Genomic DNA, 54,269 nt, shown 5'->3' with positions numbered 1-54,269 from the left:
GAAGGCCTCGCCGGGCTCGAGGCCGGCGTCGCCGAGATCCTGGGCGCCGACCTCTCCTCCCTCGTGGCAGACTTCGACCAGCATCGGACGTGCCGGCAGGAGGCGTGGCGCTTCTACGATCTCGAGTGCTCCGCGCTGCCGCTCGTCCCCTGGCAGGACCCCGATCGCTGGTCGACCACCGTGGATCTCGCCTGCGACGCCCCCGACGTCATCGGCCCCCGGAGCGACACGGTATGGGCTCGCCGCGCGCTGCACATCCCCGAGACCGACCGCTACACGATGTCGATCGAGAGCGACGACCCCTCCGCCGTCGTCACCATCTCCTCGTGCAACGCAGCCTGCGTGCCCGCGGATGAACCGATGGTGGTGATGATCCCCGCCGCCACCGTCACCCGCCCCACCACGCTCGAGCTCGCCCCCGGGCGCCACTGGCTGCGGATGAAGCACTCGGCCGACACCGATGCCCCGGTGACGATCCGCATCGAACGCTGACCGCCGTGCCACAGGCCCCACTCGTGACCACCGCTCACTCACACTGCTCGTCGAGTTCGACGGCCACATAGGGCTCACCATCGACCTCGACCGGCGTGGAGTATCGGACATTGGTCACGATCATCAGGTAGGCCACCGCCGCCGGCATCAGCTCGGGCTGGCAGCACTCCCAGCTGCACTCGAAGGGGCTGTGCTCGAAGCCCTCGATGTGGATCCACGCTCCCGGACGATCGCACTCGAGCACATCGGGGTCATGGTCGTAGTCCACGCTCGGATCGAGCTCCGAGATCGTGCCTTCGATGTCACCAAGAGCGCGATCGGTCAGGGCTCCGCATTCACGGCGGGTGCCTTGCTCCTCCTCGAGAAGGATGTCGACACGCCGGCCCTGACGGTAGATCCGCTGCTCGTCGGGCCGCTCGTACTCCAGCGTGCCGGACAGCTCATCGCCGTCGCCCGACTCCGGTCCGCAGCCGAGGGTGAGAGCGATTGCGATCGAAGCACCGCTCGACCTCCACCCCCTCCTCGATCCACTACGCACGTACACGATCACGCCCCTGGCTCGCGATGGTACCACCTCAGAATCCCCAGTGCATCCCGACCGGAGCGGCATCCGGCGGCGTCGGAATCGTCATTCCGCAGTCGAAGTCCCGCGCGTTCGCCAGGCCCCGCCACACATTCAGCGTATCGCCGACCGAGTCGAACCAGGCGATGTCGTGACAGCCATCGGCGTCGAAGTCGCCCACGTACGGGCTGTAGTCTGCATCGAGCGCGAATGCCTTGGCCTCGTGACCGCCCGTGTCGTCGAAGTACCACACGAAGCTCGGGCCGGTGGACCAGGCCGAGGGCCCGTCGGAGGTCATGCCCCAGCTGCGGTGCCAAAAGATGTCGTCGATGCCGTCTCCGTCGAAGTCGCCCACGAACGGGCGATAGGTCTGCCCCACGCCCTTGGGGATCGTCGCGAACGCGATCTGGTTGGCGGTACTGCGCGAGAGCCACAGGACGTCCACGATGTCGGGCAGGCCCGCCGGGAGGTTGGAGACCCCATGCCACATGATGTCGGCTCGACCGTCACCATCGAAGTCTCCGATGGCCGGGATGTGCTCTCCGGATACGAGCCCGAGCTCGCGCTGCCGCTCCCTGGCGGTGCCCACGACCTCCAGGAGACCGCTGTCGATGCGCCACGTGATCACTCGCTCCCCCAGCGGATCCAGCCACACGATGTCGTCCGGGAAGCCTGGCCCACGATAGGGTGCCGCGAGGGGATACGCGTAGTCCGATTGCTGCTCCACGTCGGTCGAGACCGAGATCACCCCGCCCGACGCAGTCACGACGGCATCATCCCCGGCTCCCGGCCGGTAGAGATACACCACGTCGCGGTCGAGGTCGTCGGCGTCGAAGCGACCTACCACCGGCGCTGCGAACGAGTCATCCGGCCATGGCGCTGCGGTCGTGGTCACTCCGGAGTTTAGGACCATGAGATCGGCGACGTTGGGTCCCAGTCCGAAGAACATCAAGTCGAACGTCGTGGGGCCGGCCGTGAGCTGCAAGGGAATGACGACCTCGCTCTCGTTGGGAAACCATCCCCCAGGAGGAGGTGGCTGCGGCGACGAGTAGGGGAACGGCTCCTCGATGAACGAGATCCCACCGACTCCCACTTGAGGGCGCCACAAGAGCCCCTCGGTCGCGCCCTCGCTGTGCCACAGGATCTCGGCACCGCCGTCAAGGACAGCGCGAAACCGGTAGCCAAGCACGGGCGACCGGGTCTCGAACCGCGCGCGCGGGGTGTGCTGCAGGAAGAACGCCGAGAGACGATCGCCAGGCGAGAGATGACCGGCGTCGGACATGCCATCGCAGCCGGGCGTCGAGAGCACGGACGCGGCATCCAGCGGCACAAGAGTACGAGGATCCGGCTCCGTGCAGTTTGGATCGGTCTGATTGGGGATGCTGGACTCCTCGTGAATGAACCCCATCGTGTGCCCGAGCTCGTGTCGGAGCAACTGGAGGAGCGCTGTGTCGTCGAAATTCGTGATCAGATTGGTCCTGATCTGCAGCAACCGGCCGAGCGCTCCTCCTCCGAGTGGCTGCAGCTCCGGATCAGCCCAATTCTGCGGCACAACCGTCGTCTGCCCCTGCGTCGAACCGGAGTCGAACGAGAATACGCCGAAGTACGCCTTCGTATCTGACGCGCACTGTGGCTGCACCGAAACGCCCCCTTCTTGCCATGTAAAATTGGGATCTTCGTCGGGCGTGTCATCCTCGGGGATGTGGATGTAGTTCGATCCGCTGACCCGCTCCCACTCCGACATCGTCGAATGGAGCGCTCGGATCGTCTTGTGGTAGTTGGCTTCCAGCTCTGCATCCTCGCCTGGCATGAAGTTGATGCAGTACGAGAGCTCCAGCTTCCGCGATTCCCCCCACCGCTCGTGGATGTGAGGTCCCTTCGTAGAGGCCCCCATCGGTCCTCGATCCGCAGCAAGTGCTCCCACGGCGGGCACCTCGGCTTGGCTGGTCTCCGGCTGATGGCGGGGCATCACGACCTCCGAAAGGCCCACGATCCGATCCACGACCGCCGGCTGCGACACACCAGCCATATCCTCCGGCGACCACCCGGGCGGCTCTCCGATCGGCTGCGCGCACCCGGGCCCCGACGGGCCAGGATTCGAGCCATCCGGCATCTCGTCGTCGCCCCCCGTTCCCGAGCCCCCAGCGTCATCTCCTGCGCAAGCTGCGACGAGTAACATGGTGCTCACAGTCGCGAGAGCGAAGGTCCACGATCCCAATCCCGATGCCCACCGACCCATCATTCGATGGTGGGTCGGTGGGGACGTCCGCGTCAAGCAAGAACCCGGGTATCGGAGCGCATACGGACACAATCTCACTCCGTTCGAACGAATTCGCTCGACCCCACGATGCACGGGCCCATCCTGAGAGGCCGCCCTTACGCCCGTCGCCGCCGTGGCCTCCGAAGCGCCATCACGAACAGCGGCAGGGCCAGGAGCGGCGGCAGTAGCCGCAGTACCTCGAGCACCCACTGCTCCACGTCGCGCGTGGTCAACGGCGTGGGCTCCAGCTCGCTCTCCTCGACCTCGCCCCCCTCGAAATCCCCAACCCCGCGCACCTCCCTGGTCGGCACGAGCTCCCGCTCCACCTCCACCTCCCCCTCGTCCACCTCCACCACCACCCGCTCACCCACCACGCAGCGCATCGGCTCGGTCACCACCTCCCCATCGCCCGCGAGCATCCCGGCCTTGCCCACCAGCTCCACGAACCGGTGCCGTCGACAGCTCGGGTCGTCGCCCATGCTCTCGATCGCCAGCGACTGCACCCCGGCCCACGTCGCCTTGCCCTCGTGCTCGCTGCCCCGCAGCAGCATCCCGAACGACGCCACCGCGGCCGAGAAACGGAAGTCCTCGCTGGTCTCCGACAGCGCCCGCGCCTCCGCCACCACCGGCAGCGTCAACAGCGAGCTCTCCTCCCCCTTGGGCTGCTTGTAGCGTAGGTTGAGATCCATCCAGTGCCCCGGCCCCTCCACGCCTTCGCGTGGCACCACCTCGTAGATCGCCGTCACACCGTGCCCGGCCCCGATCTCGCCGGCATCCTTGGTGTCGTCGGCGAAGTCCCGGTGCGCCAGCCGGCGGTTCTCGTAGCCCACCAGCCGGTAGCTCAGCACCCGCGCCGGATCGAGCTCCACCTGGATCTTCACGTCCTTGGCAATCGTCACCAGCGTGCCGCCGGCCTGCTCCACCAGCACCTTGTGGGCCTCCTCGGGCCCGTCGATGTACGCATAGTTGCCGTTGCCCTTGTCGGCCAGCTGCTCCATCGTGTGATCGCGGTGCCCCATGCCGTAGCCGAGCACCGACAGCTCGATGCCGCTTCGGCGCTGCCGCTCGATCATCTTCACCAGCTCGTCGTGCGACGACACCCCCACGTTGAAGTCGCCGTCGCTGGCGAGGATCACCCGATTGACCCCGTCCTCCATGAATGCGTCGCGCGCCTGCGCATAGGCCAGCTCGATGCCCGCGCCTCCGTTGGTGCTGCCGCCCGACTCGAGCTGCTCGAGCGCGCCGAGGATCGCCCCCTTCTCGGCCCCCGACGTCGGCGGCAGCACCACCCCCGCCGCCCCCGCGTAGACCACCAGCGAGATCCGGTCCTGCGCCCGCAAGCCCTCGGTGAGCTGCGAGAGCGATCGCTTCACCAGCGGCAGCTTGTCGTGCACATCCATCGAGCCCGACACGTCGACCAGGAACACCAGGTTGCGCGGCGGCAGCTCCTCGGTGGCGATCTGCTTGCCCTGCAGCCCCACGTGCACCAGCTTGTGCTCGGGATTCCACGGGCACTCGCCCACCTCGGCCGTCACCGAGAACGGCACGTCGCCCGCAGGCGCGGCGTAGTCGTAGTCGAAGTAGTTGATGAACTCCTCCACCCGCACCGCGTCGGGCTCGGGCAGCCGGCCCGATTGCAGCGCGCGGCGCATGGCGCTGTACGACGCCGTGTCGACGTCGATCGAGAACGTCGAGCGCGGATCATCGGCCACCAACGTCAACCCCGTCTCGCCCCGGCCCGCCGGGGGAAGCTCGTGGGTGCCTCCCTCGGGCTCGACCACGGGCTGCCGAGGCACCCCCTTGCCGCGCTGGCCGAGGCCCACGCCAACCCCCCGACCGTAGCCCGATCCCGTGCGACCGCCCCCGCCCTTGCCGATGAGGCCGGTGTTGCCCAGTCCGATCGTGCCCTCGCCCGTCCCCCCACCGCCGCGACCGTTGCCCACCAGGCCCAGGCCCCCGACGCCGAACGCCTCGCCGACCTCGGTGCCGTTCAGCCCGGCCCAAACATCGTGCGAGCCATCCTGTGGGCCGCCTTGGGGGCGGGCCATCTGCGGCGCGACGCCCTTGGGACCCTTCATCGCGTAGAGCCCCGACTTCTGCTTCGCGGTGGGCTTGCCCATGGTGCCCTCCTCGCCCATCGCGGACACCTCGGCCCGGGCCGCGAACTTCGGCCCGTCGTCGCTCGCCACCGTCGCAATCGCCTGGAAGCTGCGCTCCTCCGGCCACAGGCGATCGACGTTGACCACCACCCCCAGCGCCAGCAGCGAGGCGCTGCCCAGGAGCAAGCGCCGGCGGCGACGGGCGAAAGCGAGAGACGAATGGACCTCGGCGGGCGCGGGCTGCGTCATCGGGGGCCCATGACAGCCGGCAGCACCGAAGGTTCTCGGCCGAGCGCAGGTTCGCGGCGCCCGTGCCATAGTCTCGGGTCTCGCGAGCGCCTCGATGGACCTCCATCAGCTCAAGACGTTCGTCACCGTGGCTCGCGAGGGCAGCATCACCCGTGCATCGAAGCTGCTGCACCTCAGCCAGCCCGCGGTGAGCGCTCACATCAAGGCGATGGAGGACACGCTCGGGCTGAGCCTGTTCGAGCGAACGCCTCGCGGCATGAGCTTGACCCACGACGGACAGCGGCTGCTCGCCAAGGCCGAGCTGACGCTCGCCGCCCATCAGGAGCTGATGGCCGAGGCCACGCGCAGCCGGGGCGAGCTGACGGGCAAGCTCCGCATCGGCGCCGGCAGCAACTCGAGCCACGAGGCCGTCGGAAGGCTGCTCACCACCCTCTCGGCGCGGTTCCCCGGCGTCGACCCGACCCTGCGGCACGGCACCTCGCAGGAGATCCTCGCCGGACTTCGCAACGGGAGCCTCGACGCGGGCTTCTACAACGAGCCGGGGCAGGCCCCGCCCGACCTCGACACGATCGAGGTGGCCGAGTTCACCATCGTCCTCGTGGCGGCTCCCGGGGTCGTGGCGGCCTCCGATCCACCGGACTGGGAGGCGATCGCCGCGCTGCCGTGGATCTACCCCACGCAGAGCGCCTGCTGCAGCCGCGCCGCGCAGGACCTGTTCACGACGCATGGATTCCAGCCCAAGCGAGTGATCGGTGCCGATCGCCAGGACGTGACCAGGACCCTGATCGCCAGCGGGCTCGGCGTGGGCCTGCTGCACGCCGACACCGCGAGGGATGCCCAGCGCAAGGGAGAGGTCGAGCGGCTGCTCGAGACCGACACCCGCGTGCGCATCCTGTTTGCATGCCTCGAGAGCCGCGCCCAGGATCCCCTGCTGGTCGCGGCGTCGTCGATCATGCGCACGAGGCCGGCCGACTGACCGTCACTGCGGGGTCCGCTGCCCACCCGACTGCAGCACGGCGGCGACCAGCAGCGAGCCGAGCGCCATGATCGCGCCCACGGCGAAGGCTGCGTCGTAGCCACCTGCGCCCACCACCACGCCGAGCAACGGCACGCCGACCCCCATCGTCACGTCGAAGCAGGCCGCGTAGGCACCGAGCGCAACGCCGCGATTGTGCGGCGGCACGCGCCGGATGGCCTCGACCCCGAACGACGGAAACGCCAGCGAGAAGCCGAGCCCCGTCAGCGCGGCCGCCCCGACCGCCATGGTTGCCGAGCTCGCCAGCCACATGCCGAGCTGGCCCACCATCGTCACGGCCGCCGAAGCCATTGCGACCCGGGCTCCACCGATCCGGTCGGGGAGGCCGCCCAGCAGCAGCCGAGCGAGGACGTAGGCCACACCGAACGCAGTCATGGCGAGCGCAGCATGGGACCAACCCTCCTGCTCGAACCGGAGCGTCGAGAATGCAGCGATCGCACCAAAGGCGAGCGCACCGAGCATCAGCCCCAGGCCGGGCAGCCAGATCGACCCGATCACGCGGTGGAAGGGGAGCCGCGCCCCGCCCACCGGTCGCACGGCTCGGACCAGCACGACGAGGCCGAGCGCCATCAGGGGCGCCAGCGTCGACGACAGGGACATCCCGGCGAAGCCGTGGCGCGCGTGGAGCAGCGAGCCCAGCGGTGCTCCCGCCGCGAGCGCGCCGTACATGGCGACGCCCACCCACGACATCACCAGACCCGATCGCTCTCGCCCCAGCAACCCCACGCCCCACGCCAGGGCCCCCGTGATCACCAGGCCCTCGCCCAGACCCAGGAGGGCTCGCCCGACCAGCAGGACCCCCAGGCTCGCCGAGGGCTCGGCCACGGCGCACGACAGCACATACGCCACGCCGGCCAGCACCGACAGACCAAGCCCGAGCACGGTGGCGCTGCGCGGTCCTCGTCGATCGGACCACGTCCCCGCGCCATGCCGCGTGAGCAGGGTCGCCCACGACTGGACGCCGATCGCGAGCCCCACCACGAACGTGCCGAACCCGAGCGTCCCGTGGACGTGGCCCGGCAACACCGGCAGCGGAAGCCCCATCGCGAGGAACTCCATGAAGACGATCCCACAGATCGGCGCGAGCGCCCTCCAGGGCGAGATCGCCAGCGAGCCGGGGGCCATGGGCGTGGTGGTGGGGGATGACGGACCTGGAAGGTTCGAGGAAGCATGTGTGGTCATGGGAATCAACATCCTTTCGGGGTGACGCGGGACCGACTGGCTCACTGCCCCGCCGGAACGAGCCAGGCGACGACGCGCGCCGCGAGGTAGAGCCCGAGCCCGAACACGGTGTGCGTGATGAGGCTCTTGAGGCAGTTGAAGACGGGCGTGGGGGTCTTCGACGAGGCGATGCCGGCCCCCAGCGCAGGCTGCAGCACGAACAGCGGTGCCACCACCGTGACCAGCCCGATGACGAGCGCAGGCAGCGGGGTCGGCGATCGTGCCCACTGCAGACCGTGCACGGCGAGCAAGAGCACGGCGAAGGCGATGCCGATCGAGTAGTGCGCGCCCCAGCCGAGCAGCAGCTCGCCCCGAACCGGGGCGGTGCGGGCGATGCTCTCGTGCAGCCACTGCCCTCGCGGCATGTGGCCGATCCAGCGCCCGAGGAACGCGAAGTTCAGCGACGGTACGCCGAACTGCCGCAGCACCGCGGCCCACACGTCCATGGCCATCGTGGCCCCCGTGCCGATCAACATGCTCCGTACGACGAATTCGAGGGTATTGCTCACGGTCTCGTTTCCACCTCTCTCGATGACCAAGCCTTCCTCGTCGGGCGGTGACGATCCAATCGTTCTTTTCGAGGTCGGCCCTCGGAAATGCCGAGGACCCCGTCGCCGGTGGCCAGCCGCGACGGGCAAGGGTGGCGGGTCCGCGGCAGCACCCCCGGCCATCGAGGCACGGCCGGGCTCCAGCGGCCCGATCCCGGGCCTCGAGCCCGGCCCGATTGTGTCGATGGCCCCGGCTCTCGTAGAACCTCCGGCCGTGCGCCACGTCGCCCTCGTCGCCCCCCGCTTCTTGACCAACACCCTGCGCTACGTCTCCGCGTTCCTCGAGCTGCCCGATGCCCGCGTGTCGCTGATCTCCGAGGACCCCGAGATCAACCTGCCACCGGCGCTGCGCGAGCGGATCGCGGGGCACTACGGCGTGGACAGCTGTCTGCAGGCCAGCGAGCTCGTGCGCGCGTGCCAGGCGATCCACGAGGGCGTGGGCCCGATCGATCGCCTGTGCGGGGTGCTCGAGCAGCTACAGCTGGCCATGGCGCAGGCGCGCGACGAGGTGGGCATCGAGGGCATGAGCCTCTCGGTCGCCCGCAACTTTCGCGACAAGGATCGCATGAAGGAAGTGCTGCGCGGCGCGGGCGTGCCGGTGGCCCGCAGCGCGCTGGTCACCTCCCCCGAGCAGCTGCATCACTTCGCCGACCGGGTCGGGTTCCCGATCGTGGTCAAGCCACCGGCGGGGCTCGGTGCAAGGGCCACGTTCCGCATCGGCTCGCCCGAGCAGCTCCAGGGCCTGCTCGCGCTGGGGCTCGCCCCCTCCCCGACCGCGCCGGCCCAGGCCGAGGAGTTCGTGGTGGGCCGCGAGTTCACGTGCGAGACGGTCACCATCCACGGCAAGCCCGTGTGGCGCAGCGGCACCCGCTACTTCCCGGGGCCGCTCGAGGTGCTCGAGAACCCGTGGATGCAGTACGTGGTGGTGCTGCCGCGCGAGGCCGACGATCCCACGTGGCGCGAGTTCGACGCGATCAACGGCGCGGCCCTGGAGGCGCTGGGCATCGGCACCGCGCTGACCCACATGGAGTGGTTTCGGCGTCACGACGGCTCGATGCTGGTCAACGAGGTCGGGGCCCGCCCGCCGGGGGTGCTCATCATGCCACTGATGAGCGTGGTGCACGAGACCGACATGATCGCCGCATGGGCCGAGCTGATGACCTTCGATCGCTTCGAGCCCAGGCCGCGCAAGTGGGCCGCGGCGGCGGCGTTCCTTCGCGGCCAGGGTCGGGGCGATCGCGTGGTGGCGGTGCACGGCTGGGAGCAGGCGCGCGAGCTGGTGGGCGACGCGCTGGTCGAGGCGAGCCTGCCCGCGATCGGCCAGCCGCGCGCCGAGGGCTACGAGGGCGAGGGCCACGCGATCGTGCGCCACGCGACCACCGAGGGCGCGCAGGAAGCGGTGCGTCAGCTGATCACACACGTGCGCGTGGAGCTGGGCTGAACCCACCCCCTGGCCACGCCCGGCGACGGCGGCCGCGCCCGTGGTGAAACGGGCTGGCGTTCGCGCCCGCGTTCTTGCACCCTGCCCCCGCATGGCCGACCGCCAACAGCTCACCGTCTCCGATCTGCACGCGCGCCTGCGCGAGCGCGGCGACGAGGAGCGCGCCGCGATCGAGCAGGCCCTCGAAGACACCGAGGCCCTGCACTCGCCCGCGGCGCTCGAGCGCGCGCTCGACGTGGCCATGCTCCTCCTCGATCTACGCCTGGATGCGGCCACGGTGGTCGCCGGCATGCTGCACGGGGGCGTGGCCGCCACGGCCGAGCCGGGGCCGCTCGAGGAGCGCCATGGCTCCGAGGTCCGCGGTCTGCTCGAGGGCGTCGGCCGCCTCGACACCATCGAGTGGGACCACCTCGAGCGCGAGGCCTCCGAGAACCTGCGCAAGATGTTCCTGGCCATGGCGTCCGACGTGCGGGTGGTGCTCATCGCCCTCGCCGGGCGGGTCCACGACATGCGCTGGCTCGACGACCGCACCCCCAAGGAGCGGCACACGCTGGCGCGCGAGACGATGGACGTGTTCGCCCCGCTCGCCAACCGCCTGGGCATCTGGCAGGTCAAGTGGGAGCTCGAAGATCTGGCGTTTCGCGAGCTGGAGCCGCAGACCTACCGCGAGGTGGGCAAGCTGCTCGCGGAGAAGCGCGCCGCCCGACGGGCCATGATCGACGAGGTGATGCGGGTGCTCGAGGACGAGCTCGCGAAGGCCGACATCCCCGCCGACATCATGGGGCGGCCCAAGCACATCTACAGCATCTACAAGAAGATGAGGCGCAAGGGCCTGACCATCGACGAGATCTACGACGTCTCGGCGGTGCGCGTGTTGGTGGAGGAGCTCGGCCAGTGCTACGCGGTGCTGGGCCTGGTGCACGGGCTGTGGTCGCCGATTCCGGGCGAGTTCGACGACTACATCGCCAAGCCCAAGTCCAACTTCTACCGCTCGCTGCACACCGCGGTGGTGGGCCCGGGGGGGCGCAACCTCGAGGTCCAGATTCGCACCCGCGAGATGCACGAGCAGAGCGAGTACGGCATCGCGGCCCACTGGCGCTACAAGGAGGGCGGCAAGTCGGCGTCGCGGCGCTTCGACGAGAAGATCAACTGGCTGCGCCAGCTGATGGAGTGGCAAAAGGAGGTCACCGACCCCGCCGACCTCGCCGAGTCGCTCAAGACCGACGTGTTCAGCGAGCAGGTCTACGTGTTCACCCCCACCGGAGAGGTCCTCGACCTGCCGCAGGGCGCCACGCCGATCGACTTTGCCTATCGGATCCACACCCAGGTGGGGCATCGCTGCCGCGGGGCCAAGGTCGACGGGCAGATCGTACCGCTCGACCACGAGCTGCACACCGGCGAGCGGGTCGAGATCATCACGGCCAAGAACGGCAAGCCCTCGCGGGACTGGCTGAACCCCCACCTTCGCTACGTCAAGTCCACCAGCGCCCGGGCCAAGATCCGCTCGTACTTCCGCGAGCAGGCGCGCGACACCTCGATCGCCCAGGGCCGCGAGATGGTGGAGCGCGAGGTCAAGCGCCTGGGCATGGACGCCACGCTCGACTCGGTCGCGCTGCTGTGCGGGCACGAGGACACCACCGACTTCCTGGCCAAGCTGGGGTTCGGCGACCTGTCGATCCAGGGCGTGGCGGGCAAGCTGCTCGAGGCCGAGCGCGAGCGCAAGAAGGCCGAGTCTCCCCCCGTGCCCCCCAAGCCGGCCCGGCCCCCACGGGATCGGGTGAGGGGTGGGGTGAGCGTGGGCGGCGTCGACGACGTGATGAGCAGCCCCGCCAACTGCTGCCACCCGGTGCCGGGCGACGACGTGCTGGGCTACATCACGCGAGGGCGCGGGGTGGTGATCCACCGCCGCGACTGCCCCAACGTGCGCAACCACCCCGAGCCCGAGCGGCTGATCGAGCTCGACTGGGGCCACAAGCTCGGCGACGTGTATCCGGTGGAGCTGCAGGTGGTGGCGCAGGACCGGGCGGGGCTGCTGCGCGACATCGCCGACGTGGTGTCGCGCGAGGGGGTCAACATGCGCAGCGCGACCACTGGAGGATCCGGCGGACGGTCCAGCGGAGGGTCGAGCAGCGACGGCGCGGCGGTGCTGCACACCACGCTGGACATTCGCAGCACGGAGCAGCTGCTGCGGGTGATGAGCCGGCTCGAGCAGCTGCCCTACGTGCGATCGGTGCGGCGGCTGGCGGGGTGAGGCGAGGCCCGCCCGCTCGTCACCCGTCGCATGCCGCCCCCTCGTCCCCCAGGCACTCGCGCACGAACTCGGTGCACCCGGACTGGTCGAGGTCCGGCGCCGTGCAGGCATGGGCGCACGAGGATCCGTCGAGCCCCTGCGCCCAGCACACGTTGGTGAAGTTGCACCCGGCGAAGCACCCGTACGTGCAGTAGGCGTTGCGCGTGATGTGAACCCCGACCAGATCGGCGGCCGCGATCGACTCGGCCGGGAGGAACCGACCGTGCCCATTGCACACGGGCTCGCCCGCTTGCTCGAGATCGATGATCACGAGCTCCTCGTCGGGCGGCCCGCCGTGGAACAGGAACCCGAACCCGAACGGGCATGGCGTGACCATGGGCTCCCGACAGGCTTGCATGGCCTCGTCGTCCGGCGGCGGCTCCCCCTCGTCGCCTCCATCGTGTCCGCTCTCGCTCGGCTCGACGGAGTCGTCGTCGGGGGTGCAGCCGAGCATGCAGGCAAGCAGCAGCAGTCGTCGCATGGGCTTGTTCCTCTCTACTGAATGAGCACGGTGGTCACGAATTGGTCGCTCCCACGTCCCACCAGGAGCGTGAGGCCGGACGGAATCCGGCCGTACGAGAACCGCTCCTCCACCGCGAGCATCACCGCCTCGAGGCCCTTCATCGTCTCCCCGTCGACCGCGAGGATCACGTCGCCCGGCTCCAGGCCCAGCGCGGCCAGCAACCCCTCGTCGGAGCGACGGGAGATCTCGAAGAAGCCATCCGCACGCAGCCGGAATCGGGTGTCATCGCAGGACGACAGCGGCTCGCCCTCGAACATCACGATCGCCTCGACGAGCGCGACGTCGACCGAGAGCACTCCCGTTCCGACCTCGCTCACGCCTTCGCGCGGCTCCCACATCGCACAGTCGTACGGCGGCACCTCATCATCGGTGACCCCTTCCGATCCCGTTGCGTCCGGATCGTCGTCCTCGCCGCTGGTCGGGTCCGCGCCCGTCTCGTCGAGCCCCTCCTCCGAGCATCCCGTCAGCGCGACGATGCAGGCCTCGGCCGCATTCGGGTCGTCGAACGGCAGGCACGCCCAGCAAGTCGGCTGACCTGCATCCGTCAGCCCCCCGTGGCACAGGTGCTCGCCCCGTCCACACCAGCCGCATCCCATCTCGCAGTCGTCGCCGCCATGGTGGTAGACCCCGACGTAGTCCGCCGCACTGGCCACGTGGACCAGCCACGCGCCGGGACCGACGCCCACCGACGCGACGGGGTCGTCCACGAGGGTCATGGAGCTCGTGCCCCCCGAGTAGTCGACCCAGAACTGCAGCGGATACTCGCAGATGGACTGCACATGGACCGCGGCCTCGATGCACGTCAGCTCGTCGCCATCGGTCATGCCGCCCATGGTCGTGGTGGCGGGACCGACCGGCGGCTGGTCGTCTTCCAGCAGACCGCAGCCGGATCCAGGCGGCCCGATCACCAACAGCGCCGCGACGGCGGCCGTACACGAGATGAACTTCATGCTCCAATCCTCCTCGTGTCCCCTCTATGCAACGTACGCAGCGCGTCAAGGCGAGCGGATGCGATCCCCATGAATTTCGTGGCAGGGCCTCCAAGAAAACGGAAGCGGTGGGAAGCGACGTCTCAGTACCGGACGCATGGTCGTCGGATGTCGGCGAACCGTGGAGTCCTCGCGCCGTCGATCTCCTCGAGCGAGGCCACCGCAGGCTCGGGCCTCGGACGCGTATTCGCGCTCGAGCCCGCCGCGATCGACCTTCCATTTGGACGCGCACCTGCGGTCGCGATCGGGCTACGATCCCGAGGACGACGGTGGCGCTCGTGCAGCCGTCGAGTCACCAACGGGAGCACGCGATGAGCTTCGACTTCGACACGATCCTCGAGAAGATGTTGGCGAGCCTGTTCGAGAGCGACGATCCGCTGGCGCCGCTGCGCAGGAACGCGGCCAAGCGCACCGCGGCGCGGCTCGGCGTGGGGCTCGAAGGCACGGAGCTCGACCCCGGGCTGCAGGCCTACGTCGACAAGGTCGGCAAGGAGCCGTTCAAGGTCGTGGACGAGGACATCGAGGAGCTTCGCAAGGCCGGTCTGTCCACGACCGAGATCTTCGACGTGACCGTGGGGGCGGCCGTGGGTGCCTCGCTGGCGCGCCTCGAGCTCGGCCGCAAGGTCATGGCTGGGGGTGCCCCATGAGGGTAGACCTCGTGTCGGGGCTCTCGCCGCTCCAGCGCTTGGTGGGCGGCCTGATGCGCGCCGTCATCGGTGCGTTCCCGGGGCCCATCCAGGTGTTCTCGTACCGCCGACGGTACTTTGGCAAGCACGCGGCGCCGCTGTTCCACGCGGCCATGCGAGGTCCATCGTCGTGGACGGTGGCCGAGCGCGAGCTGTTCGCGGCATTCGTGTCCAAGAAGAACGCGTGCGCCTATTGAACGGGTGATCACACCGCGGTCGCGGTGGCAGCCAAGCTGGATCGCGCGTTCGTCGAAGCGGTGCTCGAGGATCACCGCAGTGTGGAGCTCTCGGCTCGCCTGCGAGCCACGCTCGACTTCCTCGAGAAGCTGGTGCTCGACCCGGAGTCCCTCGGCCCGGCCGACGCACAGGCCATGCGCGACGCCGGGGTCGACGAACGCGCGATGGACCAGGCCCTCCAGGTCGCGTTCGTGTTCGGCATCATGGACCGCCTGGCCGATGCCTTCGACTTCGAGCTGTCCACCAAGCGCACCTCGCGATGGCTCGGACGGATCCTGCTCCGGGGAGGCTACTCGAGCGCGAGCATTCCCGGCTGACGCACCGAGCCGGCTATCGGCGATGCTTGCGGATCGTCGCGGGCTTGCGGTTGAGCAACGTCGCGAGCTCGTCGTCGGTGGCACCGGGGCGGTGGCCGAGGATCTCGGTGATGAGCTCGGGCAGGGGCTTGTGCTCGATGCTCGGCTGCTCGCGCTTGCCGGCGGGCACGTGGTAGTTGCGAGCGACACGGATGTGGTCGCAAAGCGTACCGGGCAAGCCATCGAGACCATCGAGCGGGGGCACGGCTGACCTGGAGGCCACGCCACGCTCGACCCCGCCGACGCGGAGAATCGGCTTGTCCAGCATCAGGTCATGCTCGTGACGCCAGTGGTCGGGATAACGAGCGTCGAGCCAGTCATAGGTGAGACCGAGCAACTCCTCGTTCGGAGCGAAGACCTCGGCGCAGAGTCCCTTCCACGCCTCCAGCAGGATCGCAGCTCCAGACGCGCACGCCGCATCGAAGGCATGCGCACGACTCTCGAGCCTCCTGATGCGCCGGTCGTAGGCCGTCAGGAGCGCGGGACTCGAGTCCAGTCGAAGCAGCGCGATCGTCCACGCGCCTCGGAGACTCCCGTCGCGCGGTGTGGGGATCCAGCGATTGTAGACCCGGCGATACTGGACGTGTTCGATCGGATCCTCGGTCGAGTCCGCGGGATCGAGCAGCAGCGCATCCTCGCCGCCCGGCGGCACCTCGTGTTCCTCGAGCACGCGCGCGGTCCTGGCCTGCGGGAAGCGGCTGTGCTTCACGCCCGAATTGCAGCCCGAGCAACCGAACACGAGGTTCTCCCAGGTCCACGCCAACCACCAGTATCCAGGTCTCGACGTCCACCGGACTCGGTCGAAGCCATCGCGTACCGGCGGGAGACCGCGAGCAAAGCGTGCGTCGTCCTCGAAGTCGGTCGTCTTGGGTACCTTCCTCGCGGTGAGACCACCCCAGTCGACGTCCTTGGCCTCGACCTTGGGGCGATAGTGCTCGACGGGTGCTGCCTCCTCACGCGTGGTCAGCTCACAGTAGGCACACTTGTAGAGCTGACGTGCAGCGAGTGTGCCTCGAGCGGCCTCGTAACCGCGAAATTCGACCGGAGGGCCTCCACGCAACCTCGCCCTGGCGAGGTGCTCGTCACGCGCCAGGACCAAGCCCTCCGGCTCGTCGCCTCGATCGATCCGAATCATCGTGCGCGCTACCCGACCTGATCCCCGCGCCTGCGCAGAGCCATCGGAACCCCGGGGTCGATGTCCTCCCGGCGCAGACCTTCGAGCAGACGTCGAGCGGTCTCATCCTCCACGTCGGTGCGGTACGGATCGGTTGCAATCCGCACGTAGCGCTCGAGCTGCTCGCCGAGCTCGGCCGGGTAGAGCTTGTCGATGCCGAAGAACAGCTCGTAGAGCTCCGAGCCGGTCAAGAGCCGTGGGTCGCGGGGGGTGTCGACCTGCACGACGTTGCCCTCGTCGTCGAAGTCGAGCATCACGACCTCCTCGCGGTGGAAGGCGCTGAGGAGGATCGGCGAGTGCGTGGTCGCGATGAACTGCATGCTGGGCAGCGTCTCGCGGAGCGCCTGGATGAGGCCCACCTGCCACCTGGGATGGAGGTAGAGATCGATCTCGTCGATGAGAACCAGGCCTTCGATGCCCTCACGCGGCGTCTCCGGCCCTCCTTCGAGCACGATCTGCCCCACGAGGTCCGCGACCCAGGCAAGCGAGGACTGGTAGCCGTGGGAGAGCCACCGCGCAGGGAGCTTCAGATCCTGGCCCTTGACCCGCTGCAGGAAGCGGTGGCCGTGGACGAGATCCTCGGGCTTCGAGACCCCGCCTCGTCCACGCAGCTCGATCTCCTCGATGCCGGGTACGATCTGCTTGGTGTACATCAGCACGTCGCGCAGGAGCTGTGCGTACTTCCGCGCGACCTCGGGCTCGAACAAGGCCTGGAAGTTGGGACCGATGAGCTGACGCGGGCCGAACAGGGGTCGCAGGCGATCGACGGATGCACGCTCGGGACGAGTGACCGTGAGCGCGTCCTCGGGCAGGTCACGCTGCACTCCGTAGCCCGCCACGAACCACAGAGGGAGGTCGTCCTCCCGAGCCGCGACCAGCGGGTCGGAATCCCGATCACCGCTTCGCTCGCGCCGCATCGTAGGGTCCTCGGCGTCCTCCGTACCCAACGGGAACGCGGAGGCGTCGACATAGTCGGCGTTTCCAGCCACCGAGCGATCGGGGCTCACCCGGATCCGACTGCGAAGCACGTGGTCCACGCCAAGCTCCCGTCCATCGCGCAGCGGATGGACCTCGGGCAGCGAGCGACCGGAGGGGCCGAACACGAAGTCGGCCGAGATGTCGACCTCGGCGTACTTGAATCGTCGGAGCGGAGACCCGACCTTCATCCCCGCTCGAAACGGTATGTCCTGCCGCAGCCGCTCGTCCGGCAGCGATGCCCGGATGTCCTTCACCAGGTCGTCGGCCCGGAAGTTCCCCGCCGCCGCCAGCGCGGCCGCCTGCAACAGCGAGGTCTTCCCCGTTCCGTTGGGCCCGATGAGCACGGTCCACTTGCGCGGCTCTCCGTCCGCCCCCCGCAGCTCGAGCGTGAAATCGCGGAGGCGCTTGAGGTTCTTCACCCGCAGCTCACGCAGCCACATGACGACTGGGACGGTAGCCCGGGGTCCCTGTCGTGTCGAGCCGGAGCAACGTTTCCCATCCCACCGCCAGCCCTCCAACAGGATCACTCGGACGGTACGCGCGCCGCCCATCGCCAACGCCCGGCATTCCTCGTACGATGGTGACTCGAGGAGGTCATCGCGGCCATGCGGACGCGTAGCAGGACGATCGCGGTGCTCATGGCCCTGGGTGGCACCGTGGGCTGCGGCGAGCTGCTCTTGCCTGCTCCCGCCGACGAGGACCCGAGCACCTCGACCGGCGACGCACCGGCCCTCCCCGACGCCGGATCCCCACCGCCCAGCCGCCGCCCGACCGTCGACGACGGCGAGCCCCCCGATCCTCCCGAGCCCCCCTCGGTGCTCCTCGACGTGGGCTCCGCTCCTCCCCCTCCCGAGCACCCACCGCCGACCCAGCGCTTCGTCGACGTCACCCACGAGGCCGGTCTGCACGGGCTCGACCCCGGCGCGTTCCAGATCCCGCCGTTCTGCCTGCTGAGCACGATCCACGACCCCCCGGGCGATCACGACTACTGCATCCCCGAGCGCTTCCTGGGCGCGGCCGCGGTGGGCGACTACGACGGCGATGGCTGGCCCGACGTCTACCTCGGCCGCATGGACGGGCCGGGCCACCTGATGCACAACCGCGGCGACGGAACGTTCGAAGACGTGGCGATCGAGGCCGGCCTGCACTCGCCTGCGCCGGCCGGTGGCGCCGCGTGGCTCGACACGGAGGGCGACGGGGATCTCGATCTGCTGCTGACCAGCTTCGGCGGCACGCGGCACCACCTCTACGTGAACCTGGGCGACGGCACCTTCCACGAGCAGGCCCGTGAGCGCGGAGCGGCGATCGAGTCGCCCCATGTCCACGTGGGCATGGGGATCGCCGTGGGCGACTACGACCTCGACGGCTGGGTGGACGTGTTCGTGGCCGACTGGCGCAACGAGCTGCTCCTGGGCCCGGCGCCGGGCCTGAACCGCCTGCTCCACAACCGCGGAGGCGTGGCGGCGGGGAACTTCGAGGACGTGACGGATGCCATGGGGATCGATCTGAAGGCGGTGACCGCCGGGATCGCCATCACCCCCGGCGCGTTCGGGTTCGCCCCTGCGTTCGTCGATCTCGACGACGACGGCTGGCCCGAGCTGACGCTCGTGGCCGACTTCGGCACGAGCCGCCTGTTCTGGAACGACGGCCCGGCGGGCCTCCACGACGGCACGGAGGCCGCGGGCGTGGGCACCGAGACCAACGGGATGGGCTCGGCGTTCGGCGACCTCGACGGTGATGGTGACCTGGACTGGTTCGTGTCGTCGATCTGGAACCCGGGCACGGAGGACGACGGCAACCGACTGTATCGCAACGTGGGCGCTCGCAGCTTCGCGGATGCGACCGATGCGTTCGGGGTGCGCGAGGGCGGCTGGGGCTGGACCGCGACCGCATTCGACGTGGATCTCGATGGCGACCTCGACCTCGCCCTGGCCGCCGGGTGGCCCTCGATGCAGTTCGTGGGCGATCCGTTGCGGCTATGGATCAACGGGGGGATCAACCCAGAGTCCCCATGGACCGAGGAGTCCTCGCTGCGCGGGCTCGACTACCCCGGGCAGGGCCGCGGCTTGGTGGCGTTCGACTACGACCGCGACGGTGACCTCGATCTCCTGGTCGCGGGCAACACCGAGCCCCCGGCCCTCTACCGCAACGACGTGGACGAGGGGGCGGCATGGCTCGAGGTCCAGGTGCGGGGCGCGGGCGGCAACTCACAGGGGCTGGGCGCGCGGATCCGGGTTTGGACCGAGCCGAGCGCGCCTTGGCAGGTGCGGATCATCGGGGTGGGCGGGCACCTGTTCGGTCAGGGCGAGGCGATCGCCCACTTCGGCCTCGGGGACGTGCGGGCGCCGCTGCACCGGGTGGAGGTGCACTGGCCAGCCTCGGGCCAAACGGCGATCCTCTACGACGTGCGTCCCAACCAGCGCCTGGAGATCTTCGAATGAGAGCACCCGTGAGCATCGAGCTTCCCGTGGCCTGGGGCGACATGGACGCCTTTGGCCACGTCAACAACACGGTCTACTTTCGGTGGTTCGAGTCGGCGAGGATCGCCTTCTTCTACGACGCCCAGGTTCCTCACCAGCGCGTGGAGCTGACGCAGGCGCCGATCCTCGCGAGCGCCACCTGCACGTTCGAGCTGCCGCTGACGTTCCCCGACACGGTGCGCGTGCTGGCCTCGATCGTCCGCGTGGGCACCAAGAGCTTCACGATGCGCTACGAGATCCACAGCCTCGACCGAGGCCGCCGCGCTGCCCACGGCGAGGGCGCGGTGGTGTGGTACGACTATGCGAGCGGCCGCTCGACGGCGCTGCCCGACGAGCTGCGGGAGCGACTGCTGGCATTCCTGCCGACCGATCCTGAGGGCCAGGGCTCGGAGCACCGCGACCAATCCTGAGTCACCAACGGATTGCCGGATGCATGGGAACCACGCGACGGGAGGCTGCTACGTCTTCCTCGGACCCAGCCTGCCGATCGACCAGGCCCGCGCGGTGCTGCCCCACGCCCACTTTCGCCCTCCGGTGGCCCAGGGCGACGTGGCCGGGCTGCTCCCGCTTCGCCCCGAGTGGATCGGCATCGTGGATGGCCTGTTCGAAGCGGTGCCCTCGGTCTGGCACAAGGAGATCCTGCTGGCGCTCGAGCAGGGCGTACGCGTGGTCGGGGCTGCGAGCATGGGTGCCCTGCGAGCCGCCGAGCTGCATGCCTTCGGCATGGAGGGAGTGGGATCGATCTTCGAGTCCTATCGTGACGGTCGCTTCGATGGCGACGACGAGGTCGCCATCCAGCACGGCCCGGCGAGCACGGGGTACCGCGCGCTGTCCGAGGCCCTCGTCAACATCCGGGCCACACTCGATGCCGGCCACGACCAGGGCTTGCTCACGGCACGCGAGCGCGACGAGCTGATCGGCGCCGCCTCGGCGCTCCCCTACATGCGACGCCAGTGGCCCCGCCTGCTCGAGCACACGGCGGCGATGGGGCTCGACGCCGCGACGATCTCGGCGCTGCGTACCTTCGTGCGGGAGCAACCCGTCGACCAGAAAGCTGCCGATGCGCGAGCCCTGCTCCGCTACATTCGAGCGCAGCCGCCCGCCCCGGACCCCGCCCCGGGGCCGGTCGCACGCACGACGTTCCTGCACGACCTTCGGTACCGCGATGCGCCGATCCTCGGCGATCCCACCGGGCGAGCTCGCGTTCAGGACGTGCTCGATCACGCCCGGCTGACCATGCCGGGGTTCGAGAGCCTGCTCGACCGTGCCGCGAGCCACGAGCTGGCGGTCCAGCTCGGGATTCGGCTCGGGCTCGAGCCGTCCCCGGAGGACGTCGAGCGAGCACGTCACTCGCTCGAGCAACGGCTGGGCTGGCAGTCTCCGGAGGACGGCGCAGCGTGGTGTGTGGACAACGACCTCGATCCCGACCAGCTCGAGGCATTGATCGAGCGCTTTGCGCTCGTCGAGCTGATGAAGCGCAGGTTCCTCGACCGCCCCAACGAGTGGTTGCTCGCGGAACTCAAGTGGTCCGATTGCTACGCGCCCCACGCCCGCGCCGCGGCCTCGGAGGTCCATGCCCGGCGTGAGGCAGAGCCCCCAGGGCTCGACGTGCTGGTGCAGAGCCACTTCGACCGGCTCGGCCAGCCCGTGCCCGACGACCTCGACGCATGGATGCGCCGCCGCGGCATCGACGGCCGACGATCGCTGCATCGTCTGCTCGCCCGCGCATGGCTGGCCTCGGCGTCCTGAGCCCAACCGGAGCTACCGCCCGAGCAGCGCACGCGCACGCCGGCCGATCCGCCGCGCCTCGCCGCCATCACCCAGGTACTCCAGATCCGGGACGACCACCCGCACCACCGCAATGCCCACGGAGGGACGCTCGAGACTCACGACCACCACGCGATCGATGCCCTCGGTGCGCAGCGCCGCCAGCACGGTGCGCAGATCCTGGGCCAGGTCATCCGAGGCGAACGCCGGGACGTCGCGATAGTCGCGGGCCACGGGCAGCCGATAGACCTCGGGCAGCGGCGCGTCGGAGGCCCGCGCGGGGCCCTGCACGTCCCGGTAGTCCCGCCAGGGCATGTCGTCGCGAGAGCCCGCGATGCAGGTGAGCCGGCTCTGTGCCGCCTCGTGCAGGGCCCGTAGCAGCGCGACGCCGCGATCGAGGTGACAACCCGAGCCCGCGTTGCTGGGCAGCGGGTTGGCCCACGACAGCGGCTCGCGCTCGTAGATGCTGCAGCCGAACGCCGGAATTCCGAGCGACGAGGTCTCGTCGAAGATCGCCGTCTCGAAGCCGGCCGCATCGAGCCGCTCGAGCGTCTGCCTCGCGCCCGGGTCGTCGATGGTGCCCGGGTCGACCTTGGTGGCCGCCGCGTTCCCCAGCAGCTGCCGGCAGAGCCAAAGTGCGCTCGAGTCCCGCTCGACGACCTCGAGCAAGCCGTGCAGGCTCGCCTCGAGCAGCGTGTTCCCCGACGCCAGGCCGTTGGAGCTGACGTGGAAGCACGGGGCCGGGCGGGTAGCCGTGACGCGACAGTCGAGGTCCAGCAGCTCCCACGGGACCCAGACCGGCTCGCGCTGCATCAGATCCCATCCCTGCGTCCAGCGTAGCGGCAGATGGTGGTGCCAGGTGGTGTTGGGCAGCAGCGAGAGCCGCGTGGGGCCGAGCACGGGACCACGCTCGAGGAGCTCGGCGTAGCTGGCCACGACCGAGGGCCGCTCGATCCGCTCGGCGTGCCAGGTCTCGATGGACTCCATCGCGGCGGAGACCCGGGCTTCCTCCCAGCGGCTGCCCTTGCCCTGGGCCACCGACAGACTCCACGCGTTGGGACGAATGGCCAGGGCGACCGGAATGCCGATGTGATCGAGCCGCGTGACATCGGCGATGCGGGTGATCCCGAGCATCGGCAAGTGCGGCCGCACCCGAGCCCAGGTGGCCTCGGGATCGACGGCTCGGTGGGTACCGAGGCGATAGCCCTTGGGCTCGGAGCCGTCGACGTCGAAGGGTGCCTTCACCGCAGCCGCTCCCCGCCAGCGCTCACGGACGACAGGCACCTGCGAGTGACCTCGGCCTGGGCCGCGATGGTGGAGCGATCGAGCGTCATGATGCGCTGGACGCAAGCCTGCCAGGCCGACGAGGGGAAGCAATCCTGGATCGTCGACCCATCGGACAGGATCACCCCGCGCTCGCTAGCTCGCGCACGGAGCTCGGGCGCCTCGGCCCGCTCGAGCGCGGCCAGCTCGGCATCGACCACCCGCTGCAGGGCACCGAAGCTCGAGCCGGCCAGGGAGGCCGCATGGAGCTCGTGCAGCTCGCGACGACGCTGCTCGGGGTCGACCAGCGCCCGCGGGTGCAGCGAGTGCTGGATGAGCACCTGGTAGAGGTCTCCGGGGCGAAGCACGAAGGCGGTCTGCGCCTCGGCGAGCTCGGCGATCGGCCCGCTGCACGACAACAACGCCTCGCGTTCACCCATGACGGCCTCGAGCGCTTCCACGAGCCCATGGACGACCGCATCGACATGCTGCACCGCACCGACCGGGGTTCCATCGAGGACCGGCAGGTTGTGGTAGCGAGGGCTGATGCCGGGCGCCCGACGTAGATCGATCGCGTCGGTCCCCACGTGGACCCACTCGAGACCGGGGCGACCGGTGAGCACGCCGGGGCGCGCGGTGAGGCCCGCCGCATCCGCGCCCAGCCCGTCGTGAGGCAGCAGACCCGTGCGTCGTACGTCATCGGGCCCGGTCTCCTCGGCGGCTCGCGGATGCAGCAGCGTCTCGAGGTCCACGAGCACCGGGTGCTCGCCGTCGGCCACGAGATTGCCGGCGTGCAGATCGGTGGCTCCGAGCAGCCATGCAGCCCCGAGCAGGACCCCTGTGCGTCGATGGTAGCGCCGAAGCTCGTCGGCGCCGTGACACGGGCGATGAGGCACCCACGCCTGCCAGCCGTGGTCTCCCTCGTCGTGCACCGAGGCCGCCCGCGGCTCGGGGACGTCGGCTCGCTCGCCGATCCAGTGCAACAGCCGGGCGAAGCCACGATCGAGCACGAGCCCCCGAGGGCGGTGCACCACCCGACGACCGCTCGACAGCTCGATGAAGCGAACGAGCCGCGCGTGGGCCCGCCATCCATGTCGAGGGGCCTTCACACCGACGACGTGCTCGTCGGCACGTGGTCCGACCGAGCTCGCCGCAGATGCCGAGCGCTCCACGTGCTGCCATAGCTCGACCATCGCCTGCTCCCAGTCGTGAACGCTTCGATGAATCAGCGGCTCCAGGCCAGGCACACGCCCGAGCACGTCGGACCAGCCACCGTCGCACAGCCAGGCGATCAGCGCGTCGTGGCGAGCGCTGGAGTCGGGCGAGGGCTCCTCGAGCGAGCCCGCCGACCCGAGCGCGAGCTCGACCAGCAGGCAGCGTGAGCCGAGCGAGGAGAGTCGCCGCCTCAGGTCGCCGCCCACGGCGGCTGGCTGGACATGTCCCGCGCGGAGCTCCAGGCCTCGGCGCGCATCGTGAACGAAGGGCTCGAAGGCGTCGCCGAAGGGAATCGCGGGCACCGCTTCGCTCCACCCGCTCGCGGCGCGGACACGCCGCTGGCGATGCGCTAGGGGTCCACGGCCTGGCGCCGCAGCGCGGCACAGCCAGAGCGGGTCCCGATGGGGAGCAACGCCTCGATGTCGTCGGCGGAGAGCGTCTCGACCTTCACGTGCCCGGTGTACGGCAGGACGATGTGGCGCACGGTGTCGGTGTCCTCGAGGACCTTGATGGTGAGGCTCGCAGAGATGGCCTTGCCGCGCGCCTCACCGAGCACCTTCTTCGGATCCTTGAGCAACGCGGCGCGATACTTCGCATCGACGACGGCCTTGTGAATCACCTTGCTGACGGCGACTTCATCCTTGCTGATCTCGGCCTTGCGTTGCACCATGGCGCCTCCTATTGCGTGACCAATCGGGTGGACACCGTAGCAACCGCGCTCGAATGGTGTCAAGCAACGCGACTACCCCCTCGCCCGCGTCGGAACACGATCCTCTGCGCGATGCGACGTGCTTCATCGTGGAGGAGCATGGCGGCGTGCTGCCCATCTGGTATCGGCACGCACTGCGAGGCGCGACCATCATCACCCTCGATGCTCACCTCGATCTGCGTGCCATCGATCCCGAGCGCATCGAGGCGCTGCATCGCTGCCGCGATGCGGCTCGGATCGAATCACGGCAAGCGCCGGTGTGCTGGGCGTCGTCGACGGCCTGGTCGTACGACCTCGAGGACTTCCTGCTGGCCGCGTGGTCGCTGGGCCTGATCGGGCGCGTGCTACGCGTCGCCCGTTCGTGCCCCGATCCGCTGCGCTGGGCCGAGCACCTGACGAGCGTCGATGGGGTCGGGCCATGCGACCTCGACAGCCTGGAGCCCGGCCCTCATGGCCCCTCGATCGAGCTGTTCGGGGTTCCCGTGGTCGCCACCGCGCTCGTCCACCTCGCCAGCCTCGACGCCCGTGCGCCCCGTGTGCTCGACATCGACCTCGACTACTTCGTGGATGGCCACGGAGTGCCCTGGATCGAGGTCGAGGACGTGCTCGCCCAGCTCGATCCGCTGCGCCCACGCCTGCAATTGCTGACGATCGCGCGCTCGGTCGACAGCGGTTTCCACCCCCTACGCTACCGCCACCTCGCCGAGCACCTCGCGGCGTGGTGGAACGGCGACGACGAGGCTCGCGAGCACTACGTGCGTCTCGCGGACCTCGATGCACGAGCGCGCCGGGGCGAGGCGGTCGTGGGTTCGCTCGCGCGAGAAGCCGAGCGCTGGCCGAGCTGCGCCGCCACCCGCCACTTGCTGGCGCTGTGCGATGCCCCGCACGCATCGATGCACCACGAGGCGGCCGCCCGGCTCGATCCCGCCTATCGCGACGACCCCGCACGGGATGCGGCCGTGCTCGTCCAGCAGTCCCGCACGCCGCTGCCCGAGCAGCTCCATCGGCTCGCGTGCCGGCTGGAGCACGAGCGCGACGTGAGCCGGCGGGGTTGGGGTCACGTGGCGTTGGGACTGCTGTGGGTGCGCGCCGGATGCCTGCCCGAGGCCGCCCACCACCACCTCGAGGCACGGGCTCGCGTGGGTCGCAATGGCTTGCTGCTCCATGCGCTCGGGGACGCATGGCTGCGCAGGGGCGAGCGCTCGCGGGCGCGTCCGTGCCTGCGGGCCGCGCTCGATGATCCGCGCGTTCGGGGGCGAGCCGCTCTGCTGCTGGGCAACGACGAGGCACGTGAGGGCCGGCTGAGCGAGGCCGAGGCGCTCTTGTCCGTGGCTTGCGATGCATTCTCGCTCGCAGAGCGACCGTGGCGTCTCCTGGCCCAGCTCCGCGCCGCAACGGGCGACGAGCCGGGCGCGAACGCGGCATCCGAGCGCGCCGACGCCATCGCCGAGTGCATCACCCGGACCCACGCACGCCTTGGAGGTCACCCATGATCATCGACATGATCGGACACGCCACCGTGATGGTGGAGACCGTGGACCGCCGCATCCTGTTCGATCCCGTGCTGTTCGATACGCACCACGACGGCCTGTTCGCCGCCCATCCCCCACGGGAGCTCGAATTCGAGCGGATGCCTCCTCCGGACACGGTGGTCGTGAGTCATCAGCACCTCGACCACTTCGACGTGCGCTCCCTGGCCATGCTGCCGCGAGCGGCGGAGGTCCTCGTGCCCGAGGACGGGCTGCTCCGCAAGACCCTGGCCGAGCTCGGCTTCGCTCGCGTGCACGCGCTGCCGCCCTTGAGCCGCGTCTCGCTCGGCCGGACCGGCATCTTCACCACCCCATCGCAGGCCCCCGTGGTCGAGATCGGGTTCGTGGTGAGCGACCCCGGCGGCACGTGCTGGAACGCCGTCGACACCGTGCTCACGCCCGAGACCACCGGCATCGTGACGCGCCTCTTCGGTACGCTCGATCTGATGCTCGCGGCATGGCAGCCCTTGCTCGAGCTCGAGGCGGTGAGCGCAGGCGCACCGGGCTTTCCCCTGCGGTCCTACGGGGGGCTGCTGCAGCGGGTGATGGAGACGAATCCACGCGCGGTGATCCCCTCGTCGTGTGGTTTCGCGTACCGGGGGGCGAGCGAGTGGCTCAACCATCGGGTGTTTCCCGTGACCCGGGAGCGCTTCGTCCACGATCTCGAGCAGGCGCATCCTCCCCTGCGCGATCGCGTGCTGACGCTCGATCCGGGGGATCGCGTGGTGCTCGAGGATGGCGTGGCCCGCCGCGTGGTGGGCGGGTGTCCATGGGTCGAAGGACGACCGGCCCCGCCCGACGCGCTGGACTTCTGGCCGGTTGGCGAGGGTCCGCTGCTCGACGCCCCGCCCGAGTGGGGAAACGAGGCCGAGGTGGCCGCCGCGGTCGAGCACACGCTCCACTCGGCGCTGCCCGAGGCCATTGCCGAGCACTCCGGGCTGGCCACCACTCTCGCGCGCTGGGGGGCTCGCTACCAGCTGCAGGTCGTGGGGGGCTCGCCCTCGCACCCACGCACGTGGTGGTTTTGCTGCGAGTTCGCTGAGGACGGACCGCGGATCCACCATCGACGCGATCCCCTGGCCAACGTGCTGGCGCGCATCACCGCCTCGGGCCTGGCTGGCCTGGCCCTGGGCCGGCACGACTGGGATCGCGTCCACCTCGGTGGTCACTATCAGGCATTCGATCGGCTGTACCGAGCAACCCCGGCTGGTTTGGCCCGCCCCGAGGGCGTGCACCCCCCCGAGCCGTTGATGCTGGTGTTCCCCGCCCGCTCGACCTTTGCCGCGATGCGCTCGCACGAGGTGCGGCGATGGAGCACCCGCCCGCCCGAGTGACCCAAGCGCCGTGCGGCTCGTCGACCGCGTCGGTCACCCGAGCGGCACGCCGGGCTGGATGCGACGCCCCGCCGCCCACGCGGCGGCCGGCATCCTGCGCTTGCCGGCCGGCTGCACCACGGCGATGCACACCACCCCGTCGAGCGCCGCCACGTGCACGCCGTCGTCGTCGACCGCCACCACCGTCCCCGGGCCGTGCTCGCCCCGCGGGTGCGTCGAGGGCCGCGCGTCGAACAGCTTGAGCGGATCCCCATCGCGCACGCAGAAGGCCACCGGCCACGGGTCCATCCCGCGCACGTGATCGACCAGGGCCGCCGCGCTGCGCTCCCAGTCGACCCGCCCCTCGTCCTTGCGCAGCATCGCCGCGTGGGTGATGCCCTCGGCGGGCTGCGCGATGGGTGAAGGCACGTCGGGAAACGCGGCCAAGAACTCGTCGAGCGCCTCGGCGCCGAGCTCGGCCAGGCGCTCGAACAGCTGGCCGCTGGTCTCGAGCGGGCCGATCGGCGTGTCGATCATCCGGTACACGGGGCCGGTGTCGAGGCCCTCGTCCATGCGCATGATGGCCACCGCGGTCTCGCGATCGCCCGCGAGCACGGCGCGCTGGATCGGCGCCGCGCCGCGCCAGCGCGGAAGCCTCGAGGCATGCACGTTGATGCAGCCGTGGCGCGCGGCCGCCAGCACGTCGGGCGGGAGGATCCGGCCGAACGCCACCACGACGATCACGTCGAGCTCGAGCTCGCGAAGGCGCGCGGCAAGGCGGCCGTCCCTCATCTTCTTGGGCTGATCGATCCGATCGGCGGCCAGCCCCAGCTCGAGCGCGGCCTGCTTGACCGCCGGCGGGGTGAGCTTGCGGCCGCGGCCGGCCGGGCGATCGGGCTGACACACCACCAGCCGCAGATCGCAGCGCCGATGCACCGCATGGAGACTGGGCACCGCGAACGCGGGAGAACCCATGAAGGCTGCACGCAGACGGCTCATCGGGGTCAGGGCTCCTCGAGGTAGGCCAGGTAGGCGCTGCGCAGGCCTTCGTCGACCAGGACGTCGCGGGCCTCGTCGAGCAGGTCCCGCAGCTCGTCGAGCTCGGCCCGCAGCTCGGTCCTCACCGCGGGCGGCAGCTCGGGATCGGCAAAGGTACGGCTCACATCGGCGTGGGCTCGACGAACCTCGAGCGCCTCGGCGTCGCGGGGCAAGCCCAGCGCCGCGAAGTAGTCGCCCTCGCGAGCGAGCCGCAGGCGGTCGCGGATCCGGGCGGTGGCGAGCGCGACGGGATCGACGTGAGGCGGAGAGACCAGCGGCGCATCGAGCAGCTCGAGGTGCTCGATCACGTGGAGCAGGTAGACCAGCGCCAGCAGCTCGTGCTCGTCGGTCCCCGGGCGCGCCAGCAGCTCGCGCAAGGGGGTCGTGCCATCGAGCCGCGGGAGCCAGGCCTCCTCGGAGGGGCGCAGGCGCAGGCGCTCGGCCAGGTGCGACGGTCCGCCGAGCACCATCGCCTCCTGGCGCAGGCGGGGGCACCGGTCCGCCCCGTCGAGCCATGTGGTGAGCCGGGCGCTCGACAGGCGCTGGCGCACGCCGTGGGCCAACACGAGCACCACCGGGGCATCGGCCAGCCCGGCGCCCTCGGGCGCCTCGTCGCGCACGAGCTCCCACTGCCCGTCGGGCCAGCCGAACGTGGCTCCCACCAGGCCCGTGAGGTGGTCGCGGAACGCAGCCGGGAGCTCGGATGCATCGAGCAGGCCCGCGCGCACCAGCCGAGCCCCGGCGTTGCCGGGCTCCTCGGCCACGAGCCGGCCCGCGACGTCCCGGCGGTCGCGGGTGATGAGGCCGCGGTGGAGCAGCTCGTCGACGAACCGCTGCGGCCCGTGGGAGCTGGACGCATGCACGAGCTCGCCATCGCGCCACCACACGCGCTCGCACGTGGTCCCGCGCTCGAGCACGAGCACGCCATCGAAGCGCGCGCGGTGGAGCAGCCACAAGAGCCGCGGCACCTCCACGCGATCGAGCGGCCCGCGCTCGTCGATGGGCAGCGGCGCGTGCCGACGGGGGCGCTCCTCGCTGGCGGCCACGGCCGTGGCGTCGTCGATCCGCGCACCGGTCCCATGCCGTGGCCCGTCGTCGTCCCCCAGGCGCTCGGTCGGCTCGCGACGGCCTCGGGCGTGCGCGCCACCCGAGCCGGATCGCAGCGCAGCCTCGGTGCGTGCGAGCGGCAGATCGAGCCGCGCGGCCGCGCCCGCCTCCGGGGCGAGCAGCTCCGGTGGCGTCGCGGGATCGGGCGGGCCCCCGAACGTCCCGCCGCGCTCCTGCTCGACCGGAGGCAGTCCCAGCGCGTCGAGATCGAGGTCGTCGGCCTCGTCGTCGTCGCGCTCGCGCAGGCGCGCCTCGAGCAGGTCGAGCGTGCGGTGGAGCTGACCCAGGACGGCCTCGGTGCCCCCCGTGCGCTCCTCCACCGAGGCGTCGCTGGGCTCGCGCCGCCGAGGAGCCACCGCCCCCGCGTGGCCCGGGGAGGATACGGCGGGGCCTCCGGGGCCGAGCAGCTCCTCGAGCGCCGCCGCGAGGGCCTGATCGGTCGCGGGGGCCTCGAGGAAGTGGTCGGCCCCCATGTCGAGCACGTCGGCGAGATCGCCGGTCGCCCCCGAGAGCGGTCCGTAGAGGGTCACGGGCACCCCCGAGCCGCGACGGGTGCCTCGCAGCGCCACCATCAGGCCGCGCGCATCCACGTCCTCGGCGCACACGACCACCGCCCCGGGGACCTGGCCCCGTGCGATGCGTTGCTCGAGCGCCGAACGGCCAACCACCGCCGCGTCGTAGCCGAGGACCTCGACCCGCGCGAGCAGGTCGGCCCTGCGGGTCGCGTCACCGACGATCAGCACCTCGGGAGCCACGGCCGGCGCAGTCTACAGCATGGTCTGAGGATCCACGTCCACGATCGCCATGGTCTCGCCCTCGCCGCTGCCTTCCACGCCCAGCCACGGGCGCAGCTCGCCCAGCAACCACCGCAGCGGTCCGCGCTGCCGGGCCCGCAGCAGCAGCTGGTAGCGCACGCGACGGTTGATGCGCTCGATCGGCGAGGGCAGCGGCCCCAGCATCATCACCACGGGCGGCGCCGCGGGATCATCGGAGGGATGGGCCGCCCGCACCTGGGCCATCCGGGGCCGCAGCCCGGCCGCCAGCCGCTTGGCTCGCTGCTCGACCGCACCCGCGTCGGTGCCGTGGATCCGTACGAGCGCCAGGTGCCCCGCGGGCGGGTTGCCCAGCGCCTCTCGCCGGGGCAGCTCGTCCTCGGCGAAGCCGAGGTAGTCGTGCTCCGACGCAAACACGATGGCCGGATGCTCGACCTGCCACGCCTGGACCAGCACGCGCCCTGCCACCGCGCCTCGGCCGGCCCGCCCGGCGACCTGCGTCAGCAGCTGGAAGGTGCGCTCGCTCGCGCGCAGATCCGGCAGGCCCAGGCCATGATCGCCCTGCAGCACGCCCACCAGGGTCACGCCGGGAAAGTCGTGCCCCTTGCTCAGCATCTGCGTCCCCACCAGCACGTCGGCCTGGCCGGCTCGGAAGCGGGCCAGGGTCTGCAGGAGCTGGCGGCCGCGGGCCGCGTCGCGGTCGAGCCGCAGCACCCGTAGCCCCGGCAGCGCCTTGGCCAGGGCCAGCTCGACGCGCTCGGTCCCCACCCCGCCGTGCACCAGCTTGGCCGAGCCGCACGAGCGGCACTGCTGCGGCGCCGCCTCGATGTGCCCGCACAGGTGGCACATCATGCGGTGGCGCGACAGGTGGTAGGTCATCGAGGGCGCGCTGCAGTCGGGGCACTGCTGGCGCGAGCCGCAGTCCTCGCACAGGAGATCGGTGGTGAAGCCGCGGCGGTTGAGGAACAGGATCGCCTGCCCGCCGCGGCGCACCGCCTCGTCGACCGCGTCGCGCATGCGGCCGGTGAGCAACGAGGCGGGATCGGGGCGGTGCACGGTGAGCGGAACGAGCTCGACCTGGGGCAGCGGCCGCGGGGTGGGCCGCGACCGCAGCTGCAGCCAGCGATGCCGCCCCTGGCGCGCCAGGGCGAACGTCTCGAGCGCGGGCGTGGCCGAGCCCAGCACGACCGGGATCGACAGCCCCTTGGCGCGCACCAGCGCCACGTCGCGGGCGTGATAGCGCACCCCGTCCTCTTGCTTGAACGAGCCGTCGTGCTCCTCGTCGACCACGATCACCCCCAGATCGGGCACCGGGGCGAACACGGCCGAGCGCGCTCCGATCACGATCGGGCGCCCGCCCGCGCGGATCTGGTGCCATGCATCGAGCCGCTGATGGGGGGTGAGCCCGCTGTGCAGCACCGCCACCTCGTCGCCGAAGCGCGCGCGAAAGCGATCGGCGAGCTGGGGGGTGAGCGCGATCTCGGGAACGAGCACGATCGCCCCCCGCCCCTTGGCGCGCACATGGGCGATGAGCTGGAGGTACACCTCGGTCTTGCCGCTGCCGGTGATGCCGTGCAGCAGCGCGCTGCGAAACTCGCCCGTGTCCACGTCGGCCGTGAGCGTGCGGAGGGCCGAGGCCTGGTCCTCGGTGGGCACCTGCGGCCGATCGGGCGCGGGCGCGGTGGCGAACGGATCGAGCCGCCGCGGGCGCTCTTGCTGGGCCACGAGCGCCGCGACCACCAGCGGGGCGAGCAGCTCGCGCGCGCGGGGAAACGGACCTCGCAGCTCGCCGATGGGCACCCAGCCGTCGTCGTCCGGCGTCCCGTCGACCGCGTCGCGCTGGCCCTCGAGGTAGTCGAGGATCGCTCGCCGCTGCTTGCTGCGCCCGATGTGCTGCTTGAGCCGCTCCTCGTCGGCGGCGCCGCCCCACAGCAGATCGGTGCGACGAAAGCAGCTCTCGGTGCGCATGGGCGAGGCCTCGGCATCGGCCCACGCCAGCGTGCACAGGCCCTGGTCCTGCAGCTCGGAGAGCAGCCGCAGCGGCACGCGCGGGCGCAGCCGCGACAGCCGGGCCACGGGCAGCCCCGACGGCCCCGCCTCGATCAGGGCCTCGAGCACGCGCCGCGCCGGGGCGGTCAGCGGCGCCGCTCCTCGCGACAGCAGCGGACCGGCGAACGCCAGCGCCCGGCGCCCCTCCTCCGTCACATGGGCGGTGCGCGCGTCCGCGTTGCCCAACAGCCCCGGCAGCGCCAGGCGATACGCCTCCCCCACCGGCGCCACGTAGTAGTCGGCCAGCCACTCGCACAGGGTCAGCAGCTCGGCGGTGAGCGTGGGCTGGTCGTCGTCGAGATCGGCCAGCACCTCCTTGAGGCGCTCGGGTGGCGAGGGGTCGTGCTCGCTGCGCACCACCCCCACCAGCGCCCGACTCCCCAGCGGCACCAGCACGCGTCGGCCTGCCGCCGGCGGCTGCTCCCAGTCGTCGGGGACGGCATAGGTGAGCGCACGGTCGAGAGCGACGGGCACGGCCACCGAGACCCGACGGGCGCTCACCGGGCCTGCCCCTTCACCGGGCCCCCGCCATTCGGGCCTCGTCGCGTCGCTGCTGCGGGGTCTGCCGCAGGCTCGCGGCCCGCTCGCGGCGATCGAGCCACAGCTCCACGACCGCTCCACCGAGCAGCACCAGCGCCACCGTCACCGTGCCCCGGCGCGCCCAGCCGAGCCACAGCGCCCCGAGCGACGCCTCGCTGGCATCGATCGCACGGGCCGAGCCCGCCACCACCCCCGCGAGCGCGAGCACGAGCCCCACGCCCACCACTCCCACGAGCAGCAGGCGCGCGATCGAGGACGGACGCCGCGGTGTCGCGCCCAGGCGCCGCCGCGCCACCGTCGAGACCCACCCGAGCCGTCGCGCCAAGGCCGTGACGAGCACGACCAGCAGCCCGGCGAGCCCCAGGCATCCCGCGAGCCACCCGGCCGCCGCCTCCAGCCAGGCCGTCGGCGCGATCGCACCCGGCCGCACGTCGAGCCCGAGCGAGGATGGACCCGCCTCGTGCACGCCATCGAGCCCCGCGGCGAGCAGCAGACCCGCCGCGGCGGGCCAAAGCCACTGCGCCCGCGGCCGCAGCCCAGCCGCCCAGGCGCGACGCCAGCGGGCGGGGCCCGGGGCGAGGGTCCGATCGTCGGCCACTGGCCTGCCGATCTAGCGCAACGCCGTGCGCCCCGCCAACAACCGCCCCAACCCCGTCCGAGCCGCGCCGGGGCCCGATCATCGCGGCCGGCCTTGCGGGTTATCCTCGCGCTCCATGCCTGCGTCCGTACCGCCGTGGTCTCGCTGCCGGTCTCGCTGGTCTCAGTGTCGGTCTCGCGTTGGGCTGGTGCTCTGGTCGTGCTCGCTGGTCCTCCTGCTCGGCTTGGCCCCGGGGCTGGTCACCGGCTGCCGCTCGGGCCCCTCGTCCGCTGGGGGCGGAGGCACCACGCCCCCGGGAGGAGGCGGCCCGACCACGGGGGCCGGCAAGACCGAGGGTCCGGTGGTCGAGGTGGCCGCCGGAGCCGGCCACTCCTGCGCGCGGCGATCGGGCGGCACCGTGTGGTGCTGGGGACGCAACGACTTCGGCCAGCTCGGCGACGGCACCACCACCGATCGCCCGACACCGGTCGCCGTGCTCAACCTCGACGCCGCCATCGCGCTCGCCGTGGGCGACGACCACTCGTGCGCGCTGATGGGCACCGGCCAGGTGATCTGCTGGGGTCGCAACGACTTCGGTCAGCTCGGCGATGGTCGTGGCAGCCCCGGCAGCCCCCGCGCCCCGCGGCCGGTCTCGGTCCGCAACCTGGTCGACGCCACCGCGCTGGCCAGCGGCTCGCATCACGTGTGTGCCGCCCGCAAGACCGGCTCGTTGGTGTGCTGGGGCGACAACCGCCGCCGCCAGCTCGGCAATGAGGGGCGTGCCTCCTACGTGGCCCCGGTGGGCGTGCAGGGCATCAGCGGAGCCCAGCAGCTCGCCGCCGGCGAAGGCCACACCTGCGTGCGTCGGGCTCAGGGCAGCGTGCTGTGCTGGGGTGACGCGCGCCAGGGGCAGCTCGGCGACGGCAGCGACGGCTCGAGCGCGGAACCGAGGGCCGCCGCCGGAACCGAGGGCGCCGTCGATCTCGCGGCCGGCAAGACCCACACCTGCATCGCTCGACCCTCCGGCGAGGTGGCCTGCTGGGGCGCCAACGGAGCGGGCCAGGTCGATGGCAAGCCGGGCAATGCGCTACGGCAGCCCACCAAGGTCGCCGTGGGCGGCATCGTGGCCCTCGCGGCCGGCGAGGGCCATACCTGCGGCCGAGCGGGCGATGGCTCCGTGCGCTGCTGGGGCAGCAACCAGCAGGGACGCCTCGGCGACGGGACCACCGAGGCCCGCTCCGGCCCGGTCAAGGTTGCCGGTCTGGGCCAGATCCAGCAGCTCTCGATCGGCCGCGGCCATACCTGCGCCGTGGCGCGCAACGGCAGCGTGGCCTGCTGGGGTCGCAACGACGGAGGGGCACTGGGCACCGGCGCCCCGGGCCCCGACACGGCGGGCGGAGCCCTGCTCGCCCTCGACGTGACCGACGCGGTGGAGGTGGGCACCGGCCAGGGCTTCTCCTGCGCCCGCCTCCGCTCGGGCCGCGTCGTCTGCTGGGGCGCCAACGAGCAGGGTCAGCTCGGCAACGGTGGCCAGGGCGACGCCCGCCGCCCCGTCGAGGTCGCCGGCCTGACCGATGCGGTCGATCTCGCGGTGGGCCGGGCCCACGCCTGCGCCGTGACCAGCAAGCGCACCGTGTCGTGCTGGGGCGACAACGCCAAGGGGCAGCTCGGCGACGGCAACAAGGCGCCAAGCCGCCGCACCCCGGTGGTGGCCGACGTTCGCGACGCCGTCGAGGTGGCCGCCGGGCGCGAGCACGTGTGCGTGCGGCGAGCGTCGGGCGACGTGCTGTGCTGGGGCAACAACGAGTTCGCCCAAGCCGGCGCCGCGGCGGGAGGCGAGCGCCGCAGCCCGGGGGCGGTCGCCAACCTGCGCGATGCCAAGCAGCTCGCGGCCGGCGGCTCGCACTCGTGCGCCGTACGGCAGAGCGGCAGCGTGGCCTGCTGGGGGCACAACCTCTACGGCCAGCTCGGCAACGGCGCCGGTGCCAAGGAGCTCAACACGCCGCGCCCCGATCCGGTCGCCGTCGCCAAGCTCACCGACGCCGCCGAGGTCCAGCTGGGAGAGCGGAGCTCGTGCGCGCGCCGGCAGACCGGCCAGGTCGTGTGCTGGGGCCGCAACGACGTGGGTCAGCTCGGGGCCGGGACCGAGAGCGACTGGAGCACGCGCGTCCCCGTCAAGGACGTCACCTCGGCCATCAGCCTGGGCATGGGGCCGCAGCAGGGCTGCGTCGCCGCCAGCGCCGGCATGGCCCAGTGCTGGGGTCGCGACGACGTGGGGCTGTTCGGCGGATCCCCCGGCCGTACCCTCCGCACCCCGACCACCGTGCCGGGCATCAGCAAGATCGTGGAGATCGCCCCCTCCGCCACGCACGGCTGTGCGCGGCTCTCCGACGGACGCGTGGCCTGCTGGGGCGACAACAGCCGCGGACAGCTCGGCGACGGCGGGGTCGATCACGAGCCCCGGCCCGTCACCGTGGTGGGCCTTTGATCCGCACCCGCCCGCAACGACCCGGCCTCAGTCGATCGTACGCGAGCCCGCCCCCAGCCCCAGGCGCGCCCACTCCGTGAAGCGCCGCGGGCTGCCGTGCTCCAGGCTCACGATCGAGATCGTGTCCTCTCGCGGATTGGACACATAGGCCTGCTGCCGCGCGGCATCCACCACCACCTCGAATGCGCCCTCACCCACCGCCACCGAGGCCACCTGCCGAAAGCTCCCCAGCGCCACCACGGCCAGCCGCCCCTCGCCCGCACAGGTCACCAGCGCCAGCGCCTCGTCCCCCGGCGGCCGATGGATCGCCAGCACGTTGGGTTGATCGCACAGCGGCTCGGTGTCGAGCAGCGCGTCGACCGGTCGAGCGTCCGGCCCCAGGCGGGTGTCGAGCCGTAGCAGCGCCGCAGGCGTGGTCTGCACCACCAGCAAGCGGTCGCCCACCGCGGGATCCTCGAACGCCAGATCCCCCATGAAGGGACGCCCCTCCACGACCTTGGGATCGAACGCCGTCAGCGACAGCTCTCGCCCGGGCAGCACGAGGTCGAGGCCCGGAGCCACCGTCAGCGCGCGCACGCCCGGAAAGTAGCGCTGCGAAGCGTAGAGGAACGGCCGCGTGCACTCGCGGCTCTCCTGCGAGGGCAGATCCGGATCGCAGGCCCGCACCGCCGCGCCAAAGCCCCCCGCCGGATCTTCGTCCTCGAACGGCGCCTCGCGAAAGAAGCCGCCCTCCACGTCGGCGAGCTCGGGCCCGCGCGGTCCATCGAGGTTGAGCAAGGAGAACGCGCCCCCCAGGATGTGCGGCACGTAGGCGAAGCGAGCGCCCTGATCATCCACGATCACCCGCGCCGGCTCGCCCGGGAGGCGGTCGGAGACCGACGCCCGGATCTCGTGGTCCGCTCCGCAGCGCCCATCCTCGCCCTGGCCGCACTCGAGGATCGGATGCTCGTCACCCGGCAGCACGTCGACCCATGTCACCGACGCGGGGCTGCGCGTGGGCACCAGCAGCCGCAGCGGTCCGTCCGTCCCGGCCGGGCGATCCATGGCCACGTTGCCTGCACCCGTCCCCAGCCGCACCGTGGTGCGTGGGTCGATGAACGCCGCGGGGTCGCACTCGATCGTCGGATCGCCGGCCGCCACCCGGCGACAGGGTCGCGATCCATCTCCGGGCTCTCCCGGCCGCGCCAGCTCGACGTAGAGCGTCTCGAGGTCCACCGCCATCAGCGTCGAGTCGGTCTGCTCGCGATCCCAGTTGCCGTTGGTCACCAGCAGCAGCGGCCGATCGGGAGCAACCGCGAGCCCCGTGGGCTGGCGCAGCGCATCCAGGCTCGGCAGCGCCCCGGGGTCGGGCTGGCAGGCGCTCGCCAGCACGAGCGCCCAGCCAGCCGAGCCGGCACCACGGACCCCGAGCGGACGACCTCGTCGCACGTCCCGCAGCATTGCACGGCCCTGCGATCCTTCGCGACGCCGCCCCTCCATCATCGACCCAGCATCAACCCAGCGGGCCCAGCCCAGGATCCGTTCCCAGCGCCCGCGCGGCCCAGATCGCCTCGTAGGCCGCCCACGAGGCCCCCGTGGCCACGAGTGCCGCCGCCACCCGCAGCCACGGCGCCACCGCCACGGCGGCCGGCCCGGTCACCGCAGGGCCTGCCCCCCATGCACGCGCGCCCAGCTCGGCCACCGCCGCAGCCAGCAAGACCGGTGTCGCCATCGTGAGCGCGAGCAAGACCAGCGCATGGATCAGCCGCCCCGGTGCGGGCATCGCCCCCAGCGACCACCCCAGCGGATCGCCGACCGGCCACGCCTCGAGCAGCCCATGCGCCCCCCGCAGCAGCGGTTGGTGCAGCCCCAGCGAGATCGCGGTCGCCCCGACGAACGCCAGCGTCAGGGCTCGCCATGGCCCCGGAGCGGCGCCCAGCACCCGCGCGCTCTGATCGGCGGCTCCCAGCGCCGCATGTCCCGGCAGCGCCACCACCACCCCGACCAGCGCTCCCAGGCCCAGCTCCGCCAGCGCGGCGCTCCACGGGTCGACCGCCACGGCGACCGGCTCGGCCGTGCTGCTACCCGCCGCGAGCACCACCGCCAGCCCCATCGAGATCGCCCACCACCAGGGCCCCACCGCGCGCCGCCACAGCACCTGGGTCTGCAGCAGCGCCCACCAGCGCAGCGCGACCAACGAAGAGGACCACAGCCACGCCGTCTCGATGCCGTCCATCTCGACCATTTCAGCGGGGCTCAGCGGGCTGCTCGGCCCACCGCGGCCAGCTGCGACCAGGCCTCGGAGGCCAGACCCCGAGCGCCCGCAGCCAGCCCCTCGGCCAAGAGCACCAACCCCAGCAGCACCAAGAGCCCCCGCAGCACCGTCGCCGCCATCGTGTCCCGCAGGCCGACCCGCGCCATCGCCCAGCCCGCCAGCGCGCTGCCCACGAGCGCCACCAGCATCAGCGGCAGCGTGGCCAGCACCGCACGCCCCAGGGCATCCTGGACCAGCGCTCCCAGCTCGCTCACGCGTAGCCCTCCACCAGGCCGCCCACCACCACGTCGAAGCCGCCCACCGCCAGGAACAGCAGCAGCTTGAGCGGCAGCGTCACCAGGCGCCCCGGCGCGTTTCCCATGCCCAGCAGCGTCAGCACCTGTGCGACCACCAGATCCACGATCACCAGCGGCAGCAGGATCAGCACCGCCATGTGCAGCGCCTCGCCCAGCTCGGTCACCAGGAACGCCGGCACCACCGCCCGGGGATCGCCGTCGTCCACCCCCGAGAGCCGAGCGAAGAACCGCAGCTCCTCGGGCGACGCATGGCGCTCCACGAACGAGAGCAGCGGTGCCGCCACGCTCGACCAGCCCGAGCCCTCCGCGCTCGAGATCGCATCGAGCCCCCCGGCCGCGTCGATCGACGCCATCGTCTCCAGCCCCACCGGAGCCATCACCACCCCCGTGATCACCACCGCCAGCGCCGCCGTGGCCGACCACGGCAGCAGCACCTCGGCCCCCAGCCCCACCCGCAGGGCACCGAGCACCACGCTGCTCTTGGTGAACGCCGTCGCCACCACCAGCACCACCGGCATCGCCGCCAGCACCAGCCAGGACTCGGGGCTCACCGCCCGGCCTCCGCCTCGGTGGCCGCGTCCTTCGACCCGGTGGTCAGCTCCGTGAGCAACCGAGGAGCCGCCCCGGGTCCCGTCCCGATGACGAGCCGGCGCCCCTCCAGCTCCACCACGTGCAGCGCCTGCCCGCTCCCGAGCGCCACCGTGTGGCGATGCACGCCCATCCCCGACCGACCGCGCGCCTGGGCCCACAGCCCCAGCAACGCCCCGGCTCCCAGCAGCAACCCCAGCACGGTCAACGAGGTGGCTCCGGCCAGCGCAACGAGCATCACCTCGGACCGTAGGCAGACCCCCGCATCAACGCCAAAAAGCCGCGCAAACGCCCCCGCGCCGGCTCGGAAACAGTCGTCCTGGCGCGCCTCCATCCCTCGCCCGCAATCCCGAGGCCGACCCCAGGCGAACCAAACGCAGCAGGGGCGTCTCCCCGCCGCAGCGGGAAACGCCCCTGTTCGCGCCCATGCGGGCCCGCTCCAGGCCGGTGGCCTACTCGCCCACCAGCTCGATGATCGCCATCCGAGCTGCGTCGCCGGCACGCGGAGCCGTCTTCACGATGCGCGTGTACCCGCCCGCCCGCTCCTTGTAGCGCGGCGCGATCGTGGAGAATAGCTTCTCCAGCACCTCGCGGCTGCGGACCAGCCGGCCCGCCATGCGGTAGGCGTGCACGATGCTCGCCTTCTCGGCCGCCGTGCGCTCTGCCTCGGGCTTGGCCAGCGCTTCCTGGATGCTCAGGCCGCGGGTGATCGTGCGCTCGGCGAAGCGGCGCAGCTCCTTGGCCTTGGCCTCGGTGGTGGTGATGCGCTCGTGCTCGAGCAACGACGTGACCATGTTCCGGTACATGGCCTTGCGATGAGCCGAAGTGCGCCCCAGCGGGCGCCCGGACTTGCGATGACGCATGGCGATTCCTTCTCTCGAAACTCTTCAGTCGGTGGGCCCGGAGCCCAATGCCCCGAAGGGCCTCAATCATGCCCCCTCTGGGGGGCAAGCTGGCTGCCCCGCCACCCCGAGTCGGGGGCGGGCGGCCTAGTCGGCCGCCGGAGGGGGCCCCTGCCAGTTGGGGATCTTCATCCCGAGCGAGAGGCCCATCTGCGCCAGGATCTCCTTGATCTCCTTGAGCGACTTGCGGCCGAAGTTCTTGGTCTTGAGCATCTCGGCCTCGGTCTTCTGCACCAGATCGCCAATGTAGTGGATGTTGGCGTTCTGGAGGCAGTTGGCCGAGCGCACCGACAGCTCGAGCTCGTCGACCGAGCGCCACAGGTACTCGTTGAGCTTGTCCTCCTCGGACGGCTCCACGGCCATGGGCTCCTCGATCTCCTCGCGATTGATGAAGATCGACAGCTGCTCCTTGAGGATCTTGGCCGCGAACGCCACCGCGTCGTCGGGCTTGACCGAGCCGTCGGTCCACACCTCGAGGTTCAGCCGATCGTAGTCGGTCCGCTGGCCCACGCGCGCGTTGGTCACGCGGTAGTTGACCTTCTGGACCGGCGAGAACAACGAGTCGATGGGGATGACGCCGATCGGCGTGCCCTCGGTCTTGTTCTGATCGGCGGTGGCGTAGCCCCGACCCATCGCGACGGTCATCTCCATCTTGAGGTGTCCCTCCTTGGAGAGCGTGGCGATGTGTTGCTCGGGGTCGAGCACCTCCACCCCCGTCGGAGCCTGGATGTCCGAGGCCTTGACGGGCCCCTCACCCTGCTTGTCGATGGTGAGGGTGCGTGGGGTCGCGTCGGTCATCCGCAGGCGCAAGGCCTTGATGTTGAGGATGACGTCGGTGACGTCCTCGACCACGCCTTCGATGGTGGTGAACTCGTGGAGCGCCCCTTCGATGCGAACGGAAGTGACCGCCGAGCCCTGGAGCGAGGACAGCAGCACCCGTCGCAGGCTGTTGCCCAGGGTGATGCCGTAGCCCCGCTCGAGCGGCTCGCAGGTGAACTTGCCGTAGCTTTCGGTGAGCGACTCGATCTCGACCTCGAGCTTCTTGGGTCGAATGAGGTCGCGCCAGTTTCGGGCGATGGTGTTGGGGTCCTGCATGATGCGTGACGCCTCCGAGGACGCGAAGGGTTACTTGGAGTACAGCTCGACGATGAGCTGCTCGTCGATCTCGGCCGCGATGTCCGAGCGGGCTGGCAAGGCGGTGACCTTGCCCTTGAAGTTGTCCTTGTCGACCTCGAGCCACGCGGGGCGCGGGCTCCGATCGCTCTTGGCGATCGCCTCGACGACCTTGGCGACCTTGCGGCTCTTCTCCCGCACCTCGATCACGTCGCCGACGCGCACGAGGTAGGACGGGATGTCGACCCGCTTGCCATTGATGGTGAAGTGGCCGTGGCGGGCGAGCTGCCGGGCCTCGGCGTGGCTGGCGGCGAAGCCCATGCGCAGCACGGCGTTGTCGAGGCGTCGCTCGAGCAGCTGCAGCAGGTTCTCGCCCGTCACCCCCTTCATGCGGGTGGCGCGGAAGTAGTAGCCGCGGAACTGCTTCTCCATCAGCCCATACATGCGCTTGACCTTCTGCTTCTCGCGAAGCTGCTGGCCATAGTCGCTGGGGCGACGACGACGACCCTGGCCATGCTGGCCAGGCGGGTACGGACGGCGCTCGTAGCCGCACTTGGTGGAGAAGCAGCGATCACCCTTGAGGTAGAGCTGCGAGTCCTCCCGGCGGCAGAGGCGACAGACGGGACCGGTGTAGCGAGCCATGAAGAAAGACCTGTGAGGCTAGACCCGGCGCCGCTTGGGCGGACGGCAGCCGTTGTGGGGAATGGGGGTGACGTCCTTGATCGCGGTCACGCGCATGCCCGAGGACTGAACCCCGCGCAGCGCCGACTCGCGCCCCGCTCCGGGGCCGCTGATGCGGATCGAGACGGTCTGCATGCCGTGGTCCTGCGCCCGGCGGCACGCCTCGTCGGCGGCGAGCTGAGCGGCGAACGGCGTGGACTTGCGAGAGCCTCGAAAGCCGCGAACGCCGGCCGAGGCCCATGCGATCACGTTGCCGTTGACGTCGGTCACGCTGACCAGGGTGTTGTTGAACGTGGAGCGGATGTGAACGATCCCCGTGGAGACGTTCTTCTTGACCCGCTTCTTGCCTTGCTGCTTGCTGGTGGCCATGGCGTGGATGAGGGGCTAGCGGACTAGCGCTTCTTCTGCGCCACGGTGGCGCGCTTGGGGCCCTTGCGGGTGCGGGCGTTGGTGTGGGTGCGCTGGCCTCGGACGGGGAGGTTGCGGCGGTGACGAAGGCCGCGGTAGCACCCGAGGTCCATCAGTCGCTTGATGCTCATCTGCACGTCGCGGCGAAGGTCGCCCTCGACGCGATGGCTGGCCTCGATCGCCTGGCGGATCGCGCTGACCTGCTCGTCGGTGAGGTCGTCGGTACGGACCGAGGGACCCACCCCCGACTCGGAGAGGATCTGGGCGGCGGTCGCACGACCGACCCCGAAGATATAGGTGAGCGCAACCTCGATCCGCTTGTTGCGGGGAAGATCGACGCCTGCGATGCGTGCCATGGTCTAGCCTTGCCTCTGCTTGTGCTTGGGGTTCTCGCAGATGATGCGCACGACTCCGCGGCGACGGATCACCTTGCACTTCTCACAGATCTTCTTGACGCTCGCTCTGACTTTCATGGCGGTGACTCGTGGTCGGGATGTGTCGTCGAGTGGAGGCGGCGGGCTTGCTGATTCGCAGTCGTGGGGTGCTTCAGGGGTCGGCCACGATCCCGATGATGGTTCCGCGACCGGGGTCGAGTCGGGCTCGGCGGACCATCACCGTGCTGCCCATGCGAATCGGTCGGGCGAGCCGACCGAGCTCCTCCGAGCGGCCGGCGAGTATCACGGTTCCGTCGGAGATTTGAAGCCTAAAAAGTTGCTGAGGGAGCTCGGCCGTCACGGTCGCCAGGACCGTGTCCAAAGCCGTGGTTCTCATTCCTCTACCCGCCTCCCGGGGTTTGGGAGCCGCGGAGCATGCCACCGCGCGTCGCGTTCGTAAAGGCGCTGGTGGGTTGATCAATTCTCAGTTGGAAAACGCACAGCTGGGGTGTCTTCGCGCGATCCCCGATTTACGGGGGGATGTACGGATGTACGGGGATGCACGAGGGGGAGGTCCGCGGGCCCCGCTACATCACCGCCATGATGCGGGTGAAGACCTCCTCGGGATCGCCGACGCCGTCGACGGCGACCACCACGCCCTTTTGCTGGTAGTGGGCGATGACCGGGCGCGTCTCGCTGTCGAACTTGGCCAGGCGCTCGCGCACCTTCTCCGGGGTGTCGTCGCTGCGCTGGTAGAGCGCCTCGCCGGTCACGTCGCAGCGCTCGTCCACCTTCGGGGGGTTGTACTCGATGTGGTAGACGTGCCCGCTGGGCGACATCCGGCGGCCCGTCACGCGCTCCTCGATGAGCTCGAACGGCACCTGGAGGTCGATGACCTTGTCGATGGTGACCACGGCGTCGAGGGCGTCGGCCTGCGGCATGGTGCGCGGGAAGCCGTCGAGCATGAAGCCCGCCTTGGCCTCGGGGGTCTGCAGCGCCTCCTCGAGCAGGTCGATGACCAGGTCGTCGGGCACGAGCTGGCCGGCATCCATGAAGCCCTTGGCCTTCTGGCCCAGCGCAGTGCCCTCCTTGACCGCGGCGCGCAGCAGGTCGCCCGTGCTGATGTGGGCGTAGCCCAGCTGATCCTTGAGCTTCTTGGCCTGCGTCCCCTTGCCCGAGCCGGGGGCTCCGATGAGGATGATCCCCTTCGATCGATCGTCGCTCATGGCCGGCCTTATAGCGCTGGGCGGGGGTGACATCGAGGGGAGCCCGCGTGCGGATCACAGCGTCCCGTGAACCTCGTGGCGCCGCCGCATGCGCCTCTGACGCACCGCTCGAGGTGTTCCCCTACCCTGCCGGCCGCCTACCCGCGCCGCCCGCGAATCCGAGGCCCGCGTGGCCCTGCGAAGCCCTCGTAGGACCGGGTGACCAGGTGGCTCTCGATCTGCTGCGCGGTATCCAGGGCCACGCCCACCACGATGAGCAGCGAGGTGCCGCCGTAGTAGAACGGTACGTCGAACTTGGTCTGCAGGAACGTGGGCAGCACGCACACCGCCGAGATGTACCAGGCGCCCACGAACGTCAGCCGGTTGAGCACGAAGTCGATGTACTCCGCCGTCCGCTTGCCCGGCCGAATGCCCGGCACCGAAGCATTCTGCTTCTTGAGGTTGTCGGCCACGTCGGTCGGGTTGAACTGGATCGCCGTGTAGAAGTACGTGAAGAACACGTTCAGCGCGACGTAGACCGTGATGTACTTCCAGCCGTCGTACGAGAGCGCGCTCGAGAACGCCTGCAGCCACTCGTTCTGCGTCATCCCGGCGATCTGGTTGGGGAACATCAGGATCGAGCTGGCGAAGATCGGCGGGATCACGCCCGCGCTGTTGATCCGCAGCGGCAGGTAGTTGGCGTTGCCGTCGAACATCCGGCGGCCCTGCACGCGCTTGGCGTACTGCACCGTGATGCGACGCTGCCCGCGTTCCATCACCACGATGAACGCGATCACCAGGATCGCCATCACCAGCAGGATGGCCAGCGTCATCGGCCCGAATGCCTCCGGATCGTCCTGCTGCTTCTGGAACAGCTGGTAGAGCGCCAGCGGCAGGTTCGCGATGATGCCCGCGAAGATGATGAGCGAGATGCCGTTGCCGATGCCGCGCTCGGTGATCTGCTCGCCCAGCCACATCAAGAAGATGGTGCCGCCCGTCAGCGTCAGCACCGTCTCGAGCTGGAAGCCCAGGCCCGGGTCGAGCACCAGGGTCTGGCCGGCCGAGTTCTGCGACTCGAGCCAGCTGGCCATGAAGTAGCCCTGCACCAGCGCCAGCCCCACCGTGCCGTAGCGGCTGTACTGGTTGATCTTGCGGCGGCCGGTCTCGCCCTCCTTGGACAGCTGCTCGAGCCGCGGGATGACCACCGTCATCAGCTGCATGATGATGCTGGCGCTGATGTACGGCATGATGCCCAGCGCAAACACCGAGAGCTGCTCGAGCGCGCCGCCGCTGAACATGTTGAAGTAGCCGAGGAAGCCACCGTCGCCCTGGTTGACGATCTCGGACATGACCTTGCGGTCCACGCCCGGCACGGCGATGAACACGCCCAGGCGGTAGACCGCCAGCATCATCAAGGTGAACAAGACCCGCTTGCGCAGCTCGGGCAGCTTGAAGATGTTGATGATGATGCCCATCCCGTGGTCCTCGTACGTCTGCTGGCCGGAGGGTGGTCGGACCCTCGGCGACGGCACGGCGGCCGCCCTTGGCGAGCACGCGACCATACCCTACGCCGCGTGCGATGACATCTGACCGGCCCGGCGCCCCCGATAGGAGTCCCGTGGAAATGGGGCCGGGCGCGACCGAATGCAAACGGGGGCCGCGCTTCGGCCGGCGCGTCCCCCGCAGGAAATCTCTCGAGCAGCTGCCGACTCCGTGGCCCGGCTCTTGGGCCCAGGCCCCAGAATCCGGCCGAGTCTTGGCCGGACCGCTACTCGGCGTCGGCCGGAGCCTCGGCGCCTTCGGCCGCCTCGGCGATCAGCTCCACCGTGCCCCCCGCGCCCTCGACCTTGGCCCGCGCCGACTCACTGATCCGGTGCACCTTGATGGTGAGCTTGGTCTTGAGCTCGCCCGTGCCCAGCAACTTGATGACGTTGGCCTTCTTGGGGACCAAGCCCAGCTCGTGCAGCAGCTCGGGGGTGACCTCGGTGCCGGCCTCGAGCTTGCCCTCGAGCAAGCCCACGTTGATGCCGTGCACCTCGATGCGATGGATGTTGACGAAGCCGCGCTTGGGCACGCGACGGTGGATCGGGAGCTGGCCGCCCTCGAACGCCGGCGACATCTTGGTGCGCCGCGCGAGCTGGCCCTTCATGCCGCGCCCGGAGGTCTTGCCCCGGTGCGACCCGATGCCGCGACCGATGCGTTGCTTCTTCTTGCGTGCCCCCGGGGGAGGCGTGAGCGTATGGAGCGTGGTGCCCATCTCGGACCTCGTTCGCTTGCTGCTGGTTCGGCTGCCGGTCCCCCGCTACTGGGCGGGCTCGACGACCACCAAGTGCTGGACCTTGCGGATCATGCCGCGGATGGCGTGGGTGTCTTCCACCACCACCGAGTGATTGAGCTTGCGCAGACCAAGACCGAGCACCGTCCGCTTCTGCGTCTGCGGCCGATCGATCGTGCTGCGCACCAGGGTGACCTTGAGCTTGTCCGCCATGGTGGTTCTCCCGTGGGGTCGGCGTGGGATCGGGCCCAAGGGCCCTAGCCCATCATCTCCTGCACGCTCATCCCACGCCGCAGCGCCACCTGCTCGGGGCTGCGCAGCGACTTGAGGGCGTTCATCGTGGCGTGGATGACGTTGAGGTGGTTGTTGGTCCCGATGCACTTGGAGAGCACGTCGTGGATGCCGGCGCACTCCACCACGGCGCGGACCGGGCCACCCGCGATGACGCCGGTACCCGGCGCGGCCGGACGCAGCAGCACGCGACCCGCCCCATGCTCCCCGAGGATCTCGTGCGGGATGGTCGGCCCCGACAGCGGGACCTCGAAGATGTTGCGACGGGCGTACTCGTTGGCCTTGCGAATGGCCTCGGGCACTTCCTTGGCCTTGCCGTGACCCATGCCGACCCAACCGTGCTCGTTGCCCACCACCACGATGGCGGTGAACGAGAAGTTTCGGCCGCCCTTGACCACCTTGGCCACGCGGTTGATGTAGACGACGCGATCGACGAGATCGCCCAGGCTTTCGATATCGACCATGGCCATCAGAACTCCAGCCCCGCCTCGCGGGCAGCGTCGGCCAGGGCGCTCACCCGACCGTGGTAGGCGTAACCGTTGCGGTCGAAGACCACCCGGGTGATGCCCTTGTCTTGGCAAGCCTTGGCGATCGCGGCGCCCACGACCTTGGCCTCCTCTTGCTTGGACTTGTCCTTGAGCTCGTCGGCGAGCGACTTGCTCAGGGTGGACACGACCGCGAGCGACGACGACGACGCGTCATCGATCACCTGGGCGTAGATGTGCTTGCTGCTACGGAAGACGGTCAGCCGCGGCCGCTCGGCCGTGCCGCTCACCTTCTGACGGATCCGTCGCTTGCGACGGTTGCGGGTGTCGATCTTGTCGTTCGACATGGGTGCCTCTCGTTTGGCAACGGGTGTCGCGGGTCCGTGCAGGCCAGGAGCCTACTTCTTACCGCGCTTGCCTTCCTTGCGGATGATCCGCTCGTTCTCGTACTTGACGCCCTTGCCCTTGTAGGGCTCCGGCGGCCGGAAGGCTCGGATGTCGGCTGCCGCCTGCCCCAGCACCGACCGGTCGGCGGCGGTGAGCACCAGCTTGCCTTCCTTGGTCACCTCGGCGGTGACCCCGGCCGGCAGCGGATAGCTGATCGGGTGCGAGAATCCGAGCGTGAGGTCCACGTTTTGGCCCTTGACCGCGGCACGATAGCCGACGCCGGTGATCTCGAGCGTGCGCTTGAATCCCGAGCCGCAGCCGTTGACGAGGTTGGCCGTGCGTGCGCGGGCCATGCCGTGCATGGCCCGGTGCGTGCGGCTGTCGCTGGCGCGGTTGAAGCGAATCTCCGAGCCCTCGTGGGTGAACGAGATGCCCTCGGGCACCGTGAAGCTCAGGCTCCCCACGGGACCCTTCACGGAGATCGTCTGCCCCTGGGTCGTCACCGTGACTCCCTTGGGAACCGTGATGGGTGCATTGCCGATGCGTGACATGGCGCGTTGCCTTCCTACCAGATGCTGCAGATGAGCTCACCACCCACGCCCGCCTTGCGGGCCGCGCGGTCGGTCATCAGTCCCTTGGAGGTGCTCACGATCATGATGCCCAGGCCGTTGCGGACCTTGGGAATGTCGCCGCACCGTGCGTAGCGCCGCTGGCCGGGCCGACTGACCCGCCGCAGCCCCTCGATGGCAGGCTGTCCGGCGTGCCACTTGAGCTTGATGTCGAGAAAACCCTGCGGGCCCTCGTGACGGCGCGAATAGGTGTCGATGTAGCCCTCCTCCTGGAGGATCTCGACGATCCGCTGCTTGACGGACGACGCGGGGACCGCCAGCGAATCGTGTCCCGCGGTCATCGCGTTGCGGATGCGGCTGAGCATGTCGGCGATGGGATCGGTCATGGACATTGCGATGTCTCCGTCAGGCGGCGCGGAAGGGCACTCCGAGCTGGGTGAGCAGGGCCCGGCCCTCCTCGTCGGTCTTGGCGCTGGTGTGCACGCAGATGTTCATGCCCGGTACCTTGTCCAGCTTCTCGATGTCGACCTCGGGGAAGATCAGCAGCTCGCGGATGCCGAGGGTGTAGTTGCCACGGCCGTCGAAGGCCTTGCGGCTCACGCCGCGGAAGTCACGGGTACGGGGCAGGGCCACGGTGAGCAGCCGATCGAGGAACTCCCACATCCGGGGTCCCCGCAGGGTCACCATGCAGCCGATCTTCATGCCCTCGCGCAGCTTGAACGTGGCGATCGACTTCTTGGCCCGCGTCACCACCGGCCGCTGGCCGGTGATGTTGCCCAGGCTCTCGAACGCCTGCTCGAGCAGCTTGGGGGTCTTGAGGGCCTCGCCGAGGCCGATGTTGAGCACGACCTTCTCCACGCGTGGCACCTCGAAGGGGTTCTTGTAGCCGAACTCCTTGAGCAACCAGGGTCGAACGTTCTGCTCGTACTTGCCGAGCAACCGCGGCCGGTCGCTCTCGCTGCGCCGCAGCGGCTTCTCTTGGAGCCGTCGGAACTTGTAGGGGAAGCCGATTTCCTTCTTCTTCTTTTGGGTCGGGGCCCCGCGCTGTGCCTTCGCCATCGGTATACCGAACCCTTCCTCCGCGAATGCGGCAAATTGGCCTGCGGCTGACTAGAGCCTTCGGCAAAAACGGCCAGAGGTGAAACTACTTGTCGATCTGCTCCCCCGACTTCACCGCCACGCGCACGCGCTGACCCGTCTCGAGGGTCTTGATGCGCACGCGGGTCGGCTTTCCCGTCTCGGGGTCGGCGAGCATGACGTTGGAGATGTGGATGGGCGCTTCCTTCTTGATGCGCCCGCCTTGCGGGTTCTGCTGGCTGGGCTTGACGTGCTTGGTGCGGACGTTGACGCCCTCCACCACCACCTTGCTGGCCCCCGGGGACACGCTCAGCACGCGGCCTCGCATGCCCTTGTCCTTGCCGGCCACCACGACGACGGAGTCGCCTTGCTTGACGCGCTGCATGGCCTAGAGCACCTCCGGCGCGAGGCTGATGATCTTGAGGAACTTCTTGGCCCGGAGCTCGCGCGCCACCGGTCCGAAGATGCGGGTCCCGATCGGCTGCTTCTGGGCGTCGATCAGCACCGCGCTGTTGGTGTCGAAGCGGATCAGGCTTCCGTCGGGGCGGCGCAGACCCTTGCGGGAGCGCACGATCACCGCCTTCATCACCGAGCCCTTCTTGACCTTGGAGTTGGGCAGCGCGTCGCGGATGCTCACCACGATCACGTCGCCCACGTTGGCGTAGCGCCGCTTGGAGCCGCCGAGCACCTTGATGCAGGCGACCTTGCGCGCACCGGAGTTGTCCGCCACGTCGAGGACCGACTGAACCTGGATCATACGACCGGTGCCCTTTCCGTGACGGCCTGCAGCCGCCAGCGCTTGTCGCGGGACATGGGCCGCGACTCGATGATGCGAACGGTGTCGCCGATGCGCGCCTCGTTGCGCTCGTCGTGCGCCTTGTACTTGACCCGCTCGTTGACGTACTTGCGGTACTGCGGGTGGCGGTAGCGGCGCATGACCTGGACGACGATGGTCTTGTCCATCTTGTCCGACACGACCGTTCCCACGAGCACCCGGCGGTGTCGCTCGAGACGCCCGCCGTCCGCCTCATTGGCCTGATTGCTGCTGTCGCTCATGCCGTCGCTTCCTCCCCGGACCCGCCCGCTACATCGCGATCGGTATCGCGATGGGAGGCCAGGCCGAGCTTGCGCTCGTGAAGAATGGTCTTGACGCGCGCGATGTCCTTCTTGATGCGGGAGAATTGCGCCGTGTTCACGGCGCGCTGGGCCGCCCGCGCGACCTCGAGCTTGATGAGCTTGTCGCGAAGCTCGCTCTCGAGCTCGTGCAGCTCCTCGTCGGACTTGTCCCTGATCTCGGAGGTCTTCATTGGCCTGCCTCTCGCTTGATGAAGCGCGTGTGGATGGGCAGCTTGTGGTGGGCACGAAGGAACGCACTGCGTGCGAGCTCCTCGGACACCCCCTCGATCTCGTAGAGCACCCGGCCGGGGCGCACGACGGCGACCCAGAACTCCGGGGCGCCCTTGCCCTTGCCCATGCGGGTCTCGGCGGGCTTCTTGCTGACCGGCTTGTCCGGGAAGATGCGGATGTAGAGCTTGCCGCCGCGCTTGACGTGACGGTTGATGGCAATACGAGCCGCCTCGATCTGTCGCGCCGTCAACCAGCCGCACGAGGTCGCCTGCAGCCCGAAGTCACCGAAGCTGACCCGGTCACCGCCCTTGGCGCGGCCTGTCATGCGGCCCTTGTGGACCTTGCGGTACTTGACCCTGGATGGAGAGAGCATCGTTCGTTTCCCGTGGTTCTAGGGAAGGAAGGGTGAGAAGGCCCCGCGGCGTGGATCCGGCCCCCTTGGGGGCACCTGGTCGGTCGTCCGGCTACCGGTGGATGCGGGGGATGGCGCAGTGCGTCAGCGCTGCGGCACGGGGCGTGGGAAGCGGGCGTCGCCAGCGTTGCCGCCGCGGTGGTCGTAGACCTCGCCCTTGAAGATCCAGCACTTGACGCCGATGGTCCCGGCCGAGGTCAGCGCCTCGTGGAAGCCGTAGTCGATGTCGGCGCGCAGCGTGTGCAAGGGAATCCGCCCCTCGCGGTACCACTCGCGACGCCCCATCTCGGAGTTGCCCAGGCGCCCGGCCGCGTTGACCCGGATGCCCTTGGCCCCGAACTTCATCGCGGTCTGCACCGCCCGCTTGAGCGCGCGGCGGAACGCGATGCGACGCTCGAGCTGCTGGCAGATGTTCTCCGCCACGAGCTGCGCGTTGACCTCGGCCTTGCGCACCTCCTGGATGTTGAGGAACACCTCCGACTCGGTCATCTTCTGGACCTTCTTCTTGAGGCCCTCCACGCCGGCGCCACGCTTGCCGATCACGATGCCCGGGCGCGCGGAGAAGATGTTGATCTTCACCTTGTTGGCGGCGCGCTCGATGGTGATCTCGGAGATGCTGGCGTTCATCAGCTCGCGCTTGAGGAAGCGGCGGAGCTTGAGATCCTCGTGCAGCCACTGACGGTACTTCTGGTCCTCGAACCACTTCGAGTTCCAGGTCTTGACGATGCCGAGGCGAAACCCGACCGGGTGCGTCTTGTGAGCCATGGTGAGTGAGTCCTGAGGTCTAGCCTTCGGCGGCCGCCAGCTCCACGAACACGTGGCTGGTCTTCTTGAGGATGCGGGTGGCACGGCCCTGGGCGCGTGGGCGCCAGCGCTTGAGGGTGGGCCCCTGGTCGACGGTGACGGTGCGAACCACCAGGTCGTCGACCTCGGCATCGCCCCGGTCCTCGGCATTGGCGACGGCCGAGACGAGGAGCTTGAACATCTCCCGCGAGCCCGACTTGTTCATGAACCGCAGGGTGTTGATGGCGTGGTCGACCTTCTGGCCGCGGACCAGCTTGGCGATGACCCGCAGCTTGCGCGGCGCAATGCGGACGTGGCTGAGGCGTGCGGTGGCCATGGTCTATCGCTTGCCCTTGCGGTCGGCGGCATGGCCACGGAAGGTGCGCGTGGGCGCGAACTCCCCCAGCTTGTGACCGACCATGTTCTCGGTGATGTACACCGGGATGAACTTGTTGCCGTTGTGGACCATGATGTTGGCGCCCACGAACTGCGGCAGGATGGTGGAGCGGCGGGACCAGGTCTTGACCGCGCGGCGCCCCTTCTCGGCGAGCGCGGCCTCGACCTTCTCGAGCAGGTGGGCGTCGACGAACGGGCCCTTCTTGACGGAACGGGGCATCGCTTACTTCCTCCCCCGACGGGTGACGATGAAGACCTGAGTGCGCTTGTTCTTGCGGGTCCGAAGGCCCTTGGTGGGCTTGCCCCACGGGGTGCGGGGGTGACCGCCGCCCGAGGTTCGGCCCTCACCACCGCCCATGGGGTGGTCGACCGGGTTCATGGTGACGCCGCGGTTGTGCGGGCGCCGGCCCAGCCAGCGGGTGCGGCCCGCCTTGCCGATCTTGATGTTGCCGTGCTCGGAGTTGGACAGCGAGCCCACCGTGGCCCGGCAGTCGGCGTGCACCTTGCGGACCTCGCCCGAGGGCAGGCGCACCATGGCCCAGTCGCCGTCGCGAGCCATCAGCCGCGCCACCGCACCCGCGGTGCGCACCAGCTGCCCGCCGCCGCCGATCTTGAGCTCGATGTTGTGGATCTCCGTGCCTGACGGCATCGCGCGCAGCGGCAGCGAGTTGCCGGCGGTGATGTCGGCGTCGCGGCTCGAGATGATGGTGCTGCCCACCTTCACGCCGTTGGGCGCGAGGATGTAGCGCTTGTCACCATCGGCGTAGTGGACCAGCGCGATGTAGCAGGTGCGGTTGGGATCGTACTCGATGGAGGCGATCTTCCCGGGCACCCCGTACTTGTCGCGCCGAAAGTCGATCTGACGGTAGAGCCGCTTGTGGCCGCCGCCGCGGAACCGCGAGGTGATGCGACCATTGGCGTTGCGACCCGTGGCGCTGTGCCGGAAGCTCACCAGCTTCTTGAGCGGACGCTCGGCCGTGACCGCGGCGCGGTCGCTGGCCGTCATGTTGCGCCGGCCAGGAGAGGTCGGCTTGTACTTCTTGATGCCCATGGCCTACTCCTCTCCGTAGAGATCGATGGAGTCGTCGGGATGGAGGGTGACGACGGCCTTCTTCCAGGAGCGCTTGCGGCCCCAGAACTGACCCACCCGCTTGAGGTCGCCGCGCACCACCTGGGTGCGGACCGTCCTCACGCGAACGCCGAACACCATCTCGATCGCCTTGCGGATCTCGATCTTGTTGGCGCCCTTGGCCACCTCGAAGGTGTACTGGTTGTCGTTGGCCTGCTGGTCCGTGGTCTTCTCGGTGACCACCGGCCGCAGGATCACCTGCTGCGGAACGCTCATGCCGCACCTCCCTCGGAGCTCTCGGAGATCTCCGCCCCAGCGGTCGCCTTGGTCAGACGAGCCTCGACCGCACGCAGGCTCGCCTCGGACATCACCAGCTTGGGGTGGCGAAGGATGTCGTAGACGTTGAGCCCGCGGACGTCGAGGAAGTTGGCGTCGGCCAGGTTGCGGGAGGACAGCTGCAGCCAGCGGTTGTCACCGCCGTCGACCAGCAGCGCCTTCTCGGCCTGGAGCTTGGACAGCGCCTGCGCCAGCGCCTTGGTCTTCACCTCGGGCCCGGTCAGCTCCTTGACCACCACGAGGTCGCCGGCCTTGGCGCGAAGGCTGAGCGCCGAGCGCAGCGCACCCGCACGGGCCTTCTTGTTGACCGACAGCACGTACTTGTGGGGCTTGGGTCCGTGCACCACGCCGCCGCCGCGGAACACGTTGGCGCGCCGCGAGCCGTGACGGGCGTTGCCCGTGCCCTTTTGCTTGTAGAGCTTGTCCTTGGTGCGGGCGATCTCGGCGCGGCCCTTGGTGTTGGCCGTGCCTGCGCGCTTGGCCGCGCGCTGCATCCGGACGACCTCCCACAGCAGGTGCTCCTTGACGTCGGCCGCGAACACGTCGTCGGCCACGTCGAGCTCCCCCACGGGGGCTCCGGTCAAGTCCACTACGCTCAGCTTCGCCATGGGTAGGGTCCTCAGCTGGTCTTGATCTCGACGTCCACGCCCGCCGAGAGGTCGAGCTTCATCAGGGCGTCGAGGGTCTGCTTGTTGGGCTCGAGGATGTCCAGCAGCCGGGTATGGGTGCGGATCTCGAACTGCTCGCGGGACTTCTTGTCGATGAACGGCCCGCGAAGCACGGTGTACTTGTTGATCTTGGTCGGCAGCGGGATCGGCCCCGCCACGCGCGCCCCGGTGCGCCGTGCGGTGTCGGCGATCTCCCGCGACGACTGATCGAGCAGCTTGTGATCGTAGGCCTTGAGCCGAATCCTGATCTTGAGGTTGTCCACGGTCGTTCCCCTACTCGATGATCTTGGTGACCACGCCGGCGCCGACGGTGCGACCGCCCTCGCGGATCGCGAACTTCAGCCCGTCCTCGCACGCGATCGTC

General features: G+C 70.1%; 63 protein-coding genes (1 of these 63 running past the window's edge). 14 read left to right on the top strand and 49 right to left on the bottom strand.

The window, feature by feature from the left end:
- Positions 1 to 492 carry the end of a hypothetical protein gene (locus OEB96_RS11970; RefSeq protein WP_266215706.1) on the top strand. The gene continues 606 nt to the left of window position 1, outside the view, so the window shows 492 of its 1,098 coding nt (coding positions 607–1,098); the start codon falls outside the window, past its left edge; its stop codon occupies positions 490 to 492.
- 34 nt (positions 493 to 526) lie between these two features.
- Here OEB96_RS11970 and OEB96_RS11965 read toward each other — a convergent pair whose 3' ends face one another.
- Together OEB96_RS11965 and OEB96_RS11960 are read right to left on the bottom strand one after the other, a co-directional pair.
- On the bottom strand, positions 527 to 1,042 hold the full coding sequence (locus tag OEB96_RS11965; RefSeq protein ID WP_266215705.1) for a hypothetical protein: 516 nt from the start codon (positions 1,040 to 1,042) through the stop codon (positions 527 to 529).
- A 25-nt stretch (positions 1,043 to 1,067) separates the two neighbouring features.
- The gene (locus OEB96_RS11960) at positions 1,068 to 2,363 is read right to left on the bottom strand and encodes a hypothetical protein (RefSeq protein ID WP_266215704.1); all 1,296 of its coding nucleotides are present in this window, start codon (positions 2,361 to 2,363) and stop codon (positions 1,068 to 1,070) included.
- Between the two features lie 102 nt (positions 2,364 to 2,465).
- On the opposite strand from OEB96_RS11960, the gene OEB96_RS11955 reads away from it, so the two are divergent.
- On the top strand, positions 2,466 to 2,675 hold the full coding sequence (locus OEB96_RS11955) for a hypothetical protein (RefSeq protein WP_266215703.1): 210 nt from the start codon (positions 2,466 to 2,468) through the stop codon (positions 2,673 to 2,675).
- Between the two features lie 755 nt (positions 2,676 to 3,430).
- Here the strand turns inward: OEB96_RS11955 and OEB96_RS11950 are convergent.
- Entirely contained in the window at positions 3,431 to 5,662 is a 2,232-nt protein-coding gene (locus OEB96_RS11950; RefSeq protein ID WP_266215702.1) for a vWA domain-containing protein, read from the bottom strand.
- Positions 5,663 to 5,756: 94 nt separating this feature from the next.
- Between OEB96_RS11950 and OEB96_RS11945 the strand changes: the two genes are divergently transcribed.
- The gene (locus OEB96_RS11945; RefSeq protein ID WP_266215701.1) at positions 5,757 to 6,638 is read left to right on the top strand and encodes a LysR family transcriptional regulator; all 882 of its coding nucleotides are present in this window, start codon (positions 5,757 to 5,759) and stop codon (positions 6,636 to 6,638) included.
- Between the two features lie 3 nt (positions 6,639 to 6,641).
- Here OEB96_RS11945 and OEB96_RS11940 read toward each other — a convergent pair whose 3' ends face one another.
- Positions 6,642 to 7,880, bottom strand: coding sequence for an arabinose transporter (locus OEB96_RS11940; RefSeq protein WP_266215700.1), 1,239 nt, complete (start codon positions 7,878 to 7,880; stop codon positions 6,642 to 6,644).
- 41 nt (positions 7,881 to 7,921) lie between these two features.
- Positions 7,922 to 8,428: a DUF2938 domain-containing protein gene (locus tag OEB96_RS11935; RefSeq protein ID WP_266215699.1), complete on the bottom strand. Its 507-nt coding sequence runs from the start codon at positions 8,426 to 8,428 to the stop codon at positions 7,922 to 7,924.
- 253 nt (positions 8,429 to 8,681) lie between these two features.
- Between OEB96_RS11935 and OEB96_RS11930 the strand changes: the two genes are divergently transcribed.
- A complete protein-coding gene (locus OEB96_RS11930) occupies positions 8,682 to 9,908 on the top strand; it encodes an ATP-grasp domain-containing protein (RefSeq protein WP_266215698.1) in 1,227 nt (408 codons plus the stop codon).
- Between the two features lie 91 nt (positions 9,909 to 9,999).
- Positions 10,000 to 12,159, top strand: a complete 2,160-nt coding sequence (locus tag OEB96_RS11925) for a RelA/SpoT family protein (RefSeq protein ID WP_266215697.1) — start codon at positions 10,000 to 10,002, stop codon at positions 12,157 to 12,159.
- Between the two features lie 19 nt (positions 12,160 to 12,178).
- Here the strand turns inward: OEB96_RS11925 and OEB96_RS11920 are convergent, their stop codons facing one another.
- On the bottom strand, positions 12,179 to 12,679 hold the full coding sequence (locus tag OEB96_RS11920) for a hypothetical protein (protein ID WP_266215696.1): 501 nt from the start codon (positions 12,677 to 12,679) through the stop codon (positions 12,179 to 12,181).
- Between the two features lie 14 nt (positions 12,680 to 12,693).
- On the bottom strand, positions 12,694 to 13,671 hold the full coding sequence (locus OEB96_RS11915; RefSeq protein ID WP_266215695.1) for a PDZ domain-containing protein: 978 nt from the start codon (positions 13,669 to 13,671) through the stop codon (positions 12,694 to 12,696).
- 350 nt (positions 13,672 to 14,021) lie between these two features.
- Between OEB96_RS11915 and OEB96_RS11910 the strand changes: the two genes are divergently transcribed.
- The 3 genes from OEB96_RS11910 to OEB96_RS11900 are packed head-to-tail and all read left to right on the top strand — an operon-like array spanning position 14,022 to position 14,950.
- The gene (locus OEB96_RS11910; RefSeq protein WP_266215694.1) at positions 14,022 to 14,357 is read left to right on the top strand and encodes a carboxymuconolactone decarboxylase family protein; all 336 of its coding nucleotides are present in this window, start codon (positions 14,022 to 14,024) and stop codon (positions 14,355 to 14,357) included.
- Positions 14,354 to 14,593 (top strand): carboxymuconolactone decarboxylase family protein, encoded by a 240-nt coding sequence (locus OEB96_RS11905; protein ID WP_266215693.1) that lies wholly within the window; start codon positions 14,354 to 14,356, stop codon positions 14,591 to 14,593. The genes OEB96_RS11910 and OEB96_RS11905 overlap by 4 nt, the downstream gene beginning before the upstream one ends.
- 24 nt (positions 14,594 to 14,617) lie before the next feature.
- Positions 14,618 to 14,950 carry a carboxymuconolactone decarboxylase family protein gene (locus OEB96_RS11900; protein WP_266215692.1) on the top strand — a complete coding sequence of 111 codons (333 nt, stop codon included), beginning with the start codon at positions 14,618 to 14,620 and terminating at the stop codon, positions 14,948 to 14,950.
- Positions 14,951 to 14,963: 13 nt separating this feature from the next.
- Here OEB96_RS11900 and OEB96_RS11895 read toward each other — a convergent pair whose 3' ends face one another.
- Together OEB96_RS11895 and OEB96_RS11890 are read right to left on the bottom strand one after the other, a co-directional pair.
- Positions 14,964 to 16,124 (bottom strand): hypothetical protein, encoded by a 1,161-nt coding sequence (locus OEB96_RS11895; protein WP_266215691.1) that lies wholly within the window; start codon positions 16,122 to 16,124, stop codon positions 14,964 to 14,966.
- 8 nt (positions 16,125 to 16,132) lie between these two features.
- Entirely contained in the window at positions 16,133 to 17,581 is a 1,449-nt protein-coding gene (locus OEB96_RS11890) for an AAA family ATPase (protein WP_266215690.1), read from the bottom strand.
- A 165-nt stretch (positions 17,582 to 17,746) separates the two neighbouring features.
- On the opposite strand from OEB96_RS11890, the gene OEB96_RS11885 reads away from it, so the two are divergent.
- Genes OEB96_RS11885 through OEB96_RS11875 form a run of 3 tightly spaced genes read left to right on the top strand, consistent with a single transcriptional unit; the run spans position 17,747 to position 21,370 of the window.
- Positions 17,747 to 19,582: a CRTAC1 family protein gene (locus tag OEB96_RS11885; RefSeq protein WP_266215689.1), complete on the top strand. Its 1,836-nt coding sequence runs from the start codon at positions 17,747 to 17,749 to the stop codon at positions 19,580 to 19,582.
- 8 nt (positions 19,583 to 19,590) lie between these two features.
- Positions 19,591 to 20,031 (top strand): acyl-CoA thioesterase, encoded by a 441-nt coding sequence (locus tag OEB96_RS11880; RefSeq protein ID WP_266215688.1) that lies wholly within the window; start codon positions 19,591 to 19,593, stop codon positions 20,029 to 20,031.
- A gap of 19 nt (positions 20,032 to 20,050) precedes the next feature.
- Positions 20,051 to 21,370, top strand: coding sequence for a TfuA-like protein (locus tag OEB96_RS11875; RefSeq protein ID WP_266215687.1), 1,320 nt, complete (start codon positions 20,051 to 20,053; stop codon positions 21,368 to 21,370).
- Between the two features lie 12 nt (positions 21,371 to 21,382).
- Here OEB96_RS11875 and OEB96_RS11870 read toward each other — a convergent pair whose 3' ends face one another.
- From OEB96_RS11870 to OEB96_RS11860, 3 genes are read right to left on the bottom strand one after another with little or no spacing between them, the layout of a single operon-like run.
- Positions 21,383 to 22,633, bottom strand: a complete 1,251-nt coding sequence (locus OEB96_RS11870; protein WP_266215686.1) for a YcaO-like family protein — start codon at positions 22,631 to 22,633, stop codon at positions 21,383 to 21,385.
- On the bottom strand, positions 22,630 to 24,168 hold the full coding sequence (locus OEB96_RS11865) for a DUF4135 domain-containing protein (protein WP_266215685.1): 1,539 nt from the start codon (positions 24,166 to 24,168) through the stop codon (positions 22,630 to 22,632). Before OEB96_RS11865 ends, OEB96_RS11870 begins: the two co-directional genes overlap by 4 nt.
- 47 nt (positions 24,169 to 24,215) lie before the next feature.
- Entirely contained in the window at positions 24,216 to 24,536 is a 321-nt protein-coding gene (locus OEB96_RS11860; protein WP_266215684.1) for a nitrile hydratase subunit alpha, read from the bottom strand.
- A gap of 146 nt (positions 24,537 to 24,682) precedes the next feature.
- Here OEB96_RS11860 and OEB96_RS11855 point away from each other — a divergent pair, with 146 nt between their 5' ends.
- Positions 24,683 to 26,068 (top strand): hypothetical protein, encoded by a 1,386-nt coding sequence (locus OEB96_RS11855; protein ID WP_266215683.1) that lies wholly within the window; start codon positions 24,683 to 24,685, stop codon positions 26,066 to 26,068.
- Positions 26,065 to 27,438 (top strand): MBL fold metallo-hydrolase, encoded by a 1,374-nt coding sequence (locus tag OEB96_RS11850; protein WP_266215682.1) that lies wholly within the window; start codon positions 26,065 to 26,067, stop codon positions 27,436 to 27,438. Before OEB96_RS11855 ends, OEB96_RS11850 begins: the two co-directional genes overlap by 4 nt.
- 33 nt (positions 27,439 to 27,471) lie before the next feature.
- Here OEB96_RS11850 and fmt read toward each other — a convergent pair whose 3' ends face one another.
- Genes fmt through OEB96_RS11830 form a run of 4 tightly spaced genes read right to left on the bottom strand, consistent with a single transcriptional unit; the run spans position 27,472 to position 33,522 of the window.
- Positions 27,472 to 28,416 (bottom strand): methionyl-tRNA formyltransferase, encoded by a 945-nt coding sequence (gene fmt, locus OEB96_RS11845; RefSeq protein ID WP_266215681.1) that lies wholly within the window; start codon positions 28,414 to 28,416, stop codon positions 27,472 to 27,474.
- A gap of 5 nt (positions 28,417 to 28,421) precedes the next feature.
- Complete coding sequence (locus tag OEB96_RS11840; RefSeq protein WP_266215680.1) at positions 28,422 to 30,317, bottom strand: DUF4388 domain-containing protein; 1,896 nt, start codon at positions 30,315 to 30,317, stop codon at positions 28,422 to 28,424.
- Between the two features lie 12 nt (positions 30,318 to 30,329).
- Complete coding sequence (gene priA, locus OEB96_RS11835; protein WP_266215679.1) at positions 30,330 to 32,885, bottom strand: replication restart helicase PriA; 2,556 nt, start codon at positions 32,883 to 32,885, stop codon at positions 30,330 to 30,332.
- 13 nt (positions 32,886 to 32,898) lie between these two features.
- A complete protein-coding gene (locus tag OEB96_RS11830) occupies positions 32,899 to 33,522 on the bottom strand; it encodes a hypothetical protein (RefSeq protein ID WP_266215678.1) in 624 nt (207 codons plus the stop codon).
- A gap of 187 nt (positions 33,523 to 33,709) precedes the next feature.
- Between OEB96_RS11830 and OEB96_RS11825 the strand changes: the two genes are divergently transcribed.
- The gene (locus OEB96_RS11825) at positions 33,710 to 35,989 is read left to right on the top strand and encodes an RCC1 domain-containing protein (RefSeq protein WP_266215677.1); all 2,280 of its coding nucleotides are present in this window, start codon (positions 33,710 to 33,712) and stop codon (positions 35,987 to 35,989) included.
- A gap of 27 nt (positions 35,990 to 36,016) precedes the next feature.
- Here the strand turns inward: OEB96_RS11825 and OEB96_RS11820 are convergent, their stop codons facing one another.
- The 33 genes from OEB96_RS11820 to OEB96_RS11660 all read right to left on the bottom strand — a co-directional run.
- A complete protein-coding gene (locus tag OEB96_RS11820) occupies positions 36,017 to 37,417 on the bottom strand; it encodes a YncE family protein (RefSeq protein ID WP_266215676.1) in 1,401 nt (466 codons plus the stop codon).
- Positions 37,418 to 37,481: 64 nt separating this feature from the next.
- Positions 37,482 to 38,213, bottom strand: coding sequence for a hypothetical protein (locus OEB96_RS11815; RefSeq protein ID WP_266215675.1), 732 nt, complete (start codon positions 38,211 to 38,213; stop codon positions 37,482 to 37,484).
- Positions 38,214 to 38,224: 11 nt separating this feature from the next.
- Positions 38,225 to 38,497: a hypothetical protein gene (locus OEB96_RS11810; protein ID WP_266215673.1), complete on the bottom strand. Its 273-nt coding sequence runs from the start codon at positions 38,495 to 38,497 to the stop codon at positions 38,225 to 38,227.
- Positions 38,494 to 39,090: an EscR/YscR/HrcR family type III secretion system export apparatus protein gene (locus tag OEB96_RS11805; RefSeq protein ID WP_266215672.1), complete on the bottom strand. Its 597-nt coding sequence runs from the start codon at positions 39,088 to 39,090 to the stop codon at positions 38,494 to 38,496. The genes OEB96_RS11810 and OEB96_RS11805 overlap by 4 nt, the downstream gene beginning before the upstream one ends.
- Positions 39,087 to 39,365, bottom strand: coding sequence for a flagellar biosynthetic protein FliO (locus OEB96_RS11800; protein ID WP_266215671.1), 279 nt, complete (start codon positions 39,363 to 39,365; stop codon positions 39,087 to 39,089). Before OEB96_RS11800 ends, OEB96_RS11805 begins: the two co-directional genes overlap by 4 nt.
- A gap of 214 nt (positions 39,366 to 39,579) precedes the next feature.
- Positions 39,580 to 39,990 carry a 50S ribosomal protein L17 gene (rplQ, locus tag OEB96_RS11795; RefSeq protein ID WP_266215670.1) on the bottom strand — a complete coding sequence of 137 codons (411 nt, stop codon included), beginning with the start codon at positions 39,988 to 39,990 and terminating at the stop codon, positions 39,580 to 39,582.
- A 126-nt stretch (positions 39,991 to 40,116) separates the two neighbouring features.
- The gene (locus tag OEB96_RS11790) at positions 40,117 to 41,124 is read right to left on the bottom strand and encodes a DNA-directed RNA polymerase subunit alpha (RefSeq protein ID WP_266215669.1); all 1,008 of its coding nucleotides are present in this window, start codon (positions 41,122 to 41,124) and stop codon (positions 40,117 to 40,119) included.
- Between the two features lie 30 nt (positions 41,125 to 41,154).
- Positions 41,155 to 41,784, bottom strand: a complete 630-nt coding sequence (gene rpsD / locus OEB96_RS11785) for a 30S ribosomal protein S4 (protein WP_266215668.1) — start codon at positions 41,782 to 41,784, stop codon at positions 41,155 to 41,157.
- 18 nt (positions 41,785 to 41,802) lie between these two features.
- Positions 41,803 to 42,192: a 30S ribosomal protein S11 gene (gene rpsK / locus OEB96_RS11780; protein WP_266215666.1), complete on the bottom strand. Its 390-nt coding sequence runs from the start codon at positions 42,190 to 42,192 to the stop codon at positions 41,803 to 41,805.
- Between the two features lie 23 nt (positions 42,193 to 42,215).
- Positions 42,216 to 42,587: a 30S ribosomal protein S13 gene (gene rpsM, locus OEB96_RS11775; RefSeq protein WP_266215665.1), complete on the bottom strand. Its 372-nt coding sequence runs from the start codon at positions 42,585 to 42,587 to the stop codon at positions 42,216 to 42,218.
- A 3-nt stretch (positions 42,588 to 42,590) separates the two neighbouring features.
- Positions 42,591 to 42,704, bottom strand: a complete 114-nt coding sequence (gene rpmJ, locus OEB96_RS11770) for a 50S ribosomal protein L36 (RefSeq protein WP_266215664.1) — start codon at positions 42,702 to 42,704, stop codon at positions 42,591 to 42,593.
- Positions 42,705 to 43,192: 488 nt separating this feature from the next.
- Positions 43,193 to 43,831 carry an adenylate kinase gene (locus OEB96_RS11765; RefSeq protein ID WP_266215663.1) on the bottom strand — a complete coding sequence of 213 codons (639 nt, stop codon included), beginning with the start codon at positions 43,829 to 43,831 and terminating at the stop codon, positions 43,193 to 43,195.
- A gap of 137 nt (positions 43,832 to 43,968) precedes the next feature.
- Positions 43,969 to 45,285 (bottom strand): preprotein translocase subunit SecY, encoded by a 1,317-nt coding sequence (gene secY / locus OEB96_RS11760; protein WP_266215662.1) that lies wholly within the window; start codon positions 45,283 to 45,285, stop codon positions 43,969 to 43,971.
- Positions 45,286 to 45,578: 293 nt separating this feature from the next.
- Complete coding sequence (gene rplO, locus OEB96_RS11755; protein WP_266215661.1) at positions 45,579 to 46,067, bottom strand: 50S ribosomal protein L15; 489 nt, start codon at positions 46,065 to 46,067, stop codon at positions 45,579 to 45,581.
- 45 nt (positions 46,068 to 46,112) lie between these two features.
- Entirely contained in the window at positions 46,113 to 46,298 is a 186-nt protein-coding gene (gene rpmD / locus OEB96_RS11750; RefSeq protein WP_266215660.1) for a 50S ribosomal protein L30, read from the bottom strand.
- A 44-nt stretch (positions 46,299 to 46,342) separates the two neighbouring features.
- Positions 46,343 to 46,840: a 30S ribosomal protein S5 gene (gene rpsE, locus OEB96_RS11745; RefSeq protein WP_266215659.1), complete on the bottom strand. Its 498-nt coding sequence runs from the start codon at positions 46,838 to 46,840 to the stop codon at positions 46,343 to 46,345.
- Positions 46,841 to 46,845: 5 nt separating this feature from the next.
- Entirely contained in the window at positions 46,846 to 47,208 is a 363-nt protein-coding gene (gene rplR / locus OEB96_RS11740; RefSeq protein WP_266215658.1) for a 50S ribosomal protein L18, read from the bottom strand.
- Between the two features lie 51 nt (positions 47,209 to 47,259).
- Positions 47,260 to 47,799 (bottom strand): 50S ribosomal protein L6, encoded by a 540-nt coding sequence (rplF, locus tag OEB96_RS11735; protein ID WP_266215657.1) that lies wholly within the window; start codon positions 47,797 to 47,799, stop codon positions 47,260 to 47,262.
- A 14-nt stretch (positions 47,800 to 47,813) separates the two neighbouring features.
- Entirely contained in the window at positions 47,814 to 48,209 is a 396-nt protein-coding gene (gene rpsH / locus OEB96_RS11730; RefSeq protein ID WP_266215656.1) for a 30S ribosomal protein S8, read from the bottom strand.
- A gap of 13 nt (positions 48,210 to 48,222) precedes the next feature.
- Positions 48,223 to 48,876 carry a 50S ribosomal protein L5 gene (rplE, locus tag OEB96_RS11725; protein ID WP_266215655.1) on the bottom strand — a complete coding sequence of 218 codons (654 nt, stop codon included), beginning with the start codon at positions 48,874 to 48,876 and terminating at the stop codon, positions 48,223 to 48,225.
- A gap of 85 nt (positions 48,877 to 48,961) precedes the next feature.
- The gene (rplX, locus tag OEB96_RS11720; RefSeq protein ID WP_266215654.1) at positions 48,962 to 49,279 is read right to left on the bottom strand and encodes a 50S ribosomal protein L24; all 318 of its coding nucleotides are present in this window, start codon (positions 49,277 to 49,279) and stop codon (positions 48,962 to 48,964) included.
- Positions 49,280 to 49,282: 3 nt separating this feature from the next.
- Positions 49,283 to 49,651 (bottom strand): 50S ribosomal protein L14, encoded by a 369-nt coding sequence (gene rplN, locus OEB96_RS11715; protein WP_266215653.1) that lies wholly within the window; start codon positions 49,649 to 49,651, stop codon positions 49,283 to 49,285.
- On the bottom strand, positions 49,648 to 49,950 hold the full coding sequence (rpsQ, locus tag OEB96_RS11710; RefSeq protein WP_266215652.1) for a 30S ribosomal protein S17: 303 nt from the start codon (positions 49,948 to 49,950) through the stop codon (positions 49,648 to 49,650). The genes rplN and rpsQ overlap by 4 nt, the downstream gene beginning before the upstream one ends.
- A complete protein-coding gene (rpmC, locus tag OEB96_RS11705) occupies positions 49,947 to 50,201 on the bottom strand; it encodes a 50S ribosomal protein L29 (RefSeq protein ID WP_266215651.1) in 255 nt (84 codons plus the stop codon). Before rpmC ends, rpsQ begins: the two co-directional genes overlap by 4 nt.
- On the bottom strand, positions 50,198 to 50,614 hold the full coding sequence (gene rplP / locus OEB96_RS11700) for a 50S ribosomal protein L16 (RefSeq protein WP_266215650.1): 417 nt from the start codon (positions 50,612 to 50,614) through the stop codon (positions 50,198 to 50,200). Before rplP ends, rpmC begins: the two co-directional genes overlap by 4 nt.
- 123 nt (positions 50,615 to 50,737) lie before the next feature.
- A complete protein-coding gene (gene rpsC, locus OEB96_RS11695) occupies positions 50,738 to 51,418 on the bottom strand; it encodes a 30S ribosomal protein S3 (protein ID WP_266215649.1) in 681 nt (226 codons plus the stop codon).
- 19 nt (positions 51,419 to 51,437) lie between these two features.
- A complete protein-coding gene (gene rplV, locus OEB96_RS11690) occupies positions 51,438 to 51,773 on the bottom strand; it encodes a 50S ribosomal protein L22 (protein WP_266215648.1) in 336 nt (111 codons plus the stop codon).
- 3 nt (positions 51,774 to 51,776) lie between these two features.
- Entirely contained in the window at positions 51,777 to 52,052 is a 276-nt protein-coding gene (gene rpsS, locus OEB96_RS11685; RefSeq protein WP_266215647.1) for a 30S ribosomal protein S19, read from the bottom strand.
- A 3-nt stretch (positions 52,053 to 52,055) separates the two neighbouring features.
- On the bottom strand, positions 52,056 to 52,883 hold the full coding sequence (rplB, locus tag OEB96_RS11680) for a 50S ribosomal protein L2 (RefSeq protein WP_266215646.1): 828 nt from the start codon (positions 52,881 to 52,883) through the stop codon (positions 52,056 to 52,058).
- A gap of 3 nt (positions 52,884 to 52,886) precedes the next feature.
- Complete coding sequence (rplW, locus tag OEB96_RS11675) at positions 52,887 to 53,177, bottom strand: 50S ribosomal protein L23 (RefSeq protein WP_266215645.1); 291 nt, start codon at positions 53,175 to 53,177, stop codon at positions 52,887 to 52,889.
- Positions 53,174 to 53,845: a 50S ribosomal protein L4 gene (gene rplD, locus OEB96_RS11670; protein ID WP_266215643.1), complete on the bottom strand. Its 672-nt coding sequence runs from the start codon at positions 53,843 to 53,845 to the stop codon at positions 53,174 to 53,176. The genes rplW and rplD overlap by 4 nt, the downstream gene beginning before the upstream one ends.
- A gap of 11 nt (positions 53,846 to 53,856) precedes the next feature.
- Positions 53,857 to 54,168, bottom strand: a complete 312-nt coding sequence (gene rpsJ / locus OEB96_RS11665) for a 30S ribosomal protein S10 (RefSeq protein ID WP_266215642.1) — start codon at positions 54,166 to 54,168, stop codon at positions 53,857 to 53,859.
- Positions 54,169 to 54,178: 10 nt separating this feature from the next.
- The coding region (locus OEB96_RS11660) for an EF-Tu C-terminal domain-related protein (RefSeq protein ID WP_323137312.1) at positions 54,179 to 54,269 on the bottom strand (91 nt) is incomplete at its 5' end.

It is taken from the genome of Paraliomyxa miuraensis, assembly GCF_026337845.1.
Lineage (GTDB): Bacteria > Myxococcota_A > Polyangia > Nannocystales > Nannocystaceae > Paraliomyxa > Paraliomyxa miuraensis.
The sequence above is the reverse complement of the archived record's forward strand: the minus strand, read 5'-3'. Positions and strand labels throughout refer to the sequence as shown.

Excerpts from the sequence above, each read along its gene's own strand:
- OEB96_RS11950 (WP_266215702.1), bottom strand. The coding sequence starts at position 5,662 with ATGACGCAGCCCGCGCCCGCCGAGGTCCATTCGTCTCTCGCTTTCGCC.
- OEB96_RS11945 (WP_266215701.1), top strand. The coding sequence starts at position 5,757 with ATGGACCTCCATCAGCTCAAGACGTTCGTCACCGTGGCTCGCGAGGGC.
- OEB96_RS11940 (WP_266215700.1), bottom strand. The coding sequence starts at position 7,880 with ATGACCACACATGCTTCCTCGAACCTTCCAGGTCCGTCATCCCCCACC.
- OEB96_RS11925 (WP_266215697.1), top strand. The coding sequence starts at position 10,000 with ATGGCCGACCGCCAACAGCTCACCGTCTCCGATCTGCACGCGCGCCTG.
- OEB96_RS11920 (WP_266215696.1), bottom strand. The coding sequence starts at position 12,679 with ATGCGACGACTGCTGCTGCTTGCCTGCATGCTCGGCTGCACCCCCGAC.
- OEB96_RS11915 (WP_266215695.1), bottom strand. The coding sequence starts at position 13,671 with ATGAAGTTCATCTCGTGTACGGCCGCCGTCGCGGCGCTGTTGGTGATC.
- OEB96_RS11910 (WP_266215694.1), top strand. The coding sequence starts at position 14,022 with ATGAGCTTCGACTTCGACACGATCCTCGAGAAGATGTTGGCGAGCCTG.
- OEB96_RS11905 (WP_266215693.1), top strand. The coding sequence starts at position 14,354 with ATGAGGGTAGACCTCGTGTCGGGGCTCTCGCCGCTCCAGCGCTTGGTG.
- OEB96_RS11895 (WP_266215691.1), bottom strand. The coding sequence starts at position 16,124 with ATGATTCGGATCGATCGAGGCGACGAGCCGGAGGGCTTGGTCCTGGCG.
- OEB96_RS11890 (WP_266215690.1), bottom strand. The coding sequence starts at position 17,581 with ATGTGGCTGCGTGAGCTGCGGGTGAAGAACCTCAAGCGCCTCCGCGAT.
- OEB96_RS11885 (WP_266215689.1), top strand. The coding sequence starts at position 17,747 with ATGCGGACGCGTAGCAGGACGATCGCGGTGCTCATGGCCCTGGGTGGC.
- OEB96_RS11875 (WP_266215687.1), top strand. The coding sequence starts at position 20,051 with ATGCATGGGAACCACGCGACGGGAGGCTGCTACGTCTTCCTCGGACCC.
- OEB96_RS11860 (WP_266215684.1), bottom strand. The coding sequence starts at position 24,536 with ATGGTGCAACGCAAGGCCGAGATCAGCAAGGATGAAGTCGCCGTCAGC.
- OEB96_RS11850 (WP_266215682.1), top strand. The coding sequence starts at position 26,065 with ATGATCATCGACATGATCGGACACGCCACCGTGATGGTGGAGACCGTG.
- fmt (WP_266215681.1), bottom strand. The coding sequence starts at position 28,416 with ATGAGCCGTCTGCGTGCAGCCTTCATGGGTTCTCCCGCGTTCGCGGTG.
- OEB96_RS11815 (WP_266215675.1), bottom strand. The coding sequence starts at position 38,213 with ATGGTCGAGATGGACGGCATCGAGACGGCGTGGCTGTGGTCCTCTTCG.
- OEB96_RS11800 (WP_266215671.1), bottom strand. The coding sequence starts at position 39,365 with ATGCTCGTTGCGCTGGCCGGAGCCACCTCGTTGACCGTGCTGGGGTTG.
- rplQ (WP_266215670.1), bottom strand. The coding sequence starts at position 39,990 with ATGCGTCATCGCAAGTCCGGGCGCCCGCTGGGGCGCACTTCGGCTCAT.
- OEB96_RS11790 (WP_266215669.1), bottom strand. The coding sequence starts at position 41,124 with ATGCAGGACCCCAACACCATCGCCCGAAACTGGCGCGACCTCATTCGA.
- rpsD (WP_266215668.1), bottom strand. The coding sequence starts at position 41,784 with ATGGCTCGCTACACCGGTCCCGTCTGTCGCCTCTGCCGCCGGGAGGAC.
- rpsK (WP_266215666.1), bottom strand. The coding sequence starts at position 42,192 with ATGGCCACCAGCAAGCAGCAAGGCAAGAAGCGGGTCAAGAAGAACGTC.
- rpsM (WP_266215665.1), bottom strand. The coding sequence starts at position 42,587 with ATGGCACGCATCGCAGGCGTCGATCTTCCCCGCAACAAGCGGATCGAG.
- rpmJ (WP_266215664.1), bottom strand. The coding sequence starts at position 42,704 with ATGAAAGTCAGAGCGAGCGTCAAGAAGATCTGTGAGAAGTGCAAGGTG.
- OEB96_RS11765 (WP_266215663.1), bottom strand. The coding sequence starts at position 43,831 with ATGAGCGACGATCGATCGAAGGGGATCATCCTCATCGGAGCCCCCGGC.
- secY (WP_266215662.1), bottom strand. The coding sequence starts at position 45,285 with ATGGGCATCATCATCAACATCTTCAAGCTGCCCGAGCTGCGCAAGCGG.
- rplO (WP_266215661.1), bottom strand. The coding sequence starts at position 46,067 with ATGGGCACCACGCTCCATACGCTCACGCCTCCCCCGGGGGCACGCAAG.
- rpmD (WP_266215660.1), bottom strand. The coding sequence starts at position 46,298 with ATGGCGGACAAGCTCAAGGTCACCCTGGTGCGCAGCACGATCGATCGG.
- rpsE (WP_266215659.1), bottom strand. The coding sequence starts at position 46,840 with ATGGTCGATATCGAAAGCCTGGGCGATCTCGTCGATCGCGTCGTCTAC.
- rplR (WP_266215658.1), bottom strand. The coding sequence starts at position 47,208 with ATGTCGAACGACAAGATCGACACCCGCAACCGTCGCAAGCGACGGATC.
- rplF (WP_266215657.1), bottom strand. The coding sequence starts at position 47,799 with ATGTCACGCATCGGCAATGCACCCATCACGGTTCCCAAGGGAGTCACG.
- rpsH (WP_266215656.1), bottom strand. The coding sequence starts at position 48,209 with ATGTCCATGACCGATCCCATCGCCGACATGCTCAGCCGCATCCGCAAC.
- rplE (WP_266215655.1), bottom strand. The coding sequence starts at position 48,876 with ATGGCGAAGGCACAGCGCGGGGCCCCGACCCAAAAGAAGAAGAAGGAA.
- rplX (WP_266215654.1), bottom strand. The coding sequence starts at position 49,279 with ATGCAGCGCGTCAAGCAAGGCGACTCCGTCGTCGTGGTGGCCGGCAAG.
- rplN (WP_266215653.1), bottom strand. The coding sequence starts at position 49,651 with ATGATCCAGGTTCAGTCGGTCCTCGACGTGGCGGACAACTCCGGTGCG.
- rpsQ (WP_266215652.1), bottom strand. The coding sequence starts at position 49,950 with ATGAGCGACAGCAGCAATCAGGCCAATGAGGCGGACGGCGGGCGTCTC.
- rpmC (WP_266215651.1), bottom strand. The coding sequence starts at position 50,201 with ATGAAGACCTCCGAGATCAGGGACAAGTCCGACGAGGAGCTGCACGAG.
- rplP (WP_266215650.1), bottom strand. The coding sequence starts at position 50,614 with ATGCTCTCTCCATCCAGGGTCAAGTACCGCAAGGTCCACAAGGGCCGC.
- rpsC (WP_266215649.1), bottom strand. The coding sequence starts at position 51,418 with ATGGCTCACAAGACGCACCCGGTCGGGTTTCGCCTCGGCATCGTCAAG.
- rplV (WP_266215648.1), bottom strand. The coding sequence starts at position 51,773 with ATGGCCACCGCACGCCTCAGCCACGTCCGCATTGCGCCGCGCAAGCTG.
- rpsS (WP_266215647.1), bottom strand. The coding sequence starts at position 52,052 with ATGCCCCGTTCCGTCAAGAAGGGCCCGTTCGTCGACGCCCACCTGCTC.
- rplB (WP_266215646.1), bottom strand. The coding sequence starts at position 52,883 with ATGGGCATCAAGAAGTACAAGCCGACCTCTCCTGGCCGGCGCAACATG.
- rplW (WP_266215645.1), bottom strand. The coding sequence starts at position 53,177 with ATGAGCGTTCCGCAGCAGGTGATCCTGCGGCCGGTGGTCACCGAGAAG.
- rplD (WP_266215643.1), bottom strand. The coding sequence starts at position 53,845 with ATGGCGAAGCTGAGCGTAGTGGACTTGACCGGAGCCCCCGTGGGGGAG.